This window comes from Paraburkholderia sp. UCT2, from assembly GCF_014397665.1.
GTDB lineage: Bacteria > Pseudomonadota > Gammaproteobacteria > Burkholderiales > Burkholderiaceae > Paraburkholderia > Paraburkholderia tuberum.
The window spans coordinates 1-57,671 of sequence record NZ_VZQO01000015.1 but is presented as its reverse complement, the minus strand read 5'-3'; the positions used below and the strand labels follow the sequence as shown (position 1 = coordinate 57,671).

The window sequence follows — 57,671 nt, the reverse complement described above, 5'->3', positions numbered from 1 at the left end:
CCGGCCGCGTATCAAACCGCCTGCGTCGGGTGGCGCGCACCCGCGTTCGCCTCGACGGCCTGCAACACCTGCGCGGCCGCCGAGATCGCGATGACCTCGGGCGACTTGTCGACGATGCCGTCGACGCCGAGCGGACATTTCATCCGCGTGATCCGCGCCGGATCGATGCCGCGAGCCGCGAGCCGATGCTCGAACTGCTTGCGCTTGGTATGCGAGCCGATCATGCCGAAGAACGCGAAGTCGCCGCGCCGCAGGATGCGTTCGGCCAGTTCGAGATCGCGCGCGTGGTTGTGCGTCATCACAACGAAGTACGTGTTCGGCGCGGCCTGATCGATCGCCTCGTCGGGTGCGTCGTTCGCGTCGATCGTCACGTTCGGCGCGTGCAGCGCATCGAGCGACGGAAACTGCGCGTCGCGCTCGTCGACCCAGCGCACCGTGCAAGGCAGTGTCGCCAGCACGCGCACGAGCGCCGCGCCGACGTGACCGGCGCCGAACAGCACGACGGCGAATTCGCCCGGCGCGATGGTTTCGGTCAGGAGCGCGCTGCTGTCGTCGAAGCCGGCGCCGTCCCACAGCAGACAGTCGGCGCCGTCGATGCCGGGCTCGGGCTCGGACAGCATCACCGCATCCGGCGCGGGGCCGAATGATACGCTACGCACCGTCGATTGCCCCGCCGCGAGGCGCTTGGCGAGCGACGTGAGCCAGCCGAGATCGCCGACGTCGAGCCGCTCGAACGCGAGGATCACGGCGCCGCCGCAGCACTGGCCGAGGCTCGGCCCCAGCGCGAAGCGTTCGAGCCGCCGCATGTGCGGCGCGCGCATGCCGTCGCGCAGCACCTGGCGCGCGGTCTCGATCGCCTTCCATTCGAGGTGGCCGCCGCCAATCGTGTGCCTGGCCGCCTCGCGCGTGACGATCATCTTCGTGCCGGCTTCGCGCGGCGCCGAACCTTCGACGCGCGCGACCGTCACCAGCACGGCGGCGTCGCCATGCGCGACAAGATGTTGCAGGTCAGTGAGCCAGGCTTGCATCCGGCGATTCTCCGTGGGGGGCCGCGTGGGGCGTTTCCGCGGCGGGTTGCGTGTTTGTGTCGGTGCTATCGGGGTGCGCGGCGGCTTCGGTCGGATCTGCGGTCTGCGACGCGTTCATCGCACTCAACGTGTCCAGCGCATCGAGTATCGCCTCGGGCGTCGCCGGCGCGCGCAACCGCGGAGCATGTCGCGCGCCCGGCACTGCGGCCGCGATCGCGTCGCGAATCGCGAGAAACACCGAAAACGGCAGCAGCAACGGCGGCTCGCCGACCGCCTTCGAGCGGAACACGGTCGGCTCGGCGTTGCTGTTGTCGTAGAGCCGAACGTGGAACGCGGCGGGCGTGTCGCTGACCGCGGGAATCTTGTACGTCGACGGCGCGTGCGTCATCAGGCGGCCGTCGCGGCTCCACCATAGCTCTTCAGTGGTGAGCCAGCCCATGCCCTGAATGAAGGCGCCTTCGATCTGGCCGAGATCGATCGCCGGATTGATCGACTGGCCCGCGTCGTGCAGCAGGTCCGCGCGCAGGAGCTTCCACTCGCCGGTCAGCGTATCGACGACGACCTCCGACACCGCCGCACCATACGCGAAGTAATAGAACGGATGACCGGTCAGCGACTTCGCATCCCAATGCACTGTCGGCGTCGCGTAGAAGCCGTCCGACCACAACTGCACGCGCGCGAGATACGCGGCGTTGACGAGCTGTTCGAACGGCAGCGCGCCGCCGTTCACCGACACGCTGCCGCGCGCGAATTGCACGTCGTTGGCGTCGCCACCGAGCTGGCGCGCCGCGAGTTCGGCGAGCCGCGAGCGGATCGTCCGCGCGGCGGCTTCGGCGGCCATGCCGTTCAGGTCGCTGCCGGTCGAGGCCGCGGTTGCGGAGGTGTTGGCGATCTTCGAGGTATCGGTCGCGGTCACCCGGACGCGCGATAACGGCAAGCCGAACTGATTCGCGACCACCTGCGCGACTTTCGTGTTGAGCCCCTGGCCCATCTCGGTGCCGCCGTGATTGACGAGCACGGAGCCGTCCTTGTACACGTGCACGAGCGCGCCGGCCTGATTCAGGAACGGCACGTTGAACGAGATGCCGAACTTGACCGGCGAAAACGCGAGGCCGCGTTTGAGCACGGGACTCTTCGCATTGAATTCGGCGAGTGCCGCGCGACGCGCGCGGTAGTCACTCGAATCTAGCAGCGCGTCGGTCAGCGGCGCGATGATGTTGTCTTCGACGCGTTGTCCGTACGGCGTCGTATCGCGTTCGCCGACGCCGTAGTAATTCGCGAGCCGCACGTCGAGCGGATCGAGCCGCAGCTCGCGCGCGATGCCGTCGAGCAGCACCTCCATCACGAGCGCACCCTGCGGTCCGCCGAAGCCGCGAAACGCGGTGTTCGACTGCGTATTGGTCTTGCAGCACAGCGCGACGATATCGACGTCGGACACGTAGTACGCGTTGTCGAAGTGGCACACCGCGCGCGTCGCGACCGCGCCGGACAGATCCGCGGAATAGCCGGCGCGCAATGCGATTTCGACGCGCACGCCGCTCAGACGCCCGCTGTCGTCGAAGCCCGCTTCGTACTCGTAGACCGCATCGTGGCGCTTGCCGGTGATCAGAAAGTCGTCGTCGCGATCGGCGCGCAGCTTGACCGGGCGACGCAGGCGTTGCGCCGCAAGCGCGGCCACGCACGCGAACAGCGCCGATTGCGATTCCTTGCCGCCGAAGCCGCCGCCCATGCGTCGGCATTCGCAGACGACGTTATGCGCGGGCCAGTCGAGCATGTGCGCGACGACCTGCTGCATTTCGCTCGGATGCTGCGTCGAGCTGTAGACGAGCATGCCGTCCATTTCCTTCGGCACCGCATAGGCGATCTGGCCTTCGAGATAGAACTGCTCCTGGCCGCCGACCTCGAACCTGCCGGCCAGTCGATGCGGCGCGGCGGCGATCTTCGCGTCGGGGTCGCCGCGCCGCAGATGCAGTGGCGGCAGCACGAACTGCTTCGCGGCTTTCGCATCGGCGGCGGTGAGGATCGCGTCGAGCGGCTCGTAGCGAATCACGTCGTCGCTTTTCGCGAGCGCGGCGGCGCGACGTGCGAGTTCGTGGCTCTCGGCGATCACCGCGAAGACCGGCTGGCCGAGATAGAGCACTTCGCCGTCGGCGAGGATCGGATCGTCATGCAGCACCGGGCCGCAATTGTTTTCGCCGGGGATATCGTCGGCGCTCAGCACCGCGATCACGCCGGGCGCGTTTCTCACCGCGTCGAGATCCATCGACACGATGCGCGCATGCGCATGGCGCGACAGGCCGAGCGCCGCGTGCAGCGTGCCGTGCAGCTCGGCGATGTCGTCCGTGTAGGTCGCTTCGCCGCTCACGTGCAGCGCGGCGGATTCGTGCGGCAGCGGTACGCCGATCGACGCGTCCTCGCGTTGATCGGCACGCGCGCCCGCGGGTTCGATAAAGGCATCGGTCCGGTTCATCACGGCGACTCCTTCACGACGATTGCGTTGGCCTCGAACGCGAACGCGTTCACATCGCAGAGCGCGAGCGGCGCGTCGTCGCGCGTTTCGAGGTAGAAGCGCCACAGCAGATTGCGCGCGACCCTCAGCCGATACGCGCTCGACGCGCGCATGTCGGTGAGCGGCTGGTAGTCGGCGGCGAGCGCGTCCATCGCGCGACGGGCCGTCGGTTCGTTCCACGCCGCGCCGTTGAGCGCGGCTTCGGCATGCGCGGCCCGCTTCGGCGTCGCCGCCATGCCGCCGAACGCGACCCGCGCCGCGCGGATCGTGCCATCTTCCGCGACGTGCAGCGCAAACGCCGCGCACACCGCCGAGATGTCCTGGTCGTAACGCTTCGCCACCTTGTAGGTGCGAAACCGCAGCGCGCCGGCCGGGCGAGGCACGCGCAGCGCGCTGACGAATTCGCCTTCCGCGAGCGCGGTCTTCTGATAGCCGAGGTAGAACGCGTCGAGCGGCACGGTGCGGGTCGTGCGATCGCGGCGCAACTCGACGTCGGCGCCGAGCGCGAGCAGTGCCGGCATCGAATCGCCGATCGGCGAGCCGTTCGCGACGTTGCCGCCGAGCGTGCCCGCATTGCGGATCGGCAGCGATGCGAAGCGCGTCCATAGTTCGGCGAGTTCGGGGTAGTCGGCGGTGAGCACCGCGTACGCGTCCTCGAGCGTGACCGCCGCACCGATGGTCAGCGTTTGCGCGTCGCGCGCGATCGTCTTCAGTTCCGCGACGTTGCCGGTGTACAGCAGATCGCCGAGATCGCGGAACTGCTTGGTGACCCACAAGCCGACGTCGGTGCTGCCCGCGACGATGCGCGCGTCCGGATGCTGCGCGCGCAGCGTCGCGAACGCGTCGAGCGTGAGCGGGGCGTGGAAGGTGGGCGAGCCGAAGGCGGCGCCGCGGGTGCCTGGCGCGCTGTATTCGAACGTGTCTTCGCGTTGCAGCGTGCGCAGCGTGGCCGCGATCGCGTCGCGATCGAGCGCAACGCGCGGATGCTGCGCATAGTCGAACATCTTCTGCGCGGCGTCGATGATCGGCCGGTAGCCCGTGCAGCGGCACAGATTGCCGGACAGCGCGGCGTCGATTTCATCGCGGGTCGGCAGGCCGGCGCTGACGGGCTGGTTCTCGTAGAGCGCCCACATCGACATGACGAAGCCGGGTGTGCAGAAGCCGCATTGCGAACCGTGGCAGTCGACCAACGCCTGCTGCACCGGATGCAGCGCGCCGTTCGCGGCGCGCAGGTCTTCGACGGTGAACAGGGCGCGGCCGTCGAGTGTCGGCAGGAACTGGATGCAGGCGTTGACCGCCTTCAACGTGAGGTCGCCGCGCGCATCGAGTTCGCCGATCACGACCGTGCATGCGCCGCAGTCGCCTTCCGCGCAGCCTTCCTTGGTGCCGGTGCAGCGCAAGTCCTCGCGCAGGTGCTGCAGCACGGTGCGCGTCGCCGGCACGCCCGCGACCTCGCGGACGGACCCCTGATGGTAGAAGCGGATGGTTTGCGTTGTCATGGCGAATCGGAAGACAGTGCGGACCGGGCGCGCGTTACGCATAGGGTCGCAAAAAGCCGGCCTCGCGCACGTAGATCGCCATCCATACCCGAAGATAGCACTACCCCGGCCCGAAAATATTTCCCGTGTCGCATGAAGCTCATGCGGCGGCGGTCATGATCCGGGTACGATTCGCGCCGAGGCGAGAAGTTGCGTGCGCGGAGCGGGGACCGACAGGAACGGCGCGCGATCGCGGAACGTCGCGCAGAAAAAACGCCGGGCTTCGGTGCCCGGCATGGGCAACACGAAGTCCGGCGTCATTGCGATGCGAATCGGTAAGCGCCCTGGCGGCGAGTTCGGCGCTTCAGGCGGCGTTCGAAGCTCGCTCGGCCAAGTTGCCCGCCGTCAGGACACCCGATGGCGATTGCGCACCAGGCTCAGCACTAGTGCGACGAACGCGACGATAAACGCGACGCCCGACCACATCGGCAGCGTCAGCCCGAGAATCGGCGGATAGGCGGTTTCGCACAGGCCCGCAACCTTGAACACGCTCGGCAGCCAGTGCGCGGGGGGCAGGCTGTCGACCACCGGTTGCAGTGCGTCGAAGCCGCAGCTGAAGCCAGGATTCGCCTGGATGTACACATGGCGCGCCGCGGTCGCGATGCCGGCGAGCGCCGACAGCGCCGCCATCACTTCGAGCAGGCGCACGCCGCGCCAGTGCCTGAAGCGCGCGCCGAGGAACGCGAAGATCGCGATCAGCAGGAAGAAATAGCGCTGGATGATGCACAGCGGGCACGGGTCTTCGCGCAGGCCGAACTGCAGATACAACGCACCGCCCACGAGGGCGAGGCAGATCAGGCCGAGCAGAACCAGGAGGGTGCGCTCGCGGCGCAGCATTGCGGAGTCGTTAGTCATGGATCTTCGATTGCTCTGGAGACGAAAGGGCGGGTGCCCGCGATTCTAGCGCGAACCCCGGCCGCGCCACTTATTGCCTGAACATTGGCGCGGCGGCGACCGCGCCGGGCGGCCAACCCCGGCGCGCTTTACCGGATCGCCTTCAGCACTGCCTCGGCCGCGCGGCCGATCGCGAGCAGCGCGTCGTCGGCGTGCGGTGCGCCCGCCAGCATCAGGCCGACCGGCGCGTCGCCGCGCAGATGGCACGGCAGCGACAGCGCGCAGCTATCGAGGAAGTTGAACGCGCTCGGATTGCGCAGGATCAGCGCATTGGTGCGGCCGAACGCGTCGTCGTCGTTGAGCAGATCGGCGAGGCGCGGCGGCACGACCGGCACGGTCGGCGCGACGACCGCGTCGAAACGCTGCCACAGCGTGCGCGCGGCTTCGTCGAGCATCGCGTCGCGCTCGGCGACGAGGTCCAGATAATCGACCGCGCTGGCCGGCTGCCCCTTCATGATGCGCACGAGCACGCGCGGATCGTACTGCTCGCGATGCTTGTCGAGCAGCGGACGATGCCACGCATACGCCTCGATCGACGAAAAGCCGAAGCGGTTGATCTCCGGCAGCCGGTCGAGCGGCGCGAAGCGCACCTCGCTGACGATCGCGCCGGCCGCCTCCAGATGCTTGAGCGCGGTATCGATCGCGCGCGCGACTTCGGGCTCGACGCCGTCGGTCACGAAATTGGTCAGCACGCCGAGGCGCACGCCTTCGAGCGGCCGCGCGGCCGGGATGCGCGGCTCGAGCCCGGCGAGCATCCGGTCGACCAGCGCGCAGCATGCGACCGACACGCCGATCGGCCCGAACGAATCGAGCGTCGACGACAGCGGCACGCCGCCCTGCTTCGGGATGCGCGCGGCGGTCGGCTTGAAGCCGGTCAGCCCGCACAAGGCGGCCGGGATGCGGATCGAGCCGCCGGTGTCGGTGCCGAGCGCGACCGCGGCCATGCCGTCGGCGACCGACGCGCCCGCGCCCGACGACGAGCCGCCCGAAATCCGCTCGTCGCCCTTCACGCCGCGCCGGTACGGCGACAGCGGATGGCCGTAGTGCGGATTCAGGCCGAGTCCGGAAAACGCGAACTCGCTCATGTTGGTCCGCCCGACGATCACGGCGCCGGCCCGCTTCAGACGCGCGACCGCGACCGCGTCGGCCTTCGCGGCGGGCGCGTCGGCGAGCACGACGGAGCCCGCGCGGGTCGGCTGGCCTGCGATGTCGAACAGGTCCTTGACCGACACGGGAATCCCGGCGAGCGGCGACAGCACGGTGCCGGCCGCGCGCAGGCGGTCGTGCGCGTCGGCGGCGGCGCGCGCGGCGTCGGTGTCGACGTGCATGAAGACGGCGGCGCCTTGGCCGGCCGGATCGGCGATCCGGTCCAGTGCGGTTTCGACGAGCGCGCGGCTCGTCGTGCGGCCGGCGGCGAGATCGGCGGCAAGCTGGGCAAGCGGCGGGAAGGGGGCGAATTCAGTGGCCATGATGTCGGTAGAAATCCGGTTGAGCGCAGCGCGGGCGCATGAGCGAAGCAGTGCGGAGCCAAAGGGAAAGGTCCGTCCGCATTGTAGAGCAAGGTTTTGCAGCCGAGCGGCCTGCTACTGGCGGAGCGGCGTGGCACGCGAATTCGCCAAAAAGCTGGTCGGTTCGTTTGCTACACTGCGCTTTCCGGGATTACTGTTTGTAAGGAAAGCGCTCATGCACCATGGCATCGGCTTCATCCAGGATCTGGCCGTCGTGATGGCGCTGGCCGGCGTCGTCACCGTGCTGTTCCATCGCCTGAAGCAGCCGGTGGTGCTCGGCTATATCGCGGCTGGCGTGATCATCGGACCGTACACGCCGCCGTTCCAATTGATCCACGACGAACAGACGATCCAGACGCTCGGCGAGCTGGGCGTCGTGTTCCTGATGTTTTCGCTGGGACTCGAATTCAGCCTGCGCAAGCTGTTCGAGGTCGGCGCGACGGCGATCGTCGCCGCGCTGTCCGAAATCGTGCTGATGCTGTGGATCGGCTACGAGATCGGCAGCGCGTTCGGCTGGACTCCGATGGACTCGCTGTTCCTCGGCGCGATCCTCGCGATCTCGTCGACGACGATCATCGTGAAGGCGCTGTCCGATCTCGGACTCAAACGCGAAAGCTTCGCGCAGCTCGTGTTCGGCATTCTGATCGTCGAGGACATTCTCGGTATCGCGATGCTCGTGCTGCTGACCGGCATCGCGCAGACCGGGCAGCTGTCGGCCGGGCTCGCGGCCGTCACGCTCGGCAAGCTGCTGCTGTTCATGACGGTGTCGCTGCTGGTCGGCGTGCTGCTCGTGCCGCGCGCGCTGAACTACGTCGCGCGCACGGGCAGCGACGAGATGATGCTCGTGTCCGTGCTCGGCTTCTGCTTCGGCTTCTGTCTGCTGGTCGTCAAGCTCAATTACAGCATCGCGCTCGGCGCGTTCCTGATCGGCGCGATCATGGCCGAGTCGCGTCATCTGCATCGGATCGAGCATCTGATCGCGCCGTTGCGCGACGCGTTTTCCGCGATCTTCTTCGTGACGATCGGACTGATGCTGAACCCGGCCTTGATGCTCGACTACGGATGGCCGATCGCCGTGATCACGCTCGCGGTGATCGTCGGCAAGATCGTGTCGTGCGGGCTCGGCACGTTTCTGTCGGGGCAGGACGCGCGCACCTCGATGCGCGTCGGCATGACCGTGTCGCAGATCGGCGAGTTCTCGTTCATCATCGCGACGCTCGGTCTGACGTTGAAGGTGACGAGCGGGTTTCTGTATCCGATCGCGGTCGCCGTGTCGGCATTGACGACGCTGACGACGCCATATCTGATCCGCGTCGCCGATCCGCTCACGCGCCGCATCGGACAGGCGATGCCCGCCACGTTGTCCAACGTGTTCGGCATGTACGGGCAATGGCTGCGCAGTTTGATCACGGCGCGCGGCGAGCCGACGCTCATCAGCATGACGCGGCGGATCGTATTGCAGATCGCGGTGAATCTCGCGCTCGTCGCGGCCATTTTCCTGGCCGTGTCGTATAGCGCGCCGCATAGCGGCCGGCTGCTCGCGCACTGGCTCGACGACGAGCCGCTGCAACGCGTCGTGCAGTGGAGCGTCGCGCTCGTCGTTTCGCTGCCGTTTCTCGTGGCCGTGTATCGCAAGACCAAGTCGCTCGCGCTGCTGCTCGCCGAAGTCGGCGTGCAGCCGACCACCGCGGGACGCTTCACGAGCGCGCTGCGTCTCGCGATCGCCGATCTCATGCCGATCGTGTCGATGATCGGGGTGTTTCTGCTGGTGGCCGCGCTGTCGGGCAGCATCCTGCCGCCGACTGGCCTGCTCGTCGCGGTGCTCGTGTGCGCCGCGCTGCTGCTCGCGCTCGTGTGGCGCTGGTGCGTGAAGATTCATGCGTCGATGCAGATCGCGTTGCGGGAAACCTTCGAAGAGCGGCCGGATCCTTGACTCATCGGGGTCGGTGTAACGCTTCGCAACAATGTGAGCAATTGTGTGCGGGTTTGCGGGGCCTGCAGCACTGACGGATAATCAGGGCATATTCATTCGTTCGCGTGTAAGGCGCCCGTCCGACAGTCATGAGCGAAAACAAACCCGAAAACGCCGGCACGACCGGCAGTCCGCAGCCGGCCTCCCCCGCGCCGAGCAGTGCACCGGCCGAACCGGCCGCCTCGCTTCCTCCGTCGCATGAAGATGCCACCCGGTCGGCCGCCAAAGACACGAGCCCGGCGGCCGAGGAGGCGACCGCGAGGTCGTCGACCGACGATCCGCTCAGCGCATCGGCACTTACGCCCAAAGATCCGCGCACGGCGCGGCTGCGCGACGCGGCCGAGGCGCGCAGCGCCGCCGCCGAATCGACCGCGCGGCAGGAAGCCAAGGTGCACGAGCGCGAAGCGCGGCGCGCTGGTACGTACGCCGGCGGCGCGACCATGGTGAAACCCGAGCCAGTCGTCAAACCGACGGCGGCCGCCGGCGAGCCGCACGCGGGCGGCATTAGCGCCGCGGACCTCGCCACCGAAGACGAAATCGCCACCGAGGCAGCCGCCGCACCCGCGGCGCGTGCGCCCGGCTCGCCGCCGCCCGGTTTCGGCGCGGCACCCGATTTCAGCGCCACGAACCCGCCGCCACCCAACGCGCTTCCGCCGTCGCCACCGCGTTATCTGAAGCAGAGCGACTCCGCGTGGAGCGTGTTCGGCCGCATCATCGCGGCGCGCGCGCGGCAGCTGTTCGATCGCGCGGGGCAGCGGATCACGCAGCGCACGCTGCGCATCGGCGTGTCGGCGCGCATCTTCCACCCGGAACCGGGCGCGAAGGGCTTGCGCGGCAAGACGCTGCAGTATCTGGAGGAGTCGGTCGCGCACTGGGTGATGTCGCGCGACGTGCTGGTGTTCATGATCCCGACCGTTGGTCATCAGGGCATGCTGCACCCGAGCAACATCCGTCTGCGCGACTATGCGAAGCATCTCGATGGCCTGCTGCTGCAAGGCGGCGCCGACGTGTCGCCGCAGACGTATGCGGAATCGGCGGCCAGCCACGAATGGCCCGGTGACCGCGTGCGCGACATGTACGAGCTCGAGCTGCTGCACGAGTTCGTCGAATCGGGCAAGCCGGTGCTCGGCGTGTGCCGCGGCTGTCAGCTGATCAATGTCGCGTTCGGCGGCACGCTATATCAGGACATCGCGACCGAAGTGCCCACCGCGAACGCCCACGTCAACGAAAACTACGATCAGCACCGGCACGGCGTGCATTTTCCGGATGGCTCGACGCTGCTGAACATGTTCCCCGGACGGCGCGACGCGATCGTCAACTCGATCCACCATCAGGCGGTAAAGACGCTGGGCCGCGATCTGAATATCGAGGCGGTGTCGGCGTCGGACGGCATCATCGAGGCCGTGCGCTACCGGCGCGCACCGTTCGTGATGGGCGTGCAGTGGCACCCGGAGTTTCATCGCGCGGGCGGACCGGAGCTGCTCGATTGCACACCGTTGCTCGATACGTTCCTGCGGGTCGCGCGGGAGACGCGGTTTTAAGCATGGCGGGTTTGCGTTGGCGCGGCGTGCGCGGTCGAGGTTGAGTCCGCGGCGTGGTTGCGCATCGGTCCCGCGCTTTCGCTGTTTTCCGCAGCCCGACGGAGCCATTCCATTCTGACGCACTGTCACGTTATGTGGCAGTGCGTTTTCTTCTCTCGAAATAATCAGGAGTGCGAGCTGGGTGGCGTCTTTATTTTGCGACTGTGATTTTGGATGGAGTGATTCGCTGCACCAACCGTCTATCTCGATTTCGAGCGTGTCCATACAGTGCCCACGAGCTTCGCGTCGCGATAAATCCGCGCGATAATCCAACGTCATTCTCGATCGGCGTGGAGCAGGCATATGAAGTACTCCTTGGTTATCCGGCGCGCTATGTTGCTCGCCGGTGTCTATGCGTTGTGGCATACGGGTGTTGCGGTGGCACAGCAGGACAGCGTGAGCGCGCCGCTGGCGGGCACGCGGCCGGCTCCAGGGGAGTTGGCGCCGCGAGAGGCTGGCCCCCAGTCCGTCGCTGAGCCCGAGGTGTCCGCGAATACGCCCGCCGCCGCGCGCGGCGACGTCGCCGATTTGATCCAGTTGATCCACGACGCGAACCTCAGGGAACTGCGCACGACCTACAACGGCAGCTACGGTGCGAGCCTGTTCTTCCATCCGCCGCGGATGACGTACTACGTCGCGTTGTTTCAGAACAAGCATTTCTGGCGCGTGATCAGGAGCGATTCGGCAGAGCGCGCGGAAGCGATCTACGCCGGTTTCGCGCAGCAGACGCAGCAACTCGCGGACGTCGAGATTCATCGCACGCGGTTGCAGGCGCAGAATGCGTATCTGCAGGGCAGCATCGCGATATCGCAGCAGCAGGCGCAACGGCTGCAGACCGATCTCGACGTCGCCCGCACGCAGCAGGCGAAGGTCGACGACCGGCAGCGGCAGACGCGCGACGAGGCGCTCGCGCTGCGCGCGGAGCGCGACAACGCGCAGGCGCAATTGCGTCAGCTTCAGAGCGCGGTCACGCGCTTGCAGCAGCAGACGGAAGCGGGTTTGCCTGCGTCGAAGTAACGGCGGCGCTCATGGCGCGAATTGTTCCGGGATTTCGGTGACGCGACGCTGCGATATGTGGTTCATCCACTCGGTGCTATTTACCGGCAGATTGTTCGACACGGTGGAGCGCGGCAGCGGCGCGACGTCGCGCAAAGACATCATGGCGAACGTCGTTACATCAGCGTATCCGTCTTCGCCGAACCGGGTACGAACGCGCGCTTCATGCGATGGGTCATTCGCGGCAGGGCGATTTACCGGAAGCGGATGCGTTTGCACGCGAAGCGCACGACGCGGAGGCGACGAGCGAATCGCGTCACGCGGGGTGGGCGCATGTCGCGTGGCGGTGCCCTGAGGCAAAGCCACGATGCGCGCGGGTGCGGCGGCGGCCACGTCGACAGGTAATGGCGGAAGGACAGGAGCCGGTGTGACGGCCTCCGCAATCACCGGTGCCTCGGGACTCGCAACCAGATGCTGCGCACGACGCTTTTCTACCGGCGCCGGCGCATCACGACGGGGCATCAGAGCTTGCGCCGATTTCAGCATGTCGGAGGCCATATGCCGCGGCGCCGGAGGCTGATCGACGATCCACCACGCCAGCACCGCGACGCAGCCGATTACGCCGGCACTCGCCGCGACCGTTCGCCGATGCCGCACAGTGCGCCGCTGCGCGATTCGCGGCGAGCGGGCCTTGAGCGGGATTCGCATTGGACCCTGAGGCACCTTCCGTTGCATAGCGGGATGCGCCGCCGTCGCGGTATTCGACGGTTCCCCGGCAGGCTGCGTGGCGTTCGCGACGGGCGTCTCTGCCGGCCGCTTCATGTCGGTCAGCACGCCGGTCAGCACGCCGTCGATCGACACCCACTGCCCATACGACAGCAACTGCTGATCTCTGATGCACACGGTGCGCAGCAGCGCGGCATACAGCGAATCGAGCCCGGTTCGCCAGCGCTGAACGCCGGACAGCAACGCCCAGTCGCGGCCGAACGGTTCGGGCAGCTGGTCGAGCGCACGGAGAGGGGGAAGCGCGAATGCGCCTTCGATCAGGATGAGCGGCGTGCTGGTCATCGGTTTCTTCCGGTGTCTCGGACAGGCTCACCGGTGTGGCAGTGACGGAATCTGTAGGGGGCCGATGAAGCCATCGGCAACAGAAAATCATGCCTCGAAACTACGTCGTCCACCGTTCAGACGACTCCGAAAACAGGAACACCGCCGGCGCGCGCCGTCCCCGCGACGCCACGCGCTTCACGCACGCTCAACCACGGCGTTCAAGCCTTCAACCGGTACACGTAGCGCAACGCGGTGATATCCACGCCGCCCATCTGATCGGGCTCCGCGCCGACCAACTGCCAGCCGTGTCGCTCGTAAAAGCCGATCGCCGCCGTATTGCCCTCGAGCACGTACAGATACAGCTGTGCCTCGCCTTGCGCGCGCGTCCAGTCTACGGCTGCGTGCATCAGTGTTTTGCCGACGCCGATGCCCTGATAACCGGGCAGCGCATGCAGGTTGTCGAGCAGCACGCCCCACGCGGACTCGGGCTGGCGCTCGACACATACGAAGCCGGCCGGCTCGCCGGCCAGCTCGGCGATCAGCACGATGCGGCGCTCGCCGCCCGGCGCGCCGAGACGTGCTTCCCAATAGGCGGCGCGTTCGCGCGTGACTTCGCCGTCGAGGAACGCGTCGGGCAACAGACCGCGATAGGTCGCCTGCCAACTGGCGCTGTGGATCGACGCAATCAGCGCGGCGTCCTCGAGCGTGGCGGGGCGCAGGGAAAGAGCAGGGGTGGTTCGCATCGGCGTAATCGACTGAATGGCCTCGCGCGGACAGTCTACGGCCGCCCGCGGGTGTCGCGCGTAAGCAAACTGTATGCGTTTCGCGTCGACCCTATCAGCAGTAACATTACGTGGCATCGGCCCGACATCGAGCTCAGCGTTTACCCTCATATCGGATGAGCGCCGTGAGCAGCAGAATGCGGCGCCCGCGGGCGCACTTTGCTTATACCTGTGCGTCCGCCTGCGGCATCCGCTCGCCAAACGCGGTGGATCGTTTCAACTGCCCGCTCGTCACCTCCGCGTCGATCCGTCCGACAGGGCGGCGGGCCTATCCGAGAGTGTCATGTCTACAGCGACCCACGCCGCTTCCACCACCGAAGAATCCAAGGTCAAGACAGTGTTCCGCGTTGTCAGCGGCAACTTTCTTGAAATGTACGACTTCATGGTCTATGGCTACTACGCTTCCGCGATCGCCAAGACCTACTTTCCTGGCGGCAGCGATTTCGCGTCGCTGATGCTGTCGCTGTCCGTGTTCGGCGCGGGCTTCCTGATGCGTCCGCTCGGCGCGATCGTGCTCGGCGCCTACATCGACCATCACGGCCGTCGCAAAGGCCTGATCCTCACACTGAGCCTGATGGCGCTCGGCACGCTGACGGTCGCGACGATACCGGGCTACGCGACCATCGGGCTCGTGGCGCCCGTGCTGGTGCTGCTCGGCCGGTTGCTGCAAGGCTTCTCCGCCGGCGCCGAGCTCGGCGGCGTGTCGGTGTATCTGTCGGAGATCGCGACGAAGGGCAACAAGGGCTTCTATTGCTCGTGGCAGTCGGGCAGCCAGCAGGTCGCGGTGGTATTCGCCGCGCTGATCGGGGTGGGGCTCAACAAGATTCTGCCCGCCGAGCAGATGTTCGCGTGGGGCTGGCGCGTGCCGTTCCTGATCGGCTGTCTGATCGTGCCGTTCCTGTTCATCATCCGCCGCTCGCTGCAGGAAACCGAGGAGTTCACGGCGCGCAAGCATCGTCCGAGCGTGGGCGAGATCCTGAAGTCGATGCTCGCGAACTACCCGATCGTGCTGGGCGGCATGGGCATGGTCGTCATGACGACCGTGTCGTTCTACATGATCACCGCTTACACGCCGACCTTCGGCAGGGAAGTGCTGAAGCTGTCGGCGATCGACGCGCTCGTCGTCACCGTCTGCGTCGGTATCTCGAATCTGATCTGGCTGCCGTTGTCCGGCGCGTTGTCGGACCGCATCGGCCGCCGTCCGGTGCTGCTCGCGTTCACGATCCTGACGATCCTCACCGCGTATCCGGCGCTGCAATGGCTCGTCGCCGAACCGTCGTTCGCGCGTCTGCTCGCCGTGCAGCTGTGGTTGTCGTTCCTGTACGGCTGCTACAACGGCGCGATGGTCGTCGCGCTGACCGAAGTGATGCCGGTCGAAGTGCGAACCGCAGGCTTCTCGCTCGCGTACAGTCTCGCGACGACGATCGGCGGCTTCACGCCGGCCATCGCCACGCTGCTGATCCACGTGACCAGCAACAAGGCGGCGCCGGGCCTGGTCCTCGGCGTGGCGGCAATCTGCGGTCTGCTCGCGACGCTGTTCCTGTATCGCACGCCGGAGTCACGTAATCAGTATCGGGCGGCCTGACGGCTCACTTCGTGTTCTGAAAACAAAAGACCCCGCGCTAGCGGGGTCTTTTGTTTGCGGCGCGTGGTCTGTGGCTACCCGTGCCGCAATTCGTTAGCGACCACCTCGACGACTTCATCCCACACGCCCGGCCGCGGCTGACGCACGAGCGTCGCGCCGGGATACCACGGGCTGCGCGTGTCGCCGTCGAACCAGCGCCAGTCGGCGGCGAACGGCAGCATCAGCCACAGCGGCTTGCGCAGCGCGCCCGCGAGGTGCGCGATCGACGTGTCGATCGACACCACCGCGTCGAGCCGCTCGACGATCGCCGCGGTATCCGCGAAGTCGCCGATGCGGTGGTCGAAGCGATGGATCGCGGCCGCGCGCGGATGCGCGTCGAGCGCCGCGCGGTCGTCCTCGGACAGATCGGGTTGCAACACGATCCAGTCGATGCCATCCAGTGCGAACAGCGGCTCCAGCGCGGCGAGCGGCATCGTGCGGTTTTCGTTGCGCTGGATGCGCCCCGACCATGCGAGCCCGATCTTGCGCTTCGCCTGACCGCCGAGCGAGCCGCGCCATTTGCGGCCATAGGCCGGCGGCACGCTCAGATAGGGCGTGCGCGCGTCAATCGTGTCGTAGCGCGTGCCGAGCGCTAGCGGCAGGCTCAAGAGCGGAATCTGCAGATCGGCGGCGGGGCGCGGCTGGCCCTGCGCGATCAGCGAGACGCGCCATGCCTGCGCGACGGGCGCGAAGAGCGGCACCAACTGCGGCTGCACTTCCAGCACGACGCGCGCGGCGCGAAGCGCTGCGAGCGGTACGAAGCGCACGAACTGCAGCGTGTCGCCGAAACCCTGTTCGGCATGGATCAGCAGCGTGTATTTTTCGATCGACTCGCCGTGCCAGCGCGGCAACGTCTGGATCACCGGTTGCGCGACGGTTTGCAAGCGCCATTCGTATTCGGGCAGCCCGCGCTCGAAGTCGCGCATCGCGAGCCACGCGAGCGCACGGTTCATATGCGCGGACGCGAGATCCGGGCGCAGCCGCAACGCCTGATCGAGCGCGCGCACCGCGGCCGCGTGCGCGCCGAGCGCCTGGTGCGCGGTGCCGAGCGCAAGCCACGCGAGTGCGAATTGCGGATCGAGCCCGACCGCGCGCTCCAGATACGGCAGCGCCTGTTCGGCACGGCCGAGCGCCGCGAGCGCGTTGCCCATGCCATAGATCGCGGGCGGCAGGTTCGGCTGCAGACGCAGCGCCGCTTCAAATGACGCGACTGCCCGCGCATGGCGGCCGGTCGCATCGAACGTATTCGCGAGATTGAAATGCGCGGCGACGAAGCGCGGCTCGGCGGCGAGCGCGGCCTCGAAGCAGGGCACCGCCTCGTTCGGTCGATCGAGCGCGTTCAGCGACATGCCCATGTTGTTCAGCGCGCCCGCGTGACCGGGGCGCAGCTCGAGCGCGCGCCGGAACGACGCGATCGCGTCCGCGTGACGGCCGAGCGCGTGCAGCGCGTTGCCGAGATTGTTGTGCGACGACGCGTCGTTCGGCTGCAGGCGCAGCGAACGTTCGAACGCATCGGCGGCGTCTTCGTGACGGCCTTGCGACGCGTACGCGTTGCCGAGGTTGTAGTGCGCCATCGGGAAGGTCGGCGCGAGCGTCAGCGCGTTGCGGAACTGCTCGATCGCGGCGTCGATCTGGCCGAGCGCCTTCAGCGCATTGCCGAGGTTCAGCTGCAGCGCCGCGTCTTCGGGGCGCAGATCGACCGCGCGCCGCACCAGCGCCGCGGCTTCGGCGTGCTGGCCCTGCTGGTGGCGCAGCACGCCGAGCAGATGCAGCGCGTCGACGTGGCTGGGGTCGTGGTCGAGCGTGGCGCGGTAGCCGCGTTCGGCGTCGTCGAGGCGGCCGTCACGATGCGCCGCGAACGCGCGGTCAAATACAGGTTGCATGACGGGGAGGGCATTTGGATCAATCAGACTGAGGGCGCATTTTCCCATACTTGCGCAAGCGGCCCGGATTTGCGCGGAGCGTGAGTTCATGGGCAACGACGGATGGAACCCCCGCGCGACCCGTCTTGCCGACGCGCGATTGATGCAGCGCACCCGTGTGCGCAAGAGCGGCGGCGTACACTAGAACGCATTGTTGCCTCCGGAGTTCCGCATGGACGCTGCCGCCTACGACGCGTCGCCGGTGCTGATCGTCGGGGCCGGTCCCACCGGACTTGCCGCAGCGATGAGTCTCGCGCGCGCCCACATCCCCGTGCGCCTGATCGACAAGGCGCCCCAGCCGAACCCTTACTCGCGCGCGATCGGCATTCAGGCACGCACGCTCGAACTGCTCGAGCAGCATCGACTGATCGAACCGTTTCTCGAGCTCGGCCATCGCGCGCGCGTGGCGAATCTGTTTTCGAACGGCATGCGGCTTGCGCAGCTCGATTTCGACCCGTTGCACACGCGCTATCCCTATCTGCTGTTTCTCGACCAGTCGGTGACCGAGCGGCTCCTGACCGAGCATCTGGCGACGCTCGGCGTGAAGGTCGAACGCGGCGTCGAGCTCGTGGCGTTCATGCAAGGCTCCGCGAGCGTTCAGGCGACCTTGCGCCGCGCGGACGGCCGCACGGAAGCCATGCGCCCGTCGTATCTGATCGCGGCCGATGGCGCGCACAGTTCGATTCGCCATCGCCTCGACCTGAACTTCGAGGGCAAGACCTTCGACCAGACCTTTCTGCTCGCCGACCTGCATGCCGAAACCGACTGGCCCGACGACGAGTTCCATATCTTCGCGTCGGGCGATGGTCTCGTCGCGCTGTTTCCGATGGGCCACGGCCGCCATCGTCTGATCGCCGATCATGCGGTCGAGCCGTCCGGCAGCGCCGCGCCGCCGGACCCCGCGGTGCTCGGCGAGCCGCCGCTGGAGCGGGCGCCGGCGCCGTCGCTCGAACAATGCAAGGCGCTGATCGCGCGACGCGTGGGCGAGCGCGTCGACGTGTCGGAGCTGGCGTGGTCGGCGTACTTCCACGTGAACAGCCGGATGGTCGATCGGCTGCGCGTGGGCCGCATCTTCCTCGCCGGCGATGCCGCGCACGTACACAGCCCCGCGGCCGCACAAGGCATGAACACCGGCATCCAGGAAGCGCTCAATCTCGGCTGGAAGCTCGCGCGCGTGATCGGCGGCGCGGCGCCGGATCGCCTGCTCGACACGTATCACGCCGAGCGACATCCGATCGAGCGCGAGTTGCTGCGGCAGACCGGTTTCATCACGCAGATGGCCGAGGCCGATCACGGACCGATGAAGCTGCTGCGCGAGCGTGTGATGCCGGTGCTGGCCGCGTTCGGTCCGCTGCGCGATGCCGCACGCGCGACGATCAGCGAGCTGTCGATCCAATACCGGCGCAGTCCGCTGACGCTCGAACGCGTGCTCGACGGCGGCCCGCGCGCGGGCGAGCGCGCACCCGATGCGCTCGTGCACGTCGTCGACGGTCCGCTGGGGCGCGCGCCGGGCGTCGGCTGCATTTTCGATCTGCACGATCCGGCGTTCTTCTCGCTGTTTCTGCTGTTGCCGCCGCTGCCCGTCGATGGCACGCCGCTCGATCCCGCCGCGAAACATGCACCGCCGCCGGACCCCGAAGTAGAAAAGCTCGCCGCCGAGGTCGAGCGGTTGCTGCCGAACGCGGTGCGAATCTGGCGCGTCACCGATACGAGCGGCGACGGCGGCCCGGCGTTGTCCGAATCGTATGGGCGCACGCGGCCGTCGTTTTATCTGGTGCGGCCCGACGGCTACATCAGCGCGCGCGGACGCACCGGCTCGGACCTGCACGGTCTCGTACGGCACTGCGAAGCGTGGTTTACGGTTGGGGGAGAGATATCGGAACAGGCGACGTTGTGATTGGCGCCGCCTGTCGCGTGGCATGGGCACGAACGCGGCAGCGGATCGCGCCGCCGCGCCTGGTTGATTGGGGAAACCGACCGAGCCTAAGCCGCCGGCGCCTGGGCCGGCGCCGGCGTCAACTTCTCGCGATACCTGACGATCGCCTCGCGCGTGAAGTCCGATAGCGCGATGTCATATGTGTTCGGCGCTTCGTCGAGCGTCGCGAGCAGCGCGCGCCGCATGCGCGGCTCCCAGAAGCGGCGGATGTGTTCGGCGACGCCGGTCAGCGCTTCCTCGTGGTCGGGCATCGACTCGAAGAAGTCGCCGATCCGGTTCGCCATGTCGATCAGATTCCGATTGTCCATGGCTCGTCTCACTTGCCCGCGGTGACGGCCGCGGCCGCATTGGCCAGCTCGCGCTGCTTCAGCAGTTCGAGCTGTTCGCTATTGAAGCGCGAATAGTCCTTCTGCCATTGCGACGGCTGCTCGACCGGCATCACCTGCACCGCGGTCACCTTGTATTCGGGGCAGTTGGTCGCCCAGTCGGAGCTGTCGGTCGTGATCACGTTCGCGCCCGATTCGGGGAAGTGGAACGTCGTATAGACGACGCCCGGCTGCATCCGCTCCGTCACCTTCGCGCGCAACACGGTCTGCCCCGCGCGCGATTCGATGCCGACCCAGTCGCCGGTTTTGATGCCGCGTTCCTCGGCATCGTGCGGATGCAGTTCGAGCCGGTCTTCGTCATGCCAGCGCGAATTCTCGGTGCGGCGCGTCTGCGCGCCGACGTTGTACTGCGACAGAATGCGCCCGGTCGTCAGCAGCAACGGATACTTGCGCGTGACCTTCTCCGGCGATGCGATGAACTTCGTGATCACGAACCTGCCCTTGCCGCGCACGAAGGTGTCGACGTGCATCGTCGGCGTGCCGTCGGGCGCGTCCTCGTTGCATGGCCACTGGATGCTGCCCATTTCGTCGATCTTCTGGTACGACACGCCGTGGAAGGTCGGTGTGAGCCGCGCGATTTCGTCCATGATCTCGGACGGATGCGTGTAGTCCATCTCGTAGCCGAGCGCGCGCGACAGCAGCTGCGTGACTTCCCAGTCCGCGTAGCCGGCGAGCGGCGGCATCACCTTGCGCACGCGCGAGATGCGGCGCTCGGCATTGGTGAACGTGCCGTCCTTTTCGAGGAACGACGAGCCGGGCAGCAGCACGTGTGCATACTTGGCGGTCTCGTTCAGGAAGATGTCCTGCACGACGATGCATTCCATCGACGACAGCGCCGCCGCCACATGATGCGTGTTCGGGTCCGACTGCACGATGTCCTCGCCCTGGCAGTACAGACCTTTGAAACTGCCGTGCAGCGCGGCGTCGAACATGTTCGGAATGCGCAGGCCAGGTTCCGGTTGCAGTGTGACGGCCCAGGCGTTTTCGAACTGCGTGCGCACGAGCGGATCGCCGATGTGACGATAGCCGGGCAGCTCGTGCGGGAACGAGCCCATGTCGCACGAACCCTGCACGTTGTTCTGGCCGCGCAGCGGATTCACGCCGACACCTTCGCGGCCGATGTTGCCGGTCGCCATCGCCAGGTTCGCGATGCCGATCACCATCGTCGAGCCTTGCGCGTGTTCGGTGACGCCGAGGCCGTAGTAGATCGCGGCGTTGCCGGCGCTCGCGTAGCTGCGCGCGGCTTCGCGTACCTGTTGCGCGGGCACGCCGGTCGCCGCTTCGGTCGCTTCCGGCGAGTTCTCCGGCAGCGCGACGAAATCGCGCCACTGTTCGAACGCGCGGGTTTCGCAGCGCTCGGCGACGAACGCTTCGTCGACCAGGCCTTCGGTGACGATCACGTGCGCGAGCGCGTTGACGATCGCGACGTTGGTGCCGGGCCGCAATTGCAGATGGTGCGACGCTTTCACGTGCGGCGTATCGACGATGTCGATCCGCCGCGGATCGACGACGATCAGCTTCGCACCCTCGCGCACGCGCCGCTTCAGGCGCGAGGCGAACACCGGGTGGCCATCGGTCGGATTCGCGCCGATCACCATGATCACGTCGGCTTTGTCGACGGAGGCGAACGTCTGCGTGCCGGCCGATTCGCCGAGCGTCGTCTTCAGACCATAGCCGGTCGGCGAGTGGCAGACGCGCGCGCAGGTGTCGACGTTGTTGTTACCGAACGCGGCGCGCACGAGCTTCTGCACGAGGTAAGTCTCTTCGTTCGTGCAGCGCGACGACGTGATGCCGCCGATCGAATCGCGCCCATGCTTCGCCTGGATGCGACGGAATTCCGATGCCGCGTACGAGATCGCTTCGTCCCAGCTGACTTCGCGCCACGGGTCGGTGATCGTCGCGCGGATCATCGGCTTTTTGATGCGGTCCTTGTGCGTCGCGTAGCCCCACGCGAAGCGGCCCTTCACGCATGCATGGCCTTCGTTGGCCTGGCCGTTCTTGTACGGCACCATCCGCACGACCTGGTTGCCCTTCATCTCTGCCTTGAACGAGCAGCCGACGCCGCAATAGGCACAGGTGGTGACGACCGAGTGCTCGGGCTGGCCGAGCATCACGACGGTCTTTTCCTGCAAGGTCGCGGTCGGGCACGCGGCCACGCAGGCGCCGCACGACACGCACTCCGATTCCATGAACGGCTGGTTCTCGCTGGCCGCGACGCGAGATTCGAAGCCGCGTCCGGTGATCGTCAGCGCGAACGTGCCCTGGGTTTCCTCGCACGCGCGCACGCAGCGATTGCAGACGATGCACTTCGCCGGGTCGTACGTGAAGTACGGATTCGATTCGTCCTTCTGGTCCTTCAGATGATTCGCGCCGTCGAAGCCGTAGCGCACTTCGCGCAGGCCGGTCACGCCCGCCATGTCCTGCAGTTCGCAGTCGCCGTTGGCGGGGCAGGTCAGGCAATCGAGCGGATGGTCGGAGATGTACAGCTCCATCACGTTGCGACGCAGCGACTGCAGACGGTCGGTCTGCGTGCGCACCTTCATGCCGGCTTCGACCGGCGTCGTGCACGAGGCCGGATAGCCGCGCCGTCCTTCGATTTCGACCAGACACAGGCGGCATGAGCCAAACGGTTCGAGCGAATCGGTCGCGCACAGCTTCGGCACGTTGACGCCAGCTTCAGCCGCCGCGCGCATCACCGACGTGCCCGCCGGTACGGTCACCGCCTGGCCGTCGATTTCGAGCGTCACGTCGACGTCCGAGTGACGGGCGGGGGTGCCGTAGTCGGTGTCGTCGGCGAACGCGTTGGCGGCGCGTGCCTGGGCTTGCGACTTGCACGCGCAGTTGCCTGAGCCGCAGCCGCCCCCCAGGGGGACTTCCTTCGGGGCGCCGGCAGGGGAGTTGAACTGGTCGGACATGGTGAACTCCTGGAGTCAGGCCGCGGCCGCTTTGGTGGCGTGCTCGGCAGTGGGATCGGCGGCGAGACCGAAGTCTTCAGGGAAATGATCGAGCGCGGACAGCACCGGATACGGCGTCATGCCACCCATCGCGCACAGCGAGCCGGCTACCATCGTGTCGCACAGATCGCGCAGCAATTGCACTTGACGCGTCGACGTGTCGCCGTTGCGAATCCGCGCGATCACCTCGACGCCGCGCGTCGAGCCGATCCGGCACGGTGTGCATTTGCCGCACGATTCGAGCGCGCAGAAGTGCATCGCGTATTGCGCGAGTTCGGCAAGGTTCGAGGTGTCGTCATGCACGACGAGACCGCCGTGGCCGATCACCGCGCCGATCGCCGCATACGCCTCGTAGTCCATCGGAATGTCCCACTGGCTTGGCGGCAGATAGGTGCCGAGCGGACCGCCGACCTGCACCGCGCGCGCCGGCCGGCCGCTCGCGGTGCCGCCGCCGAAGTCGTCGAGCAGTTGGCGCAATGTCACGCCGAACGCGAGTTCGACGAGGCCGCCTCGCTTGATGTTGCCGGCCAGTTGGAACGGCAGCGTGCCACGCGAGCGGCCCATGCCGAAGTCTTTATAGAACGCGGCGCCGCGCGCGAAGATGATCGGCACGGTGGCGAGCGTGATCGCGTTGTTGATCACGGTGGGCTGGCCATAGAGACCCACGAGTGCGGGCACCGGCGGCTTGGCGCGGACGATGCCGCGCTTGCCTTCGAGCGATTCCAGCATCGCGGTTTCCTCGCCGCACACATACGAGCCCGCGCCTTTCGCGACGAACAGCTCGAAACGCTGCCCGCTCGAGAGCACGCTGTCGCCGAGCCAGCCGGCTGTGCGCGCACGGGCGATGGCAGCTTCGAGCGTCGCGATCGAGTGCGGGTATTCGCTGCGCACATAGATGTAGCCGACGGTCGCGCCGGTCACGACGCCGGCGATGATCATGCCTTCGATGAGCACGTACGGATCGCTTTCCATCACGAGACGATCGGAGAAGGTGCCGGAATCGCCTTCGTCGGCATTGCAGACGACGTACTTCTGCGCGGCTTTCGCGCCGCGCACCGTGCGCCACTTGATGCCGGCCGGAAAGGCCGCGCCGCCGCGGCCGCGCAGACCGGATTCGATCAGCGCTTCGCAGGCGGCATCGGCGTCGGTTTGCAGGGCGTTGCGTAGGCCTTCGAGGCCGCCGTGCGCGACGTAATCGTCGATGGACAGCGGGTCGGTGATGCCGATCCGCGCGAAGGTCAGGCGCTGCTGCTTCTTCAGATACGGAATCTCGTCGACCACGCCGACGCGCCGCGCATGCTCGCCGCCGCCGACGAAGCCCGCGTCGAACAACGCGGCGACGTCTTCCACGTCGACATTCGCATAGCCGATGCGGCCTTCGGGCGTCGCAACTTCGACGAGCGGTTCGAGCCACAGCAACCCGCGCGAACCGTTGCGGATCAGTTCGATCGCAATGTCGCGGCGCGCGGCTTCGCTGGCGATGGCTTCGGCCAGCGCATCGGCGCCGAGCGCGAGCGCCGAGGAATCTCGCGGAACATAGATGCGCGTCATGCCGGCACCTCCACGCATTTGCGGGCAGCGGCGAACAGTGCGTCGAATTTTTGCGGCGACACGCGCGCGTGCAGCGTGCCGTTGAGCATCATCGCCGGCGACAGCGCGCATTGGCCGAGGCAGTACACCGATTCGAGTTCCACCGTTGCGCCGTCATGGTGACCGGCGTCGAAGCGGCATCCGGTGTGCGCCTCGATGTGCTGGGCAAGCGCCTCGGTGCCCATGCTGCGGCACGCTTCGGCGCGGCACAGCTGCACCGTGACGGGCGCGGCGGGTGAGGTGCGAAAGTGATGGTAGTAAGTGATGACGCCGTGCACTTCCGCTCGCGACAGGTTCAGCGCGCGGGCGAGCGGTCCGACCGCCGCGGGTGGCACAAAGCCGAGTTCGTCCTGGATCGCGTGCAGGATCGTGATGAGTGTGCGGCCCGGCTGCGCGTGACGTTGCACGAGCTGATCCGGCGCCGTGGCGAGAGAATCGTCCAAAGGGGGCTCCTCCGAAGCAATATATGCACTTGTTATTCATAATGCATGCACGTATGCTTCGCTTATTCGATACGGTATAGCCGAAAGATAGGCGGGCCGACCGGCGCGCGCAATAGGAAACAGTCAAACATATATGGTCAGGATCGAATGTCAGGTCGAGCTGGTGGTGAAGGGCGCGGACGGTCGCGAGGCCAGCCTGTCTGACGTGGTGCCGCTGCTCGCGCTCGTCGATGAATCTGGCAGCATTGCGCAGGCCGCGGCGCTTAAGGGTTTGTCCTATCGGCATGCATGGGGCTTGCTGCGCAGCATCGAGGAGCGGTTTGGTGGTCCTTTGATTGCGAAAGAGCGTGGGCGCGGCTCGGTGTTGTCCGAGCTCGGTCACGCGGTGCTGCGCGGGCAGCGGCTCTGCGGCGAGCGGCTCGACGGCAATTTGCAGGCGCTCGCGAGCGAAGTGGCGAGCGATCTGAACCGCTGGCTTGCGCCCCCCGCCGATGACGTGCGCATCCACGCGTCGCACGGTTACGCGGTGGCCGCGCTTGTGACGGTGCTGGTCGCCAACGATCTGCCGGTCGAGATCAAGTACCGCGACAGCGCCGAGGCGGTCAGTGCGCTCGCGCGCGGCGAGTGCGATCTGGCGGGCTTTCATCTGCCGCTCGGCGAGTTCCGCGCGGTGTGCGCCGATACCTACCGGCGCTGGCTCGATCCGCAACGTCATGTGCTCGTGCATCTGACCCGACGCAAGCAGGGTCTGTTCGTCGGCAAGGGCAATCCGAAGCGGATCGGCGGGCTCGGCGATCTGGCGCGCGACGACATCCGTTTCGTCAACCGCCAGCCGGGCTCGGGTACGCGGATGCTGCTCGATCTCGCGCTGCGACAGGTCGGTGTGGACCCGGACCGCGTCAACGGCTATGCGTCGACCGAGCTGACGCACTCGGCGATCGCGGCGTTCGTCGCGAGCGGCATGGTGGACATAGGCTTCGGCGTCGAACCGGCCGCGCATCATTTCGGGCTCGACTTCATTCCGATCGTCGACGAGGACTATTACTTCGCGTGCGATCGCGCGCACCTCTCTCGCGCGCCGCTCGCGACGGTGATCAACCTGTTGCGCGGCAGCGCGTTTCACCAACGCGTCGAGCAGCTCGCTGGCTACGATCCGTGCGACTGCGGCAGGCTCGTCGATCTGGACGAGGGGCTCGGCGGCGCGCTCGCGTAACGGCGGAGTAAGAGCCTGTAACCAGAAAAGCGGTGGCGCTCGGCGTGCGCGGCTGCGCAGCGCGCCGGTTTCGGCTACTCTCTTGGCTTCGTATCCGCCTTTACCGCGCGCCAAGCTGCGCTGAACCGACATGAAAGCTCTTCTCCATGCATGTGCCGCCGCTGCCGCGGCTGGTGTGCTCTGTGCCACCGTCTCCGTTGCTTACGCGCAAAATTCGCCTGGCGTGCCGGGTGGCATCCTGACCGACGAATTCCGCATTAACGAGCATCCGCAGATGCCATTCGCCGCGTCAGCCCCGTCGGACAAGTATCAGCACGGCCAACGTTCGCAGGCGCGCAAGCGCGGCGACATGGGCGATCCGAATGGCTGCAATCTGCAGTGCCCGAAAGACGAATAAGAATTGGCTCGGGCTTCGAGGTTTGACGCAACGCCGGCCCTTGGGTCGGCGTTGTGCTTTGTGGTGGGGGCGATGGCGGCCCAGTTGCCGGCTGGAGTGACTTCTTATGGCCTGGCGATGTGCCAGATTGCCTTGAAACCGTCCCCCTTTGCATCGCCCGACGGCTTGTCGGTCGGCGCCGCCGTGGCCGCCGGCCAGTTGCTCATGCAGCCGCCGGTGCAGGCGCTGACGCCGGGCCTGGTGTCCTTGTCGAACGTGTAGAGCGTCATGCCGTCAGCGGTGACGAAGCGGCCGTCGGACAGTTTGGGCGGATCGGCAAAGGCACCGGGCGTGTAGCACGGCGAGTGCGAGCGGGGCCAGCAGAGCGATGGTCTTGCGCATGACGCAGGCTCCTGTTTTGGCGACGTGGTTGACGAGTGACGACTCGCTTCGAGCTACGAGTATAGGCAGCGGCCGCGGATTTACCGGGGCGTGTTGTGCGTCCCCGCTGAGTGAAGGGGAGATGTGTGGCCGGCCCGCAAAGCGTCGCGGACGGTGCCGAAAATAAAAAACCCCGGCAGCGTTACGCTACCGGGGTTTTTTGGGGCCGTTCATCGCGAACGTTCCAGGTATTTGGTGGAGGCGGCGGGAATCGAACCCGCGTCCAGAAGTCCTCTACGACCAGTTCTACATGTTTAGTTCTGTCTTTTGATTTAACCGCAGCGACGCGGACGAACACGCTGCGCTACGGCGATTCACTAAATTTTCGACCCGGACGTCGTGACGCCGCCAAGGCTTAACTGACGTATATGACCTCTGTCGGTATTGCTACCGGTCTTGCGACACTAGCCCGTCAGTGAACTAGGCAGAGGACGGCGGCCCTTAGGCTGCCAGTGCGAACGTATCGTCGTTTGCAGTTACGTTTTTCCCATTGATTAACGAGGTGACGGGTCCTCGACATGCCCTAGCCGCTTCGCAACCCCTGTCGAAACCAGGTCGCCCCCGCGGTTCGTTGCTCACATATGTGAGCCAAAGGAGATTTTACAATAGATCGAGGGCCGCGTCGTGCGTCTTTGGTGGCCGCTGAATGGTGCAACATGGTTAACAACAGTGCGGGACGGGACCTTCAGCCGATCTGTCTGACTTTGTCAGCCGATGTCGCGCAGCAGGGTTTGCAACTCGGCCGTCGATTCTACGACGTGTTGCGCGTGCCACCGTGTCGGCGGAATGTCGTTGCCGCAATAGCCGTACGCCGCGGCGACGGTCTTCATGCCGGCGGCAAAACCGGCCTGCACGTCGCGCAGATCGTCGCCGATATAGACGACGCGCTCCGGCGCGATGTCCAGTTCACGCGCCGCGTGCAGCAACGGCGCGGGGTGCGGCTTCGAATGCGGGGTCGTGTCGCCGCTCACCACGCAGCCGGCGCGCTCCTCGAGCCCGAGTTGCGCGACGAGCGGCTCGGTAAGCCGCGCGACCTTGTTCGTGACGATGCCCCAGCGCACGCCGCGCGCGTCGAGTTCGTCGAGCACTTCCGCGATACCCGGAAAGAGCGTCGTCTCGATGCACAGATCTGCTTCGTAGTTCGCGAGAAACTCCTCGCGCATCGATGCGAATTCGTGATGATCGGGCCCGATGCCGAACGCCCCGCAGATCAGTCCGCGCGCTCCGGCTGAAGCCAGCGGTCGCAGCTTCTCGAGCGGCACCATCTCGAGCCCCCGGTCGTGGCGCATCTTGTTGACGGCGGCCGCGAGGTCGGGCGCCGTGTCGGCAAGCGTGCCGTCGAGGTCGAAAAGCACGGCGAGGCAAAAGCCAAGCGCGTCGTCGTTGTCTTCGCGTTGCGGCAGGGGAGTCGGGTCGCTCATTGTTCGTTTCGGATACGGCGGATCGGGGCGGTTCGGGCAATTCAGGCGTCGCGGCGACAGGCGAGCATATAGTTGACGCTCGTGTCGGACGACAGCGCGAAAAGCTTGCTGAGCGGGTTGTACACGATGCCCTTGATGTCCGCCGTGCGCAGCTCGGCGGCGCGCACGAAGCCGGCGAGCTCCGACGGGCGGATGAAGCGCGCGTAGTCGTGCGTGCCCATCGGCAGCATTCGCGCGATGTATTCGGCGCCGATCACCGCGAACAGATACGACTTGACATTGCGGTTCAGCGTGGAGAAAAACACCCAGCCGCCCGGCTTCACGAGATTCTTGCAGGCCTCGACGATCGCGGCCGGCCTGGGCACGTGCTCGAGCATTTCCATGCAGGTGACCACGTCATAGGTGCCCGGTTCGCGTGCGGCCAGCGCCTCAGCCGCGATTTCTTCGTAATCGACGGTTACGCCGCTTTCAAGACTGTGAAGATCGGCGACACCGAGTGCCTGCGTCGACAGATCGATGCCCTTCACATGAGCGCCCAAACCTGCCATCGATTCCGACAGGATGCCGCCGCCGCAGCCGATATCGAGCACCTTTTTGCCGGCGAGATGGGCGTGGGCGTCGATCCAGCTTAGACGAATCGGATTCAGTTCGTGCAGCGGCTTGAATTCGGCGTTCGGGTCCCACCAACGATGCGCGAGGTCGCTGAATTTCTGTAGTTCGTGAGGATCGGCGTTGGTCATGGTGAAGGCTGCCTCGATGAAAGCGGTGAGCGGACGCTCGAGGATAAACCCTGAGTATATAGGGCGAGAGAAAGAGCGGCAAAAGCGCGTCGGGTAGCGGGCGCTGATGCAAGCTGCGAGCCGCTGGTAGCTGAGCGGGGCCCTCCTGCGTCGCGCATCACGCCAGGCCGCGGTACCCGCGCATAAAAAAAGCCCCGCCGAAGCGGGGCTTTCGATACTGCGGTAATTTTCCAGCTTACTGCTTCGGCGTACCGACAACTTCGACTTCCACGCGGCGGTCCGGTGCGAGGCAGGCGATGAGTTGCTTGCGGTTCTTCTGGTTGCAACCGGTGGTAACCGGGTTGCGCGGACCCTTGCCTTCCGTGTAGATACGGTTGGCTTCGACGCCCTTGCTGACCAGGAAGGCCTTCACAGCTTGAGCACGACGCAGCGACAGACGGTCGTTGTAGGCGACGGAACCGATACGGTCGGTGTGGCCCGTAGCGACGACGACTTCGAGGTTGATGCCTTGGATCTTCGATGCCAGTTCGCTCAGACGTTCCTTGCCGGCCGGCTTCAGGATTGCCTTGTCGAAGTCGAACAGCGCATCAGCTTGATACGTAATCTTTTCGCTGGAGATAGCCGGAGGCGGAGGGACCGGTGCCGGCGGGGTCGGAGCCTGAGCAACCAGAGCGCCGTCGCACTTGGCGTTAGCCGTTGCGGGCGTCCAGAATGCATCGCGCCAGCAAAGCTCGTTCGTGCCGTTCATCCACACGTATTCGCCAGTACCATTCACCCAGTTGTCGTTGGTAGCTTGTCGCGACGCCGGCACCGACTGCGCCATGGCGGATGCAGCCATAACTGCGGTAGCTGCAATGAACGCGAGCTTTGAAAGTTTATTCATATTTCTCCTCTCGAAATTGAGATTACCGCAGGTTTACTGCGAGCCTGTTGACGAAGACCAGTCATACATTGCTCGAAGTATAACATTGGTGCGGAACAAAAACCGTCTGTGTAGACTTCGAGCAGTGTCTGACTCTTTGTGCGTTGGCATTTTGCCATATCGTTCCCTTCCGACGAAAAAAAAATCCGCCCCCGATCAAATCCCCCTCCAATTGTGGTGCATGCGCAACAAATGTTTTCGTCTGAGCGGTCCGCCGGCTCTGGCTGAGCGGCGAATTGGTCCCACGCAGGAATCGAGCCTGACGAGACTGAAATTGTGTGATCGGCGAGGTGTTGGCGGGTGCCCCTCTAATATGTATACGTACCTTCGTCGGGCGTGGATTCGTGGCATGTTAGAATCGCGTGATGCGTTGCGCCTGCAATGCTTACGCGAAGAAGCGGCGAAACCCCGCCTTCGCACGTAAAAGATACGGATAATGGATCAATTCGCCAAAGAGACTCTGCCAATCTCCCTTGAGGAGGAAATGCGCCGTTCGTATCTCGATTACGCGATGAGCGTGATCGTAGGGCGAGCGCTTCCCGATGTCCGCGATGGCCTGAAGCCGGTGCACCGGCGCGTGCTGTACGCGATGCACGAACTGAACAACGACTGGAACCGCGCCTACAAGAAGTCGGCGCGTATCGTCGGCGACGTCATCGGTAAATACCATCCGCACGGCGACACCGCTGTATACGACACGATCGTACGGATGGCGCAGGACTTCTCGCTGCGCTACATGCTCGTCGACGGCCAGGGGAACTTCGGTTCCGTCGACGGCGACAACGCCGCGGCGATGCGTTACACCGAAATCCGCATGGCGAAGATCGGCCACGAACTGCTGGCCGACATCGACAAGGAAACGGTCGACTTCGTGCCGAACTACGACGGCAGCGAGAACGAGCCGGCCATCCTGCCCGCGCGCATCCCTAATCTGCTTATCAATGGCTCGTCCGGCATCGCGGTCGGCATGGCGACCAATATCCCGCCGCACAACCTCAATGAAGTCGTCGACGCGTGTCAGCATCTGCTGAAAAACCCGGAAGCGACGATCGACGAGCTGATCGAGATCATCCCCGCGCCCGACTTCCCGACCGCCGGCATCATCTACGGCGTGGCCGGCGTGCGCGACGGCTATCGCACCGGCCGCGGCCGCGTCGTGATGCGCGCGCTGACGCACTTCGAGGAAATCGACCGTGGCCAGCGCATGGCGATCATTGTCGACGAGCTGCCCTATCAGGTGAACAAGCGCTCGCTGCTCGAGCGCATCGCCGAGCTCGTCAACGAGAAGAAGCTCGAAGGCATTTCCGACATCCGCGACGAATCCGACAAGAGCGGGATGCGCGTCGTGATCGAGCTGAAGCGCGGCGAAGTGCCCGAGGTCGTGCTGAACAATCTGTACAAGGCGACCCAGCTTCAGGACACGTTCGGTATGAACATGGTCGCGCTCGTCGACGGCCAGCCGAAGCTCCTGAATCTGAAGGAAATGCTGACGTGCTTCCTGTCGCATCGCCGGGAAGTGCTGACGCGGCGCACCGTCTACGAACTGCGCAAGGCGCGCGAACGTGGTCACGTGCTCGAAGGTCTCGCGGTTGCGCTCGCGAACATCGACGAATTCATCGCGCTCATCAAGGCCGCGCCGACACCGCCGATCGCCAAGCAGGAACTGATGTCGCGCGCGTGGGATTCGTCGCTCGTGCGCGATATGCTGTCACGCGCAGAGTCGGAAAACGGGTCGGCGGGCGGTCGCGAAGCTTATCGTCCGGAGGGACTGAACCCGTCGTTCGGCATGCAGACCGACGGCCTTTACCGTCTGTCCGATACGCAGGCGCAGGAAATCCTGCAGATGCGCCTGCAGCGACTGACCGGTCTCGAGCAAGACAAGATCATCGGCGAATACCGCGACGTGATGGCGCAGATCGCTGACCTGCTGGACATTCTCGCTCGCCCGGAACGCATTTCGGCAATCATCGTCGACGAACTCACGTCCATCAAGGCCGAATTCGGCGATGCGCGTCGCTCGAAGATCGAATTGAACGCGACCGAGCTGAACACCGAAGACCTGATCACGCCGCAGGAAATGGTCGTGACGATGTCGCACGCGGGCTACGTGAAATCGCAACCGTTGTCCGAATATCGAGCCCAGAAGCGCGGTGGTCGTGGCAAGCAGGCCACTTCCATGAAGGAAGACGACTGGATCGACACGCTGTTCATTGCCAATACGCACGACCACATCCTGTGCTTCTCGAACCGCGGCCGTGTGTACTGGGTCAAGGTCTACGAAGTGCCGCAGGGTTCGCGCAATTCGCGCGGCCGGCCGATCGTCAATATGTTCCCGCTGCAAGAAGGCGAAAAGATCACGGTCGTGCTGCCGGTCAAGGAGTTCTCGGCCGACAAGTTCGTGTTCATGGCGACCGCGTTGGGAACGGTAAAAAAGACGCCGCTGGAAGCATTTAGCCGGCCGTTGCGCAAGGGTATTATTGCGGTCGGTCTCGATGAGGGCGATTACCTGATCGGCGCCGCGATCACCGACGGCCAGCACGACGTGATGCTGTTCTCGGATTCGGGCAAGGCAGTGCGCTTCGACGAAAACGACGTGCGTCCGATGGGCCGCGAGGCGCGCGGCGTGCGCGGCATGCAACTCGAGGACGGCCAGAACGTGATCGCGTTGCTGGTGGCCGGCGACGAGCAGCAGTCGGTGCTCACCGCAACCGAGAACGGCTACGGCAAGCGCACCCCAATCAGCGAGTACACGCGTCACGGCCGCGGCACGAAGGGCATGATCGCAATCCAGACGTCGGAGCGTAACGGCAAGGTCGTTGCCGCGACGCTCGTGGACCCGGAAGCGCAGATCATGCTGATTACCACGACGGGCGTGCTGATTCGCACGCGCGTGTCGGAAATTCGCGAAATGGGACGCGCAACGCAAGGTGTTACACTCATCAGCCTTGACGAAGGGACCAAGCTGTCCGGTCTGCAACAGGTAGCGGAGGCCGAGGGCGAGTCGGAAAGCGATTCCGACGGCTCCGCTGAAGGTGATAACGGCGGTGAGGGCGGCGGCGCGGCTTGATCCGTGCCAGCGGCTTTCAGTCTCAGTTAATACGTTGAAGCTACGCTGCGGGTCACCGCGTATCGGGCCGGTACGCTTTCCCGTGTGGCGTGCAGTTCAAGTTAATTTCTCTTAGGGAGTAGTGATGCAAAAACGATTCAAACAACTGATGTTGCTGGCTGCCATCGTGCCGACCTTCGCCATGGCTCAAGCGCTGCAGAACCAGGCGCCTGCGGCTCCGGCTGCCGCAGCAGCACCGGTTGATCCGGCCAAGCAAGCTGCCATCAAGGAGCTGCTCGACGCCATCGATGCGCAGAAGCTGGTTGGCGCAATCGGCAACAGCGCGCAGATGCAGGCCAAGCAGCTCGTTCCGGCAATCCTGTCGGACGCGCTGACCGAGAACAAGACGATGACGGACAAGCAGAAGCAAGCCGCCGTGCCGACGCTGCAAAAGAACGCGGTGCCGAAGCTGGTGGACAGCGCGGGCCAGGTGTTCGCGACCGACTCTTTCCGTCAGGACGCGATGCAATCTCAGTACGACGCGTACGCGAAGTACTACAGCACGTCGGAAATCAAGGATCTGACCACGTTCTACAAGAGCCCGACCGGTCGCAAGTTCATCCAGGTGCAAGACCAGGTTGGCCGCGACGTCGTGAACGGTCTGATGCAGAAGTACATGCCGGAATCGATCAAGGCAACGCGTGAGCAGGCCGACAAGGAAGTCGCATCGGTCAAGCCGGCTGCCAAGTAAATTCCGCTCGCAGGCTGCGCTGATCAGCCGGCCTGTCGTCGCGCCCGCTGGGCCACCCGGCGTGGCGGGTTGGCGGCGACAATGCGATAATGGCCGTTTGCGCACTGGCGCAGACGGCCATTTTCTTTTTCGGCGAGCCATTTCGCTGTTCTTTTCGCCGATTCCCGCGCGACTTCGTTATTTCGCACCCGCTTCCAGGACCTCACATGCGCGTCTTTAATTTCTCTGCCGGCCCGGCGGCCATGCCCGAAGAAGTGCTGCGCCAGGCAGCCGACGAGATGCTGAATTGGCAAGGCAGTGGTATGAGCGTGATGGAAATGAGCCATCGCGGCAAGGAATTCATGTTGATCCACGAGGAAGCGCTGACCGATCTGCGCGAGTTGCTGCAGGTGCCGGCAAGCCACCGCATCCTGTTTCTGCAGGGCGGCGGACTCGGCGAAAACGCGATCGTGCCGATGAACCTGCTCGGCTCGAAACCGCGCGCGGATTTCGTCATCACCGGCTCGTGGTCGGAGAAATCGTTCAAGGAAGCGCAGAAATACGGCAGCGTGCATCTCGCCGCGACCGGCAAGACAGCCGAGGGCTTCACCCGCGCGCCGGCGCGCTCTGAATGGCAGCTGTCGGACGATCCGGCTTACGTGCACTTGTGCACCAACGAGACCATTCACGGCGTCGAAACGTTCGAGATTCCCGACCTCGGCGATACTCCGCTCGTCGCGGACGCGTCGTCGCATATCCTGTCGCGCCCGATGGACATCGCCAAATACGGCGTGCTGTTCGGCGGTGCGCAGAAGAACATCGGCATGGCCGGCGTGACGGTCGTGATCGTGCGTGAGGACATGCTCGATCGCGCGATGCCGATCTGCCCGTCGGCGTTCGAATGGAAGACCGTCGCCGAGAACAATTCGATGTACAACACTCCGCCCACCTACGCGATCTATATCGCCGGGCTCGTGTTCAAGTGGTTGAAGAAGCAGGGCGGCCTCCTGGCGATGGAGGCACGCAACCTCGAAAAATCGAAGCTGCTGTACGACACGATCGACTCGAGCAGCTTCTATCTGAACAAGGTCGAGCGTGGCTCGCGCTCCCGGATGAACGTACCGTTCTTTCTCGTCGACGAGTCGCGCAACGAAGATTTCCTGTCCGGCGCGAAAGCGCGGGGATTGGTGCAGCTAAAGGGCCACAAGTCCGTCGGCGGCATGCGGGCGTCGATTTATAACGCCGTCCCGCTCGAAGGCGTCAAAGCGCTTGTCGAATACATGAAGGAATTCGAACAGCGCAGTGCCTGAGTCACACTGACCGGCAGGCGTGCGCATCTTTTCCAGCAGTTACCCGGCAAAGCCGTTTTACGCATGGACGACGAACTCAATACACGACTCAAACCTCTGCGCGATCGCATCGACGCGCTCGACGCGCAGCTGATCGCGCTCCTGAACCAGCGCGCGTCGGTCGCGCTCGAAGTCGGGGAGGTCAAGAAGCATTTCAACGCACCGGTGTTCCGACCCGAGCGCGAGATGCAGGTGATCGCGCGCCTGCAGGAGATGAGCGCGGGGCCGCTTGCGGACGAACACATCAGCGCGATCTGGCGCGAGATCATGGCCGCAAGCCGCGCGCTCGAAAAGACCATCAAGGCCGCGTACCTCGGGCCCGTCGGCACCTATAGCGAACAGGCGATGCATGAGTACTTCGGTCAGTCGATCGAAGGGCTGCCGTGCCCGTCGATCGATGAAGTGTTCCGCTCCGTCGAGGCGGGCGCCGCCGACTACGGCGTCGTGCCGGTCGAGAATTCGACCGAAGGCGCGGTGTCGCGCACGCTGGATCTGCTGCTGCAAACGCAGCTGACCATCGGCGGCGAACTCGCATTGCCGATTCATCACAACCTGCTCACGCAAAACGGGCTCGCCGGCGTCACGCGCGTGTGCGCGCACGCCCAGGCGCTCGCGCAGTGCCAGCGCTGGCTGTCGACCAACGCGCCGCATCTCGAGCGCCAGGCGGTGTCGAGCAACGCGGAAGCTGCACGGATGGCAGCCGAAGATCCGACCGTCGCGGCCATCGCCGGCGACCGCGCCGCGATCCACTACGGCCTGCAGGTCACCAACGCGCTGATCCAGGACGATCCGCACAACCGCACACGCTTCGTGATGATCGGCAAGCAGCCGACCGGTCCGAGCGGCTACGACCAGACCTCGCTGATTGTGTCGGTCGTGAACGAACCGGGTGCGATGGTCAAGCTGCTCGAGCCGCTGGCGCGCCACGGCGTGTCGATGACGCGTTTCGAATCGCGCCCGGCGCGCGTCGGCACGTGGGAGTACTACTTCTATATCGACGTCGAAGGCCATCGCGACGACCCGGCCGTGGCCGCCGCGCTCGCCGGGCTCGGCGAGAAGGCCGCGTTCCTGAAAATACTCGGCTCGTATCCGCGCGCCCGGTAAGGGCTGGCAGCGCAGTCCGGGCGGCGCCAAGTGCACTGCCCGAACGCATATTTCACTATCCATCGTCGTTCGGAGATTTTCATGACAGCGTCTTTCGGCCCTTCCTATGTGCGTGCGATCGCGCCGTACATCGCCGGCAAGCCGATTTCGGAAGTGGCCCGCGAGTTTGGTCTCGACGAGGCGAGCATCGTGAAGCTGGCATCGAACGAGAATCCGCTCGGCATGCCGGAATCCGCGCAGCGCGCGATGGCGCAGGCGATCGCCGACCTCGGCCGCTATCCGGACTCGAACGGTTTCGAACTGAAGGCGGCACTCGCCGCGCGCTACGGCGTGCCGGCCGAGTGGATCACGCTCGGCAACGGCAGCAATGACATCCTCGAACTCGCCGCGCACGCGTTCGTCGAGAAGGGCCAGGCGGTAGTGTTCTCGGAGTATTCGTTCGCGGTCTATGCGCTCGCAACGCAAGGCGTCGGCGCGCGCGCGATCGTCGTGCCGGCCGTGCACTATGGTCACGACCTCGACGCGATGCTTGCCGCGATCGACGACGACACGCGTCTCGTGTTCGTCGCCAATCCGAACAATCCGACCGGTACGTTCGTCGACGGTCCGACGCTCGAGGCGTTTCTCGGCAAAGTGCCGCGCCATGTGGTCGTCGTGCTCGACGAGGCGTACACCGAGTATCTGTCGGCGGACAAGCGCTATAACTCGATCGACTGGGTGCGCCGCTATCCGAACCTGCTGGTGTCGCGCACTTTCTCGAAGGCGTTCGGCCTGGCGGGCCTGCGTATTGGCTTCGCGATCGCGCAGCCCAGCTTGACCGATCTGCTGAATCGACTGCGTCAGCCGTTTAACGTCAATACGCTCGCGCAGGCCGCGGCGATTGCGGCACTGAGCGACAGCGCATTTCTGGAAAAGAGCGCAGCGCTGAACGCGCAGGGCTATAAGCTTCTGACCGAGGCGTTCGACAAGCTCGGTCTCGAATACGTGCCATCCGAAGGTAACTTCGTGCTCGTGCGCGTCGGCGGTGACGACGAAGCCGGCGCCCGGGTGAATCTCGCGCTGCTGAAACAGGCTGTGATCGTGCGACCGGTCGGCAACTACGGTTTGCCGCAGTGGCTACGCATCACGATCGGCCTGCCGGAGGAAAACGGAGCGTTCCTCGCGGCGCTCGAAAAGACGCTTGCCGAGCCTGCCGCTGCGTAAGCATTGCTCCTTGATCCCGCGCGCCGGCCGGCAGGAGCGGCGCGCTTATTGTCCGTATTGTGTGAGCGACGTGGCCGCGTTTTCTTTTAACAAGCTGGTGATTTTCGGTGTCGGCCTGATCGGCGGATCGCTCGCGCGCGCGTTGCGTGAACGCGGCGAGGCCGGCGGGGCACGCACGGTGGTTGGGGTGGGACGGACGTCCGCGTCGAGCGAGCGCGCGTTGGCGCTCGGGGTGATCGACGGCGCCGCGGCGCTCACCGACGACGCCGCGCTGCGCGACGCGCTAGCGGGCGCGGACTTCGTGCTGCTCGCGGCGCCGGTCGCGCAGACACAGCCGCTGCTCGAACGCATCGCGCTGCATCTCGACGCCAACACGATCGTCACCGATGCGGGCAGCACCAAGTCCGACGTGGTCGCCGCCGCGCGCGCGGCGCTCGGTGCACGGATCGGCCAGTTCGTGCCGGGCCATCCGATCGCCGGCCGCGAGTCGAGCGGCGTCGACGCCGCGTTGCCCGATCTGTACGTGAACCGCAACGTCGTGCTGTGCCCGCTGCCGGAGAACGCGCCGGAAGCGGTCGAGCGCGTCGCGGCGATGTGGCGCGCCACCGGCGCCTTGGTGCGGGACATGACGCCGCAGCAGCACGACCGCGTGTTCGCGTCGGTCAGTCATCTACCGCACGTGCTGTCGTTCGCGCTCGTCGAACAGATCCTCAGTTCGCCCGACGCCGCTTTGAAGTTCTCGTTCGCGGCGGGCGGATTCCGCGACTTCACGCGCATCGCCGCGTCGAGTCCGGAGATGTGGCGCGACGTCTGCGTCGCCAATCGCGCGGCGCTGCTCGACGAACTCGACGCGTATACCGCGGTGCTCGCGCGCCTGCGCACGGCGATCGAGGCCGGCGACGGCGCCGCGCTCGAGGCGGTGTTCGCGCGCTCGCGCGTCGCGCGCAGTCAGTGGCAGGAGCAGCGCGCGGCTGGCGTGGCCGCCAGCGACGCGTCCAAATAACCGGAAACTGGACACATCATGGAATTCCTCGATCTCGGACCTTTTTCCCGTGCGTCCGGCACGATCCGTCTGCCCGGCTCGAAGAGCATCTCGAACCGCGTGCTGCTGCTCGCCGCGCTCGCCGAAGGCGAGACGACGATCACGAACCTGCTCGATTCCGATGACACCCGAGTGATGCTCGCCGCGCTCGAAAAGCTTGGCGTACGTCTGAAGCGTGACGGTGACACCTGCGTGGTGACCGGCACGCGCGGCGCGTTCACCGCGCGAACGGCCGACCTGTTCCTCGGCAACGCGGGTACGGCGGTGCGTCCGCTGACCGCGGCCCTCTCCGTGAACGGCGGCGATTACCGGATCCACGGCGTGCCGCGCATGCACGAGCGGCCGATCGGCGATCTCGTCGACGGCCTGCGCCAGATCGGCGCGAAGATCGACTACGAACAGAACGAAGGCTATCCGCCGCTACGCATCCGTCCCGCCCAGATCACGGCCGACGCGCCGATCCGCGTGCGCGGCGACGTGTCGAGCCAGTTTCTGACCTCGCTGCTGATGACGCTGCCGCTCTTGCGCACCGCGAGCGGCGTCACCACCGTGCAGGTCGACGGCGAGCTGATCTCGAAGCCGTACATCGAGATCACGATCAAGCTGATGGCGCGCTTCGGCATCGACGTCGAGCGTCACGGCTGGCACCAGTTCGTGGTGCCGGCCGGGCAGCGTTATCAGTCGCCAGGCGCGATCATGGTGGAAGGGGATGCGTCGTCGGCGTCGTATTTCCTCGCCGCGGGAGCGCTCGGCGGCGGCCCGCTGAGAGTGGAAGGGGTGGGCCGCGCGAGCATCCAGGGCGACGTCGGCTTTGCCGATGCGCTGATCAAGATGGGCGCGAACCTGCAGATGGGCGAGGACTGGATCGAAGTGCGCGGCGTCGGCAACGACCATGGCAAGCTCGATCCGATCGACATGGACTTCAACCTGATCCCCGACGCCGCGATGACGATCGCGGTCGCCGCGCTGTTCGCGGACGGCACGACCACGCTGCGCAACATCGCAAGCTGGCGCGTCAAGGAAACCGACCGCATCGCCGCGATGGCGACCGAGCTGCGCAAGGTCGGCGCGAAGGTGCAGGAGGGCGAGGATTTCCTCGTCGTCACGCCGCCCGAAAAGCTCATCCCGAATGCCGCGATCGACACCTACGACGACCACCGTATGGCGATGTGCTTCTCGCTCGTGAGCTTGGGCGGTGTGCCGATCCGCATCAATGACCCGAAGTGCGTCGGCAAGACGTTCCCCGATTATTTCGAGCGCTTCACGGCGCTCGCGCAACCCTGATGCAATCCAGATTCGCGTGCGAATCGCCCGATGTGCGACATTTTTAGATGAAACCGATCCGTCCCTTTCACCAGACGCCCGTCATTACGATCGACGGCCCCAGCGCCTCCGGCAAAGGCACTGTGGCCGCGATGGTGGCCGCCAACCTCGGCTTTCACCTGCTCGACAGCGGCGCGCTCTACCGGCTCGCGGCACTCGCGAGCCTGCGCTACGGCATCGCGGCGGACGACGTCGACGCACTTGTCAAACTGATCGACGACCTCCATATCACGTTTCGCGAGGGGCTCGCGCAGCTCGACGGCGTCGATGTATCGACCGAAATTCGTGCCGAGGAAGTGGGCAGCCGCGCCTCGGCGATCGCCGTTCACGCGCAGGTGCGAACCGCGCTGGTGGCGCGTCAGCGGGCGTTTCGCAAGGAGCCGGGGCTCGTCGCCGACGGGCGCGACATGGGCACCGTGATCTTTCAGGATGCCGTGCTGAAGGTGTTCATGACGGCGAGCGTCGAGGCCCGCGCGACGCGCCGGCATAAGCAATTGATCCAAAAAGGATTTTCTGCTAATATAGATGACTTGCTCCGGGATTTGCGTGAGCGCGACGAGCGTGACAGTCAGCGCGCGGCCGCGCCGCTCAAGCCCGCGGCGGATGCAAAACTGCTTGATACCTCCGCATTGTCGGTCGACCAGGCGGTCGAGCAGGTGGTGCAATGGTATGAAGCGCTGGTCCCGCATGCGTAACTGAGACGGTCATGCGGTAGTGGCCAGACAGCGGCAGTCCTGTTGTTGGTAGGTGCTTCGCGATGGTCGCGAAGCGTTGTTTTTTTAACCCTTTAACCCCGCGTGGCGTTCGCGTATTTGCCGCAGTTGCTGACCAGTCCGGTGAGCCAGGCGTTGCGAAGACCATGCAAACTCTGATTTTTATGTCCGACCTGCAAACCTCTACCCCGAATACCGAATCTTTTGCGGCTCTGTTCGAAGAGTCGCTGACCAAGCAGGACATGCGCGCTGGCGAAGTGATCTCCGCGGAAGTCGTGCGTGTCGACCACAACTTCGTGGTCGTGAACGCTGGTCTGAAGTCCGAAGCCTACATCCCGCTCGAAGAGTTCCTGAACGACGCGGGCGAGGTAGAAGTGCAGGCGGGCGACTTCGTTTCCGTCGCGATCGACGCGCTGGAAAACGGCTATGGCGACACCATCCTGTCGCGTGACAAGGCGAAGCGTCTGGCTTCGTGGCTGTCGCTGGAAAAGGCGCTGGACAACAACGAACTCGTAACCGGCACGATCACGGGCAAGGTCAAGGGCGGTATGACCGTGATGGTCAACGGGATCCGCGCGTTCCTGCCGGGTTCGCTGGTTGATACGCGTCCGGTCAAGGACACCACCCCGTACGAAGGCAAGACGCTCGAATTCCGCGTCATCAAGCTCGACCGCAAGCGTAACAACGTCGTGCTGTCGCGCCGCGCTGTCATCGAGGCAACGCAAGGCGAAGAGCGCGCGAAGCTGCTCGAAACGCTGAAGGAAGGCGCGATCGTCGAAGGCGTGGTCAAGAACATCACCGACTACGGCGCGTTCGTGGACCTCGGCGGTATCGACGGCCTGCTGCACATCACGGACATCGCATGGCGTCGTGTGCGTCACCCGAGCGAAGTTCTGTCGGTTGGCCAGGAAGTCACCGCGAAGATCCTCAAGTTCGACCAGGAAAAGAACCGCGTTTCGCTCGGTATCAAGCAACTGGGCGACGATCCGTGGGAAGGCATCTCGCGCCGTTACCCGTCGGGCACGCGTCTGTTCGGTAAGGTCACCAACATCACCGACTACGGCGCATTCGTCGAAGTGGAATCGGGCATCGAAGGCCTCGTCCACGTGTCGGAAATGGACTGGACCAACAAGAACGTTGCTCCGTCGAAGGTTGTCCAATTGGGCGACGAAGTCGAAGTCATGGTTCTCGAAATCGACGAAGACCGCCGTCGTATCAGCCTCGGCATGAAGCAGTGCAAGCCGAACCCGTGGGACGACTTCAGCCGCAACTTCAAGAAGGGCGACAAGATCAGCGGCGCCATCAAGTCGATCACCGACTTCGGCGTGTTCATTGGTCTGCCGGGCGGCATCGACGGTCTGGTTCACCTGTCGGATCTGTCGTGGAGCGAAACCGGCGAGGAAGCCGTTCGCAAGTACAAGAAGGGCGACGAAGTGGAAGCGATCGTTCTCGGCATCGACGTCGAGAAGGAACGTATTTCGCTGGGTATCAAGCAGCTCGAAGGCGACCCGTTCAGCAACTACGTTGCAATGAACGACAAGGGTTCGGTCGTCGACGGTACTGTCAAGTCGGTGGACGCGAAGGGTGCTGTGGTCCAGCTGTCGGGTGAAGTCGAAGGCTACCTGCGTGCTTCGGAAATCGCCCAGGACCGCGTGGAAGACGCTCGCAACGTGCTGAAGGAAGGCGACAAGGTCAACGCGATGATCATCAACATCGATCGCAAGTCGCGTGGCATCAACCTGTCGATCAAGGCGAAGGATTCGGCTGAGCAGCAGGAAGCCATCCGCGGTCTCGCTGCTTCGGATTCGAGCGCAGCCGCTACCGGCACGACGAACCTCGGCGCGCTGCTGAAGGCCAAGCTCGACGGCCAGAACCAGTAAGCCTGAGAGGTCTGCTGCAGTATGACCAAATCGGAATTGGTCGCCCAGCTGGCTACGCGGTTTCCGCAACTTGTTCTCAAGGATGCGGATTTCGCGGTGAAGACGATGCTCGATGCGATGTCGGAGGCACTTGCCAAAGGTCATCGCATCGAAATTCGAGGCTTCGGCAGCTTCGGGCTCAACCGCCGTCCCTCCCGCGTTGGACGCAATCCGAAGTCGGGCGAAAAGGTGCTGGTACCTGAGAAGTACGTACCGCACTTCAAGCCAGGCAAGGAATTGCGCGAGCGGGTGGATCGTCGCGCGGGCGAGCCGCTGAAGGCCGAAGAGCCGGATGACGACCTTTAATGACTCCGCTGTGCGTCTTGCAGCGTGGCATAGCTAGCGTCAGCGGCCAAAGCCAGTCGGCAAAAGACCAGGAAAAGCGCCTTCGGGCGCTTTTTTTTCGACCATCGTTTGAGAAGAGGGCGCCTTCCGGTGCGGCCTTTGCATTTCGCGAATCGCCCGTCAGTGCGCCATCCCGCCACTTGCTGCCCAGCCCCGAGGTCATCCATTACAATACGGGTCACTTCGGCGCGGGCAACACCGTGGCGCGACGCGTCATCGAGCCGGCGTCACCCCGCAACTGCCGTCAAGAGATCTATTCATGAAATTTATCGTCTGGCTGATCCGTGTGCTGGTGTTCGTGCTGCTGCTGGTGCTGGCGCTCTCCAACACGCAACCCGCTACGCTGAATTTCCTCGCCGGCTACGTCTGGTCGGCGCCTCTGATTCTGATCGGTCTCGCGTTTTTCGTGATCGGCTTGCTTGCGGGGCTCGTGTCGGCGGTGCCGGCCGTCGTACGTCTGCGCATGGAGAATGGCCGGCTCAGGCGCGAATTGCGCGTGGCGCGCGAAACTCCAGCCGTCGTCGAGCAGCCGCCGATGCCGCCGCTGATCTGAACTCCGTTGCGCCGCGCGCTCTGAGCGCGGCTTTTCGTTTTCCCTTTCCCGCACATTTGCATTAGTCGCATGGATCTAGACTTCTGGTGGCTGCTGGTCATACCCGTCGCATTCGCGTTCGGCTGGATGGCGGCGCGCTACGACCTCAAGACGCTGCTGTCCGAAAGCGCGAACCTGCCGCGGTCCTATTTTCGCGGCCTGAACTTCCTGCTCAACGAGCAGCCCGACCAGGCGATCGACGCATTCATCGAGGTCGTCAAGCTCGACCCTGAAACGGTCGAATTGCATTTCGCGCTCGGCAATCTGTTCCGCCGGCGCGGCGAAACGGATCGAGCGATCCGCGTGCATCAAAATCTGCTGAGCCGCGCGGACCTGCCTGTCAGTGAGCGCGATCACGCGCTGTACGAACTCGGCCAGGACTTCCTGAAAGCGGGTCTGCTCGACCGTGCCGAGGAAACCTTCCGCTCGCTGCAGGCGGGCGATTACGCACTCGGCGCTCAACGCGCGCTGTTGACGATCTACGAGATCGAGAAGGACTGGGTCAAGTCGATCGATACCGCGCGACATCTCGAAACGATGGGCGCACCGTCGCTCGAGAAGGAAATCGCGCAGTTCCATTGCGAACTTGCTCAGGAAGCGCTGCAGCAGAAGAAACCGGACGAAGCGCGTCATCAGCTCGGTCTCGCGCTGAAGGCGAACCCGACCAACGTGCGCGCGACGATCCTGTTCGGCGACGTCGACGCGGCCGGCGGCGCGTCCGAAGCGGCGATCGGTCAATGGCGCGGCGTCGAGGAGCAGAACCCCGCGTATCTGCCGCTCGTCGCCGAGAAAATCATGAAGGCGTATGAAGCGCTCGGCCGCGCGCAGGAGGGCGCCGATCTGCTGACCACGTGGGTCGACCGTCATCCGAGCAACGATCTGCTCGACGTCGCGTATCAGTACGTCGCGTCGCTGCGCGGCGCCGATGCCGCGCATGCGCTCGCGCGCACGCAGATGCAGAAGTCGCCGAATCTGGCCGGCATGACGCGTCTGCTCGAAGCGCAGCAGGCCGTCGCCGAAGAGCCGCGGCGCAGCGAGCTCGAACTGATGCACACACTGATCCGCCAGCGCACCAAGAATCTGCCACGCTATACGTGCCAGAATTGTGGTTTCCGGGCGCGGCTTTTCTACTGGCAGTGCCCCGGATGCAGCGGTTGGGAAACCTATGCACCGCGCCGCGTCGAGCCGATTACCGCGTCGAGTTGACGCCGCACGGGCGGCTTTGGCCGCGTCGGCGTTCATTGCGACGCAACCGCTCCGCGAATTTCGCAACGAGTTTATCGCCGGCCTCATGAGCGGCATTCATTACCGGAACCTTCCACCGGAAAGCGTATGAAAATCACCATTATCGGCACCGGCTATGTGGGCCTTGTCACCGGCGCCTGTCTCGCCGAAATCGGCAATGACGTCTTCTGTCTCGACGTCGATCAGCGCAAGATCGACATCCTCAACAAAGGCGGCGTGCCGATTCACGAACCGGGCTTGCAGGAGATGATCGCCCGCACGCGCGCGGCTGGCCGCATCACGTTCTCGACCGATGTCGCCGCGAGCGTCGCGCACGGCGACGTGCAGTTCATCGCGGTCGGCACGCCGCCCGACGAAGACGGCTCCGCCGATCTGCAATATGTGCTCGAGGCCGCGCGCAACATCGGCCGCACGATGAATGGTTTCAAGGTGATCGTCGACAAATCGACGGTGCCGGTCGGCACCGCGCAGCGCGTGAGCGCGGTGATCAATGAAGAGCTCGCGAAACGCGGGCTCGCCGGCAGCGCGCAGCATCGCTTCTCGGTCGTGTCGAATCCGGAGTTCCTGAAGGAAGGTGCGGCCGTCGACGACTTCATGCGCCCCGACCGTATCGTGATCGGTATCGACGAAGACGAACCGGGCGTGCGGGCGCGCGAAATGATGAAGCGTCTGTACGCGCCGTTCAACCGCAATCACGAACGCACGCTGTATATGGACGTTCGCTCGGCCGAGTTCACCAAGTACGCGGCCAACGCGATGCTCGCGACGCGCATCTCGTTCATGAACGAGATGTCGAATCTCGCGGACAAGGTCGGCGCCGACATCGAAGCGGTGCGCCGCGGCATCGGTTCCGATCCGCGCATCGGCTATCACTTCCTGTATGCGGGCTGCGGCTATGGCGGCTCGTGCTTCCCGAAGGACGTGCAGGCGTTGATTCGCACCGCGAGCGAGAGCGGCCACAACCTGCGGATTCTCGAGGCGGTCGAGGAAGTGAACTACCAGCAGAAGGACGTGCTCGTGAACAAGATCACCGCAAAGCTCGGCGAGGATTTGAGCGGCCGCGCGTTCGCGGTGTGGGGTCTCGCGTTCAAGCCGAATACCGACGACATGCGCGAGGCGCCGAGCCGTCGCGTGATCGGCGAGTTGCTTGCGCGCGGCGCGAACGTGCGTGCGTACGATCCGGTCGCCGTGACCGAGGCGCGTCGCGTATTCGCGATGGATCTGCACGCTGCGCCGGAGCAGCTGGCGCGTCTCACGTTCACGAGCACTCAGGACGAAACGCTGATCGGCGCCGACGCGCTCGTGATCGTGACCGAATGGAAGGAGTTCAAGAGTCCTGATTTCGTGCATCTGAAATCGGTGCTGAAGACACCGCTGATTTTCGACGGCCGCAATCTGTACGAACCGGACGCGATGACCGAGCTCGGTATCGACTACCACGCCATTGGACGCCCCTATGCCCAACCCTCTGAACTTCCGGTCGATGCCTGAGGCCATGCCCGCGGCGCCCGCGTCCACGACGGCGCACAAGCTCACGGTCGTGCCGCGCGCGCAGCTCAACGCGGCGCGCGTGCTGGTGGTCGGCGACGTGATGCTCGACCGATACTGGTTCGGCGACGTCAACCGCATTTCTCCGGAGGCGCCCGTGCCGGTCGTGCACGTGCAGCGCCAGGAAGATCGGCTGGGCGGCGCGGCGAACGTCGCGCGCAACGCGGTCGCGCTCAGCGCGCAGGCGGGCCTTTTGTGCGTGGTCGGTCATGACGAGCCCGGCGAGCGCATCGTGCAGCTGCTCGGCGAAAGCGGCGTCACGCCGCATCTGGAACGCGATCCGGCCTTGCTGACGACGATCAAGCTGCGCGTGCTGTCGCGTCAGCAACAGTTGCTGCGCGTCGATTTCGAAAACTCGCCGGCACACGAGGTGCTGCTCGCGGGCCTCGCGCGTTTCGACGAGCTGCTGCCATCGTACGACGTGATCCTGATGTCCGACTACGCGAAGGGCGGCCTCACGCACGTCACGCAAATGATCGCGAAGGCGCACGCGGCCGGCAAACCGGTGCTCGTCGATCCGAAGGGCGACGACTGGGAGCGCTATCGCGGCGCGACGCTGATCACGCCGAATCGCGCGGAATTGCGTGAGGTCGTCGGACAGTGGAAGTCCGAGGAAGATCTGATCGCGCGCGTCACGAAGCTGCGCGCCGAGCTCCAGTTCGAGGCGCTGCTGCTGACGCGCTCGGAGGAGGGCATGACGCTGTTCTCCGACGATGGCATCCTGCACGCGTCGGCCGTTGCGCGCGAAGTGTATGATGTGTCGGGCGCGGGCGACACCGTGATCGCGACACTCGCCGCGATGCTCGGCGCGGGTCTTTCGCTCGTTGACGCGGTCGGACTCGCGAATCGCGCGGCCGGCATCGTGGTCGGCAAACTGGGCACCGCCACCGTCGACTACGACGAACTCTTTTCCTGATGCAGCCCGCGGGGCGCCGTCGTCCGACGGACCAGCGGACCCCGCGCGGCGTTGACTGAACGAAGCTCACTACCGCAGGATCACCATGACCGTCATCGTCACCGGCGCGGCCGGTTTTATCGGCAGCAATCTCGTGAAGGCGCTCAACGAGCGCGGCGAACAGCGCATCATCGCCGTCGATAACCTCACGCGTGCGGACAAGTTCAGGAATCTGGTCGACTGCGAAATCGACGACTATCTCGACAAAACCGAATTCGTCGAGCGCTTCAGGCGTGGCGACTTCGGCAAGGTGCGCGCGATATTCCACGAAGGCGCCTGCTCGGACACGATGGAAACCGACGGCCGCTACATGATGGACAACAACTACCGCTATAGCCGCGACGTGCTGGACATCTGCCTCGCGCAGAACGTTCAGTTCCTGTACGCGTCGTCGGCGGCGACGTATGGCGGCTCGAGCCGCTTCGTCGAGGAGCGCGAGGTCGAGCAGCCGCTGAACGTGTACGGCTATTCGAAGTTTCTGTTCGATCAGGTGATTCGCCGCGTGCTGCCCACCGCGAAGAGCCAGATCGTGGGCTTCCGTTATTTCAACGTCTACGGTCCGCGCGAAACGCACAAGGCGCGCATGGCGTCGGTCGCGTTTCACAACTTCAACCAGTTCCGCGCCGAGGGCAAGGTCAAGCTGTTCGGCGAGTACAACGGCTATGCGGCCGGCGAGCAGACGCGCGATTTCATCTCGGTCGAAGACGTCGTCAAGGTCAACCTGTTCTTCTTCGATCATCCGGAGAAGTCAGGCATTTTCAATCTCGGCACCGGCCGCGCGCAGCCGTTCAACGATATCGCGAGCACCGTGGTCAACACGCTGCGCGCGCTGAACAACGAGCCGGCGCTGTCGCTCGCGGATCAGGTGCAACGCGGGCTGATCGAATACATTCCGTTCCCCGACGCGCTGCGCGGCAAGTACCAGTGCTTCACGCAGGCCGATCAGTCGAAACTGCGCACGGCCGGCTACGATGCGCCGTTTCTGAGCGTGCAGGAAGGCGTCGATCGTTACGTGCGTTGGCTGTTCGGCCAGGTGTGATTCGTACGTCATCCTCTTTAAACTGGAATCTCCTGGCCGGTGATGGTCGCCGGCCAGTGGCAACAGGGAGATTCCAATATGTTTCGAAAAGTACTGGTTACCGCGGCGATGCTCGCCGCTTTCGGCCACGCGTATGCGGCGGTCGACGTCAACACGGCTAACGAAGACGCGCTGCGCGGCATCAAGGGCATCGGTCCGGCAAAAGCCAAAGCGATTGTCGAGGAACGTAATGCGCACGGCCCGTTCAAGGACGCGGCGGATTTCGGCAAGCGCGTCAAGGGCATGGGCGGGCACACCATCGAGCGCCTGCAGGCGGAGGGTCTCGCTGTCGGACCGGCTGGCGCGGCTGCTAGCACGCAGGTTGCGGCAACTGCGGCGGGCAAGGAGCCGGCCGCTACGGCCGCGTCCGCCGCCACGCAGAAGGGCGCCGCCGCAGTGGCGGTGAAGAAGTAAGCGGCCGCGAGCCTTGCGCGTGCCATGCTGACGAGCGGCTTGCGGCGCGCACGGTTCGCGAACGTTCCATTGCATCGATTGGTACACACGTTTTCCCGCGGCTCGCAGCCGCGGGCTTTTCGCGTAGCAACACCATGCATCCATGCGGACAGAAGGGCTGCAGGGCAGCGCCGGAGATCGTGGTTTAGAATCGATGGATTGAAGACACTCTTTCGCGCATCGATCGCTAGACCCCATATGGCATACCAAACGATTGAAGACACGGTCGGCAATACGCCGCTCGTACAACTCGTCCGGCTTCCCGACGACGAGATCCGTAGCCGCAACAATGTGATCCTCGCGAAGCTCGAGGGCAACAATCCTGCGGGGTCGGTGAAAGACCGGCCGGCGTTGTCGATGATCAAGAAGGCCGAAGCGCGCGGACGCATCAAGCCGGGCGACACGCTGATCGAATCGACGAGCGGCAACACCGGCATCGCGCTCGCGATGGCCGCCGCAGTCCGCGGCTACAAGATGGTGCTGATCATGCCGGAAGATCTGTCGGTCGAGCGCCGCCAGAGCATGGCCGCTTACGGCGCGGAAATCATCCTGACGCCGGTCAAAGGCGGCATGGAGTACGCGCGCGATCTCGCCGAGCAGATGCAGCGCGAGGGGAAGGGCATCATCCTCGATCAGTTCGCGAACCCGGACAATCCGGCCTCGCACATCGAAGGCACGGGCCCGGAAATCTGGCGCGACACGGAAGGGCGCATCACGCACTTCGTGTCGTCGATGGGCACGACCGGCACGATCATGGGCGTGTCGACGTATCTGAAAACGCAGAACCAGCAGATCGAAATCATCGGCGCGCAGCCGGAAGAGGGCTCGCGTATTCCGGGTATTCGCAAATGGCCGGAAGCGTATCTGCCGAAAATCTTCGACCGCAGCCGCGTCGACCGCGTGGAGAACGTCAGTCAATCCGCGGCCGAGGCGATGGCGCGCCGCCTGGCGTCGGTCGAAGGCATCTTCGCGGGCATTTCGTCGGGTGGCGCGTGCGAAGTCGCGCTGCGCATCGCGCGTCAGGTCGAGAACGCGACGATCGTGTTCATCGTCTGCGATCGCGGCGACCGTTACCTGTCCACGGGGGTATTTCCCGCGTAAGCGGGTCGCCGGGCGCCTTCGCGGGCACACGAGCTAATAAAAAGCGCCGGTCGAGCCGGCGCTTTTTTTGCGTCTTTCAACGCGAGGCGCCCGCGGCGACTCGCGGCGCGACTCACTGCGAATCAGAGTTCGACTGATCCGCCTGGCCTTGCGACGCGCTGCCGTTGTTGGCCGCTTTTGCGGCATTCGCCGCGTCGATCGCTTGCATCTGCGCCTTGACCTTCTGACCCAGCTGATACACCGCGAGCGCATAGAAGAAGCTGCGGTTGTAGCGCGTGAGCACGTAGAAATTCTTCAGGCCGAGCACGAACTCGGTGCCGCGTCCCGGTGTCGGCAGATCGACCACCGTGACCGGGGTGCCCGCTTCGGAAGCAATGTCGACGTTCGGCTCGTTCAGCACGAGGCCGGCACGCAGCAACTGGTCGAGCGGCCAGTGCGGCTCCGGCTGCCCATTGGCCGCGGCCTGCGCGACACCGAGGCTGCCCGCGTCCGAGCCGATTCGCCATACCACCGGCCGCCCGCTTTCCCAGCCGTTCTGGCGCAGATAATTCGCGACGCTGCCGATCGCATCCGCATCGCTCGTGCGCAGATCGATGCGCTTGTTGCCTTCGTAGTCGACCGCGTATTGGACGATGCTGCTCGGCAGGAACTGCGGAATGCCGATCGCGCCGGTGTACGAGCCGAGCACCGTGTTCGGGTCGATCTGCGCGTCGCGCGTCCACACCAGGTAGTCTTCGAGATTCTTGCGGAAGGTCGCTTGGCGGTCCGCGCGATTCGCGGTGTTTGGATAATCGAAGCTCAGCGTGGTCAGCGCATCGAGCACGCGGAAATTACCCATGTAGCGACCGTAGATCGTCTCGACGCCGATGATGCCGACGATCATCTCCGGCGGCACGCCGAACTCCTGATACGCGCGCTGCAGCGTGGCCCGGTTCTCGCGCCAGAACTGCACGCCGGCATTGACGCGCACCGGGTCGAGGAAGCGCGCCTGATACGAGCGCCAGTTCTTGACCGACGGCGTCGGTGACGGGGTGACCAGCTTCACCGCGGTCGCCGAGTAGCTGACGCCGGTGAACAGCGCGTGCAGCGACGCTTCGTCGAAATCGTAGCGCGCGACCATCTCGTTGATGAACGCATCGACGTTCGCGTTGTGCGCATAGCGCTGCGGAATGATCTCTTCCTCGAACGTCTGCCCTTGTGGTACCGGCTGCTGCGGCTGGCTCTGCGCGAGTTGCACCGGCGCTTTCCTCGTGGCGCTTTGCGCGCTCGCGGGACTTGCTGCGATGAACATGCACGATGCGACGATCAGTGAGGCGGCGTGGGTGCCGAAGCGAAGACGGTGGCGTGGGGATCCTGCGGACAGAGCAAGCTTGACGGTCATGGTGAGCAGTGAGCGCGATGCGTGAAAGGCTGGAAGCAGTCGGAAAGCGGCAGGAACGAAACGGCGAATAACGGGTCGGGGAAGTATATCCGACGACTCCTGCAAAACCGTGCTGAATCGGTGACAGCGGCGTCGTGTGGTAACTTGACGAATGGAGGCGCGCGGGGGCGCGCGCCGCTCGACGGAGACACGCCGCGCGCGCAGTTCATGCGTCGCGCCGTAGAAGAGACGCACAACACGAACTATGGCAACAGGCTTCTATTCCCACCCCGACTGTCTGCTGCACGACATGGGGCAGTGGCATCCCGAGTGTCCCGCGCGCCTGCAGGCGATCGAGGATCAACTGATCGCAAGCCGCATCGACGCGCTGATCGAGCGCGAATCGCCGCCGCTCGTCGACGAGGCCGCGCTGCTGCGAGTGCACACGCAGGCGCACGTCGACTACATCCGCGGTCGCTCGCCCGTCGAGGGCGTCGCCGAGATCGATCCCGACACGACGATGAATCCGCACACGTGGCAGGCCGCGCTGCGCGCGGCGGGCGCGGCGGTCGCCGCCACCGACGCGGTGATCGAAGGCCGCTACGACAACGCGTTCTGCAGCGTGCGGCCGCCGGGCCATCACGCGGAGCCGGCGCGTGCGATGGGCTTCTGCTTTTTCAACAACATCGCGATCGCCGCGCGCCACGCGCTCGACGTGCATGGTCTCGCGCGCGTCGCCATCATCGACTTCGACGTGCATCACGGCAACGGCACCGAGGCCGCGTTCTCGGGCGACCCGCGTGTGCTGATGTGCAGTATCTTCCAGCACCCGTTCTATCCGTTCACGGGCGCCGACAACCAGGCGTCCAACATGTGCAACGTGCCGATGCCGGCGCGTTCGAACGGCATGGCCGTGCGCGAAGCGGTCGATATGCTGTGGTTGCCGCGCCTGCACGAATTCAGGCCGGAGATGCTGTTCATCTCGGCCGGTTTCGACGCGCATCGCGAGGACGACCTCGGCAACATGGGCCTCGTCGAAGACGATTACGCGTGGATCACCGACCAGATGCGCGAGATCGCGCGGCGTTATGCGCGTGGGCGCATCGTCAGTTGTCTCGAGGGCGGCTACAACCTGTCGGCGCTCGGGCGCAGCGTGGTCGCGCACGTGCGGTCGCTGGCGGAGATCTGAGGTTGCCCGACTGCACGCGGCGACAGTGGCTCGAAAGCCAGCGAGCGAAAATCGACATTCACGCACCGAGGAGCGAGCCATGAACGCCAGTCCCGCCAGCACCGGCGACGCGTCGCTGGTCACGATCGAACACGACGCATATCGCGTAGCGGGCGTCGTGCGCGTGACGATGAACCGGCCCGATGCGTTCAACGCGCTATCCGAAGCGTTGCTCGACGGACTGCAGCAGACGCTGACCGGGATCGCGAAGACCGATGCCCGCGTGGTCGTGATCGCCGGCGCTGGCCGCGCGTTCTGCGCGGGGCACGACCTGAAGGAAATGCGCGCGGCGCCATCGCTAGCTTATTACCAGCAGCTGTTCGCGCGCTGCACGAAGCTGATGCTGACGATACAGCGCATGCCGCAGCCGGTGATCGCGCGCGTGCATGGCATCGCGACCGCCGCCGGCTGCCAACTGGTCGCAATGTGCGATCTCGCGGTCGCCGCCGATACCGCGCGCTTCGCCGTATCGGGCGTGAACCTCGGATTGTTCTGCGCGACACCGTCGGTGCCGCTGTCGCGCAACCTGTCGCGCAAGGCCGCGCTAGAAATGCTGCTGACCGGCGATTTCATCGACGCCGCCGAAGCGCGCAAGCAGGGGCTCGTGAACCGCGTCGCCCCAGCCGATGCGCTCGACGACGAAGTCGCGCGGCTCGCCGCGAGCATCTGCGCGAAGCCGGTCGAAGCTGTCAGCGCGGGCAAGGGCCTGTTCTACCGGCAGCTCGAAATGGGTATCGAAGCCGCGTACCAGCTCGCGGGGCAGACGATGGCCTGCAACATGATGGACGACTCGGCGCTCGAAGGCGTGCAGGCTTTCATCGACAAACGCGCGCCGGAGTGGAAGCGGTAGTCGACGGCCAGCAAGCGCCGCGTCTTGTCAACTCGGTCCCACCGCCCGCCTTTCGATCCACTCGACCAACGCCTCGATCACCCGATCGCGATCGAGGTCGTTCATCGTCTCGTGGTAGCTACCCTCGTGCAGCGTGAGCGTCTTGTCCGGCGAGCCGGCGTGCTCGCCGAATGCGCGGCTGCCGTCGGGCTCGGTCACTTTGTCGTCGGTGCCATGAAACACGAGCAGCGGCATGCGCAGCCTCGCGCGTCCGCGTTCGATGCGCGCCATCGCGAGCAGCAGCTCGGCGCCCGTGCGCGCCGGAATCGCGTCGTGATGCACGAGCGGATCGTTGAGGTTGGCTTTGACCACCGGCTGAAGGCGCGAGAGCAGCGCAGGGTCGATCTTCATCGCCGGGAAGGTTGGGTAGACGCGGCTGATCACCTGACTTAGCGCGAGCATCCACTTCGGCACGTCGCGGCCCGGCGCGAGCGCGGGGCTCGACAGGATCAGACCGGCGAGGCGCCGCCCGCTCGCGTCGAGGCGCTCTATCGCATACAGCGCCGCCACCGCGCCACCCATGCTGTGACCCATCAGGAATAACGGCGCACAGCTTTGCGCGGCGGCGTCGAGCAGCGCTTGCGCATCGAGCAGATAGTCGTCGAAGCGTTTCACATAGGCGCGCTTGCCGGGCGCGTGGCCGTGGCCGCGCAGATCGATCGCGACGAGTTCGATGCCCGCCGCGTTGAGCCGGCCCGCAACGGCGGCGTAACGGCCGGCGTGTTCGGCGAGGCCGTGCAGCAGCGCTACCGTCGCGCGTATGGGCCCGTTCGGCCGCCAGCGATACAGCGGCAATTCGATGCCATCGCCGGTCGTCACCGACCCGCGCTGCGGCACATCTTTATTGAGACTGCCGGCGCTCGCGCGCACGGTGTGGCTCGGAGAAGTCTGCATGGCGGCGGCCTGTGCTGAGGATGGGTGGCTCGATCATAGTCGTCGCGGCGCGAAGCGCGTGAGCTTCGTGCAAAAAGCGCGGCTCTAATGCCCTCAGGTTATGAAAAGATCGAAATTGATTATTAAAGGGCATGTCGTCGCTGCGGTAGAATGACGACCTCAAATCCCAATAAAAGAAACGGCGGCCGCTTGTCGGGAGCACGATGCTCGCCGGCAGCCTCCGCCGTTTTCGTTTGTCCATGATCGAAATACGCAATGTTTCCCAGCGGTTTGCCGGGCCCCGGGGGTGGGTCGAGGCGCTGCACAACGTCAATCTGACGATTCCGGCGGGCGAGGTGTTCGGCATCATCGGCCGCAGCGGCGCGGGCAAGAGCACGCTCGTGCGCACGATCAATCTGCTGACGCGCCCATCCGAGGGCAACATCCTCGTCAACGGCCGCGATCTGACGACGCTGCCTGCCGCGCAACTGCGCGACGCGCGTCGCGAGATCGGCATGATCTTCCAGCACTTCAATCTGTTGTCGTCGCGCACCGTGTACGAGAACGTCGCGCTGCCGCTCGAACTGGCCGGCATGAAGCGCGACGAGATCGAGGCGAACGTGCTGCCGCTGCTCGAGCTCGTCGGTCTGTCGGCGCAGAAGGACCGCTATCCGGCGCAGATCAGCGGCGGGCAGAAGCAGCGCGTGGGCATCGCGCGTGCGCTCGCGAGCAAGCCGAAGGTGCTGCTGTCGGACGAGGCGACCTCCGCGCTCGACCCCGAAACCACCCGCGCGATCCTCGATCTGCTCAAGCGCATCAACCGCGAACTGAACCTGACGATCGTGCTGATCACTCACCAGATGGACGTGATCAAGCAGGTCTGCGATCGCGTCGCAGTGCTCGACGCGGGCCGCGTCGTCGAAGAGGGCAAGGTGATCGACGTGTTCCTGCAGCCGCACCACGAAGTCACGCGCGCGCTGATCGGCGACGTGATCGCGCAGGAGCTGCCGCCCGCCATGAAGGCGCGCGTCGCGCAGCGGTTGAAGACCGGCAGCGGCCATCTGCTGCGCCTCGCGTTCACCGGTTCGGGCGTCGATCAGCCGATCCTGTCGGAGACGATTCGCCGCTACGAGCTCGACTTCAACATCCTGCACGGCCAGATCGACGAAATCCAGGGGCAGACGTTCGGCTCGCTCGCGGTACTCGCGGGCGGCGATCCGGCCAAGGTCGCGCAGGCGATCACGTTTCTGCGCGAGCAGGGTGTCGTAGTGGAGGAGCTCTCGCATGTTGAGTGAAATGTTCGATATGTTCGTCCAGTCGTTCTGGGAGACGCTCATCATGGTGGGCGTCTCCGGACTGATTGGCGCTGTGGTCGGCGTGCCGCTCGGCGTGCTGCTGTATTTGACCAACCGCCAGGGCGTGCTCGAAAACGTCGCGTTGAATCGCGTGATGGGCGTGATCGTCAACGCGGTGCGCTCGACGCCGTTCATCATCCTGCTGGTCGCGGTGATTCCGTTTACGCGACTTGTCGTCGGTTCGTCAATCGGCACCGCGGCCGCGATCGTGCCGCTGACGATCGCCGCAGCGCCGTTCATCGCGCGTCTGGTCGAAACGGCGCTGCGCGAGGTCGATCGCGGGCTCATCGAGGCGGCCCAGGCGATGGGCGCGACCACCAGCCAGATCGTCTTCAAGGTGCTGTTGCCGGAATCGCTGCCGGGGGTGGTCGCCGGGTTGACGATCACGTTCGTGTCGCTGGTCGGCTATTCGGCGATGGCCGGCGCGATCGGCGGCGGCGGTCTTGGCGACCTCGGCATCCGCTACGGCTATCAGCGCTTCCTGCCAGAAGTGATGCTCGCGGTCGTGCTGATACTGATCGTGTTCGTGCAACTGGTGCAGTCGTTTGGGGATTGGCTCGTGCGTCGTCTGAGCCACAAATAAACAAGGGTGTTCGGAAGCCCGCTAATAAAGATTCGGAAAAGGTCCATCATGCAACGTCGCTTCATTCTCAAGCTGGCCGCCGCATTCGGCGCGGCAACGCTCTTCGCCACCACCGCGGCGCATGCCGAAGACACGATCAAGGTTGGTGTCACCGGCGGCCCGCACGCGCAGATCATGGACGTCGTGAAGACGGTCGCCGCGAAGAACGGCCTGAACATCAGGATCGTCGAATTCTCCGACTACGTGCAGCCGAACGCGGCGCTCGCGGGCGGCGATCTGGACGCGAACAGCTACCAGCACGACCCGTACTTGCAGGCGCAGGTGAAGGATCGCGGCTACAAGCTGATCCGTATCGCCGATACGGTCACGTACCCGATGGGTATCTACTCGAAGAAGGTGAAGTCGCTCGCCGAACTGCAGCCGGGCGCGAAGATCGCCGTGCCGAACGACCCGACCAACGGCGGCCGCGCGCTGCTGTTGCTGCAGAAGCAGGGCTTGCTGAAGCTGCGCGCCGAGGCGGGCCTGAAGGCGACGCCGCTCGACATCGTCGACAATCCGAAGAAATTAAAGATCGTCGAGCTTGACGCGGCGCAGATTCCGCGTTCGCTGGGCGATGTCGATGCCGCCGCGATCAACACCAACTTCGCGATGGAAGCGGGCCTCAAGCCAACGCAGGACGCTATCGCGATCGAGGACCGGAAAGGTCCCTACGTGAACGTGATCGCGATTCGCGAAGCGGACAAGAACAAGCCGTGGGTCGCGAAGCTCGTCGCGGCGTACCACTCGCCGGAAGTGAAGCAGTTCGTCGACAGCAAATTCGGCGGCTCGGTGATCACCTCCTGGTGATGCAACGCCCGCGGACCTCGCAGAACACGACGGCAATGCGAAATTAGAGGTCTGAGTCGGAACCCGGGGTTGTCTCCCGGGTTTTTTGGAGATTAAAATAGAACGATCGTTCGATATTGCCGTTGCGCCGCTGAGGAGCGATATCCTCCCGCAAAGCGCCCGCGACACGGCTGTCATGAGGGCAGTCGCTATAATGTTCATCGGGTTGACGTATTCGTAACTTTGGAGCGTGTGCATGAAAATTCTGGTGCCAGTGAAAAGAGTGGTCGACTACAACGTGAAGGTCCGCGTGAAATCGGACGGTACGGGTGTCGATATCGCGAACGTGAAAATGTCGATGAACCCGTTCGACGAAATCGCGGTTGAAGAAGCGGTGCGTCTGAAGGAAGCGGGCGTCGCGACCGAAGTTGTCGCCGTGTCGGCCGGTGTTGCGCAGGCGCAGGAAACCCTGCGCACCGCGCTCGCCATTGGCGCGGATCGCGCGATCCTGATCGAATCGAACGAAGACCTGCAGCCGCTCGCCGTCGCGAAGCTGCTCAAGGCGCTCGTCGACAAGGAGCAGCCGCAACTGGTGATCCTCGGCAAGCAGGCCATCGACGACGACTCCAATCAGACCGGCCAGATGCTCGCCGCGCTGGCGAATCTGCCGCAGGCGACGTTCGCGTCGAAGCTTGTCGTGGCGGACGGCAAGGCGACGGTCTCGCGTGAAGTGGACGGCGGCGCGGAAACGCTGTCGCTGACGCTGCCGGCCGTGGTCACGACCGATCTGCGCCTGAACGAGCCGCGCTACGTGACGCTGCCGAACATCATGAAGGCGAAGAAAAAGCCGCTGGAAACGGTCAAGCCCGAAGACCTCGGCGTCGATGTCACGCCGCGTCTGAAGACGCTGAAAGTCGCCGAGCCGCCCAGGCGCTCCGCCGGTGTGAAGGTGCCGGACGTGAAGACGCTGGTCGAGAAGCTGAAGAC

At 65.1% G+C, this 57,671-nt stretch carries 48 protein-coding genes and 1 other RNA gene; 30 read left to right on the top strand and 19 right to left on the bottom strand.

Annotated elements, in window-relative coordinates; all coding sequences use genetic code 11:
* Positions 1-11 precede the first annotated feature (11 nt).
* The 5 genes from xdhC to F6X39_RS14710 form a co-directional block, all read right to left on the bottom strand.
* Positions 12-1,028 carry a xanthine dehydrogenase accessory protein XdhC gene (xdhC, locus tag F6X39_RS14730; protein ID WP_187617137.1) on the bottom strand — a complete coding sequence of 339 codons (1,017 nt, stop codon included), beginning with the start codon at positions 1,026-1,028 and terminating at the stop codon, positions 12-14.
* Complete coding sequence (gene xdhB / locus F6X39_RS14725; RefSeq protein WP_187617136.1) at positions 1,009-3,498, bottom strand: xanthine dehydrogenase molybdopterin binding subunit; 2,490 nt, start codon at positions 3,496-3,498, stop codon at positions 1,009-1,011. Before xdhB ends, xdhC begins: the two co-directional genes overlap by 20 nt.
* Positions 3,498-5,036, bottom strand: coding sequence for a xanthine dehydrogenase small subunit (gene xdhA, locus F6X39_RS14720; RefSeq protein WP_187617135.1), 1,539 nt, complete (start codon positions 5,034-5,036; stop codon positions 3,498-3,500). The genes xdhB and xdhA overlap by 1 nt, the downstream gene beginning before the upstream one ends.
* Before the next feature lie 384 nt (positions 5,037-5,420).
* Complete coding sequence (locus F6X39_RS14715) at positions 5,421-5,930, bottom strand: disulfide bond formation protein B (RefSeq protein ID WP_184070759.1); 510 nt, start codon at positions 5,928-5,930, stop codon at positions 5,421-5,423.
* Positions 5,931-6,058: 128 nt separating this feature from the next.
* Entirely contained in the window at positions 6,059-7,438 is a 1,380-nt protein-coding gene (locus F6X39_RS14710; protein ID WP_187617134.1) for an amidase, read from the bottom strand.
* Positions 7,439-7,652: 214 nt separating this feature from the next.
* Here F6X39_RS14710 and F6X39_RS14705 point away from each other — a divergent pair, with 214 nt between their 5' ends.
* From F6X39_RS14705 to F6X39_RS14695, 3 genes are all read left to right on the top strand, one after another.
* Positions 7,653-9,410, top strand: a complete 1,758-nt coding sequence (locus tag F6X39_RS14705) for a cation:proton antiporter (protein WP_187617133.1) — start codon at positions 7,653-7,655, stop codon at positions 9,408-9,410.
* 128 nt (positions 9,411-9,538) lie between these two features.
* Positions 9,539-10,990 carry a gamma-glutamyl-gamma-aminobutyrate hydrolase family protein gene (locus F6X39_RS14700; RefSeq protein ID WP_187617132.1) on the top strand — a complete coding sequence of 484 codons (1,452 nt, stop codon included), beginning with the start codon at positions 9,539-9,541 and terminating at the stop codon, positions 10,988-10,990.
* Between the two features lie 342 nt (positions 10,991-11,332).
* Positions 11,333-12,046 carry a DUF2968 domain-containing protein gene (locus tag F6X39_RS14695; RefSeq protein WP_187617131.1) on the top strand — a complete coding sequence of 238 codons (714 nt, stop codon included), beginning with the start codon at positions 11,333-11,335 and terminating at the stop codon, positions 12,044-12,046.
* A gap of 9 nt (positions 12,047-12,055) precedes the next feature.
* Here the strand turns inward: F6X39_RS14695 and F6X39_RS14690 are convergent, their stop codons facing one another.
* A complete protein-coding gene (locus tag F6X39_RS14690) occupies positions 12,056-13,093 on the bottom strand; it encodes a hypothetical protein (protein ID WP_187617130.1) in 1,038 nt (345 codons plus the stop codon).
* Between the two features lie 200 nt (positions 13,094-13,293).
* Positions 13,294-13,818, bottom strand: a complete 525-nt coding sequence (locus tag F6X39_RS14685; RefSeq protein ID WP_018421404.1) for a GNAT family N-acetyltransferase — start codon at positions 13,816-13,818, stop codon at positions 13,294-13,296.
* 322 nt (positions 13,819-14,140) lie between these two features.
* On the opposite strand from F6X39_RS14685, the gene F6X39_RS14680 reads away from it, so the two are divergent.
* Positions 14,141-15,442, top strand: coding sequence for an MFS transporter (locus tag F6X39_RS14680; RefSeq protein ID WP_187617129.1), 1,302 nt, complete (start codon positions 14,141-14,143; stop codon positions 15,440-15,442).
* Between the two features lie 74 nt (positions 15,443-15,516).
* Here F6X39_RS14680 and F6X39_RS14675 read toward each other — a convergent pair whose 3' ends face one another.
* The gene (locus F6X39_RS14675) at positions 15,517-17,364 is read right to left on the bottom strand and encodes a tetratricopeptide repeat protein (RefSeq protein WP_187617128.1); all 1,848 of its coding nucleotides are present in this window, start codon (positions 17,362-17,364) and stop codon (positions 15,517-15,519) included.
* Between the two features lie 211 nt (positions 17,365-17,575).
* On the opposite strand from F6X39_RS14675, the gene F6X39_RS14670 reads away from it, so the two are divergent.
* The gene (locus F6X39_RS14670; RefSeq protein ID WP_187617127.1) at positions 17,576-19,300 is read left to right on the top strand and encodes an FAD-dependent monooxygenase; all 1,725 of its coding nucleotides are present in this window, start codon (positions 17,576-17,578) and stop codon (positions 19,298-19,300) included.
* Positions 19,301-19,386: 86 nt separating this feature from the next.
* Here F6X39_RS14670 and F6X39_RS14665 read toward each other — a convergent pair whose 3' ends face one another.
* Genes F6X39_RS14665 through F6X39_RS14650 form a run of 4 tightly spaced genes read right to left on the bottom strand, consistent with a single transcriptional unit; the run spans position 19,387 to position 24,712 of the window.
* On the bottom strand, positions 19,387-19,647 hold the full coding sequence (locus F6X39_RS14665; protein ID WP_187617126.1) for a formate dehydrogenase subunit delta: 261 nt from the start codon (positions 19,645-19,647) through the stop codon (positions 19,387-19,389).
* Between the two features lie 8 nt (positions 19,648-19,655).
* Positions 19,656-22,640 (bottom strand): formate dehydrogenase subunit alpha, encoded by a 2,985-nt coding sequence (gene fdhF / locus F6X39_RS14660; RefSeq protein ID WP_187617125.1) that lies wholly within the window; start codon positions 22,638-22,640, stop codon positions 19,656-19,658.
* A gap of 15 nt (positions 22,641-22,655) precedes the next feature.
* Complete coding sequence (locus tag F6X39_RS14655) at positions 22,656-24,230, bottom strand: formate dehydrogenase beta subunit (RefSeq protein ID WP_187617124.1); 1,575 nt, start codon at positions 24,228-24,230, stop codon at positions 22,656-22,658.
* On the bottom strand, positions 24,227-24,712 hold the full coding sequence (locus tag F6X39_RS14650) for an NAD(P)H-dependent oxidoreductase subunit E (RefSeq protein WP_184011028.1): 486 nt from the start codon (positions 24,710-24,712) through the stop codon (positions 24,227-24,229). Before F6X39_RS14650 ends, F6X39_RS14655 begins: the two co-directional genes overlap by 4 nt.
* Before the next feature lie 133 nt (positions 24,713-24,845).
* On the opposite strand from F6X39_RS14650, the gene F6X39_RS14645 reads away from it, so the two are divergent.
* Both F6X39_RS14645 and F6X39_RS14640 read left to right on the top strand, forming a co-directional pair.
* On the top strand, positions 24,846-25,925 hold the full coding sequence (locus F6X39_RS14645; RefSeq protein ID WP_187617123.1) for a substrate-binding domain-containing protein: 1,080 nt from the start codon (positions 24,846-24,848) through the stop codon (positions 25,923-25,925).
* 130 nt (positions 25,926-26,055) lie between these two features.
* On the top strand, positions 26,056-26,322 hold the full coding sequence (locus F6X39_RS14640; protein ID WP_184011032.1) for a hypothetical protein: 267 nt from the start codon (positions 26,056-26,058) through the stop codon (positions 26,320-26,322).
* A 104-nt stretch (positions 26,323-26,426) separates the two neighbouring features.
* Here F6X39_RS14640 and F6X39_RS14635 read toward each other — a convergent pair whose 3' ends face one another.
* The 5 genes from F6X39_RS14635 to ompA all read right to left on the bottom strand — a co-directional run bounded on the left by F6X39_RS14635 (position 26,427) and on the right by ompA (position 29,786).
* Complete coding sequence (locus tag F6X39_RS14635; RefSeq protein ID WP_316251688.1) at positions 26,427-26,624, bottom strand: hypothetical protein; 198 nt, start codon at positions 26,622-26,624, stop codon at positions 26,427-26,429.
* A gap of 311 nt (positions 26,625-26,935) precedes the next feature.
* Positions 26,936-27,305: a transfer-messenger RNA gene (gene ssrA, locus F6X39_RS14630) on the bottom strand.
* A 144-nt stretch (positions 27,306-27,449) separates the two neighbouring features.
* On the bottom strand, positions 27,450-28,163 hold the full coding sequence (gene gph, locus F6X39_RS14625) for a phosphoglycolate phosphatase (RefSeq protein ID WP_187617122.1): 714 nt from the start codon (positions 28,161-28,163) through the stop codon (positions 27,450-27,452).
* 41 nt (positions 28,164-28,204) lie between these two features.
* A complete protein-coding gene (ubiG, locus tag F6X39_RS14620; RefSeq protein WP_184027677.1) occupies positions 28,205-28,903 on the bottom strand; it encodes a bifunctional 2-polyprenyl-6-hydroxyphenol methylase/3-demethylubiquinol 3-O-methyltransferase UbiG in 699 nt (232 codons plus the stop codon).
* Between the two features lie 235 nt (positions 28,904-29,138).
* Positions 29,139-29,786, bottom strand: coding sequence for an outer membrane protein OmpA (gene ompA, locus F6X39_RS14615; protein WP_090801331.1), 648 nt, complete (start codon positions 29,784-29,786; stop codon positions 29,139-29,141).
* 475 nt (positions 29,787-30,261) lie between these two features.
* On the opposite strand from ompA, the gene gyrA reads away from it, so the two are divergent.
* From gyrA to cysM, 17 genes are all read left to right on the top strand, one after another.
* Complete coding sequence (gyrA, locus tag F6X39_RS14610; RefSeq protein WP_187617121.1) at positions 30,262-32,892, top strand: DNA gyrase subunit A; 2,631 nt, start codon at positions 30,262-30,264, stop codon at positions 32,890-32,892.
* Between the two features lie 124 nt (positions 32,893-33,016).
* Positions 33,017-33,622 carry a DUF2059 domain-containing protein gene (locus tag F6X39_RS14605; RefSeq protein WP_090801328.1) on the top strand — a complete coding sequence of 202 codons (606 nt, stop codon included), beginning with the start codon at positions 33,017-33,019 and terminating at the stop codon, positions 33,620-33,622.
* Between the two features lie 206 nt (positions 33,623-33,828).
* Positions 33,829-34,911: a 3-phosphoserine/phosphohydroxythreonine transaminase gene (gene serC / locus F6X39_RS14600; protein ID WP_184027687.1), complete on the top strand. Its 1,083-nt coding sequence runs from the start codon at positions 33,829-33,831 to the stop codon at positions 34,909-34,911.
* A 63-nt stretch (positions 34,912-34,974) separates the two neighbouring features.
* A complete protein-coding gene (pheA, locus tag F6X39_RS14595) occupies positions 34,975-36,054 on the top strand; it encodes a prephenate dehydratase (RefSeq protein ID WP_018421374.1) in 1,080 nt (359 codons plus the stop codon).
* Positions 36,055-36,135: 81 nt separating this feature from the next.
* The gene (hisC, locus tag F6X39_RS14590) at positions 36,136-37,257 is read left to right on the top strand and encodes a histidinol-phosphate transaminase (RefSeq protein WP_187617120.1); all 1,122 of its coding nucleotides are present in this window, start codon (positions 36,136-36,138) and stop codon (positions 37,255-37,257) included.
* Between the two features lie 61 nt (positions 37,258-37,318).
* The gene (locus F6X39_RS36795) at positions 37,319-38,260 is read left to right on the top strand and encodes a prephenate dehydrogenase (protein ID WP_184028740.1); all 942 of its coding nucleotides are present in this window, start codon (positions 37,319-37,321) and stop codon (positions 38,258-38,260) included.
* Between the two features lie 18 nt (positions 38,261-38,278).
* Positions 38,279-39,583: a 3-phosphoshikimate 1-carboxyvinyltransferase gene (aroA, locus tag F6X39_RS36790; RefSeq protein ID WP_184027696.1), complete on the top strand. Its 1,305-nt coding sequence runs from the start codon at positions 38,279-38,281 to the stop codon at positions 39,581-39,583.
* Positions 39,584-39,630: 47 nt separating this feature from the next.
* Positions 39,631-40,317, top strand: coding sequence for a (d)CMP kinase (gene cmk / locus F6X39_RS14580; RefSeq protein ID WP_187617119.1), 687 nt, complete (start codon positions 39,631-39,633; stop codon positions 40,315-40,317).
* 164 nt (positions 40,318-40,481) lie between these two features.
* Positions 40,482-42,215: a 30S ribosomal protein S1 gene (rpsA, locus tag F6X39_RS14575; RefSeq protein ID WP_008921410.1), complete on the top strand. Its 1,734-nt coding sequence runs from the start codon at positions 40,482-40,484 to the stop codon at positions 42,213-42,215.
* Between the two features lie 21 nt (positions 42,216-42,236).
* Positions 42,237-42,560 carry an integration host factor subunit beta gene (locus tag F6X39_RS14570; RefSeq protein WP_006050255.1) on the top strand — a complete coding sequence of 108 codons (324 nt, stop codon included), beginning with the start codon at positions 42,237-42,239 and terminating at the stop codon, positions 42,558-42,560.
* A gap of 298 nt (positions 42,561-42,858) precedes the next feature.
* Complete coding sequence (locus tag F6X39_RS14565) at positions 42,859-43,152, top strand: lipopolysaccharide assembly LapA domain-containing protein (RefSeq protein ID WP_184027701.1); 294 nt, start codon at positions 42,859-42,861, stop codon at positions 43,150-43,152.
* 69 nt (positions 43,153-43,221) lie between these two features.
* Positions 43,222-44,397 carry a lipopolysaccharide assembly protein LapB gene (gene lapB, locus F6X39_RS14560; protein WP_187617118.1) on the top strand — a complete coding sequence of 392 codons (1,176 nt, stop codon included), beginning with the start codon at positions 43,222-43,224 and terminating at the stop codon, positions 44,395-44,397.
* A gap of 126 nt (positions 44,398-44,523) precedes the next feature.
* On the top strand, positions 44,524-45,927 hold the full coding sequence (locus F6X39_RS14555) for a UDP-glucose dehydrogenase family protein (RefSeq protein ID WP_187617117.1): 1,404 nt from the start codon (positions 44,524-44,526) through the stop codon (positions 45,925-45,927).
* Complete coding sequence (rfaE1, locus tag F6X39_RS14550) at positions 45,893-46,900, top strand: D-glycero-beta-D-manno-heptose-7-phosphate kinase (RefSeq protein WP_316251687.1); 1,008 nt, start codon at positions 45,893-45,895, stop codon at positions 46,898-46,900. Before F6X39_RS14555 ends, rfaE1 begins: the two co-directional genes overlap by 35 nt.
* 85 nt (positions 46,901-46,985) lie before the next feature.
* Positions 46,986-47,978, top strand: coding sequence for an ADP-glyceromanno-heptose 6-epimerase (gene rfaD, locus F6X39_RS14545; protein WP_184011054.1), 993 nt, complete (start codon positions 46,986-46,988; stop codon positions 47,976-47,978).
* 78 nt (positions 47,979-48,056) lie between these two features.
* A complete protein-coding gene (locus F6X39_RS14540; RefSeq protein WP_184070718.1) occupies positions 48,057-48,431 on the top strand; it encodes a ComEA family DNA-binding protein in 375 nt (124 codons plus the stop codon).
* Between the two features lie 237 nt (positions 48,432-48,668).
* Complete coding sequence (gene cysM, locus F6X39_RS14535; protein WP_090801307.1) at positions 48,669-49,571, top strand: cysteine synthase CysM; 903 nt, start codon at positions 48,669-48,671, stop codon at positions 49,569-49,571.
* Between the two features lie 112 nt (positions 49,572-49,683).
* On the opposite strand, the gene mltB is transcribed toward cysM, so the two are convergent.
* Complete coding sequence (gene mltB / locus F6X39_RS14530; RefSeq protein ID WP_184061350.1) at positions 49,684-50,862, bottom strand: lytic murein transglycosylase B; 1,179 nt, start codon at positions 50,860-50,862, stop codon at positions 49,684-49,686.
* A 334-nt stretch (positions 50,863-51,196) separates the two neighbouring features.
* On the opposite strand from mltB, the gene F6X39_RS14525 reads away from it, so the two are divergent.
* Positions 51,197-52,120: a histone deacetylase family protein gene (locus tag F6X39_RS14525; protein WP_090801305.1), complete on the top strand. Its 924-nt coding sequence runs from the start codon at positions 51,197-51,199 to the stop codon at positions 52,118-52,120.
* Positions 52,121-52,199: 79 nt separating this feature from the next.
* The gene (locus F6X39_RS14520; protein WP_184027710.1) at positions 52,200-53,009 is read left to right on the top strand and encodes an enoyl-CoA hydratase; all 810 of its coding nucleotides are present in this window, start codon (positions 52,200-52,202) and stop codon (positions 53,007-53,009) included.
* Between the two features lie 27 nt (positions 53,010-53,036).
* Here F6X39_RS14520 and F6X39_RS14515 read toward each other — a convergent pair whose 3' ends face one another.
* Positions 53,037-53,942 (bottom strand): alpha/beta hydrolase, encoded by a 906-nt coding sequence (locus F6X39_RS14515; protein WP_187617116.1) that lies wholly within the window; start codon positions 53,940-53,942, stop codon positions 53,037-53,039.
* Positions 53,943-54,181: 239 nt separating this feature from the next.
* Here F6X39_RS14515 and F6X39_RS14510 point away from each other — a divergent pair, with 239 nt between their 5' ends.
* The 4 genes from F6X39_RS14510 to F6X39_RS14495 all read left to right on the top strand — a co-directional run.
* Positions 54,182-55,216 carry a methionine ABC transporter ATP-binding protein gene (locus F6X39_RS14510; protein ID WP_187617115.1) on the top strand — a complete coding sequence of 345 codons (1,035 nt, stop codon included), beginning with the start codon at positions 54,182-54,184 and terminating at the stop codon, positions 55,214-55,216.
* Entirely contained in the window at positions 55,206-55,859 is a 654-nt protein-coding gene (locus F6X39_RS14505) for a methionine ABC transporter permease (protein WP_184070708.1), read from the top strand. The genes F6X39_RS14510 and F6X39_RS14505 overlap by 11 nt, the downstream gene beginning before the upstream one ends.
* 48 nt (positions 55,860-55,907) lie before the next feature.
* The gene (locus tag F6X39_RS14500) at positions 55,908-56,705 is read left to right on the top strand and encodes a MetQ/NlpA family ABC transporter substrate-binding protein (RefSeq protein ID WP_184027728.1); all 798 of its coding nucleotides are present in this window, start codon (positions 55,908-55,910) and stop codon (positions 56,703-56,705) included.
* A 235-nt stretch (positions 56,706-56,940) separates the two neighbouring features.
* Positions 56,941-57,671: electron transfer flavoprotein subunit beta/FixA family protein (locus F6X39_RS14495; RefSeq protein ID WP_187617114.1), on the top strand; the 731-nt coding region annotated here is incomplete at its 3' end.

Coding starts and splice junctions, on each gene's coding strand:
- F6X39_RS14670 (WP_187617127.1), top strand. CDS start 17,576: ATGGACGCTGCCGCCTACGACGCGTCGCCGGTGCTGATCGTCGGGGCC.
- rpsA (WP_008921410.1), top strand. CDS start 40,482: ATGCAAACTCTGATTTTTATGTCCGACCTGCAAACCTCTACCCCGAAT.
- F6X39_RS14500 (WP_184027728.1), top strand. CDS start 55,908: ATGCAACGTCGCTTCATTCTCAAGCTGGCCGCCGCATTCGGCGCGGCA.
- F6X39_RS14655 (WP_187617124.1), bottom strand. CDS start 24,230: ATGACGCGCATCTATGTTCCGCGAGATTCCTCGGCGCTCGCGCTCGGC.
- hisC (WP_187617120.1), top strand. CDS start 36,136: ATGACAGCGTCTTTCGGCCCTTCCTATGTGCGTGCGATCGCGCCGTAC.
- F6X39_RS14505 (WP_184070708.1), top strand. CDS start 55,206: ATGTTGAGTGAAATGTTCGATATGTTCGTCCAGTCGTTCTGGGAGACG.
- F6X39_RS14540 (WP_184070718.1), top strand. CDS start 48,057: ATGTTTCGAAAAGTACTGGTTACCGCGGCGATGCTCGCCGCTTTCGGC.
- gph (WP_187617122.1), bottom strand. CDS start 28,163: ATGAGCGACCCGACTCCCCTGCCGCAACGCGAAGACAACGACGACGCG.
- F6X39_RS14640 (WP_184011032.1), top strand. CDS start 26,056: ATGAAAGCTCTTCTCCATGCATGTGCCGCCGCTGCCGCGGCTGGTGTG.
- aroA (WP_184027696.1), top strand. CDS start 38,279: ATGGAATTCCTCGATCTCGGACCTTTTTCCCGTGCGTCCGGCACGATC.
- F6X39_RS14700 (WP_187617132.1), top strand. CDS start 9,539: ATGAGCGAAAACAAACCCGAAAACGCCGGCACGACCGGCAGTCCGCAG.
- gyrA (WP_187617121.1), top strand. CDS start 30,262: ATGGATCAATTCGCCAAAGAGACTCTGCCAATCTCCCTTGAGGAGGAA.
- F6X39_RS14605 (WP_090801328.1), top strand. CDS start 33,017: ATGCAAAAACGATTCAAACAACTGATGTTGCTGGCTGCCATCGTGCCG.
- serC (WP_184027687.1), top strand. CDS start 33,829: ATGCGCGTCTTTAATTTCTCTGCCGGCCCGGCGGCCATGCCCGAAGAA.
- xdhB (WP_187617136.1), bottom strand. CDS start 3,498: ATGAACCGGACCGATGCCTTTATCGAACCCGCGGGCGCGCGTGCCGAT.
- xdhA (WP_187617135.1), bottom strand. CDS start 5,036: ATGACAACGCAAACCATCCGCTTCTACCATCAGGGGTCCGTCCGCGAG.
- cmk (WP_187617119.1), top strand. CDS start 39,631: ATGAAACCGATCCGTCCCTTTCACCAGACGCCCGTCATTACGATCGAC.
- F6X39_RS14555 (WP_187617117.1), top strand. CDS start 44,524: ATGAAAATCACCATTATCGGCACCGGCTATGTGGGCCTTGTCACCGGC.
- F6X39_RS14520 (WP_184027710.1), top strand. CDS start 52,200: ATGAACGCCAGTCCCGCCAGCACCGGCGACGCGTCGCTGGTCACGATC.
- cysM (WP_090801307.1), top strand. CDS start 48,669: ATGGCATACCAAACGATTGAAGACACGGTCGGCAATACGCCGCTCGTA.
- F6X39_RS14665 (WP_187617126.1), bottom strand. CDS start 19,647: ATGGACAATCGGAATCTGATCGACATGGCGAACCGGATCGGCGACTTC.
- rfaE1 (WP_316251687.1), top strand. CDS start 45,893: ATGCCCAACCCTCTGAACTTCCGGTCGATGCCTGAGGCCATGCCCGCG.
- mltB (WP_184061350.1), bottom strand. CDS start 50,862: ATGTTCATCGCAGCAAGTCCCGCGAGCGCGCAAAGCGCCACGAGGAAA.
- F6X39_RS14690 (WP_187617130.1), bottom strand. CDS start 13,093: ATGACCAGCACGCCGCTCATCCTGATCGAAGGCGCATTCGCGCTTCCC.
- xdhC (WP_187617137.1), bottom strand. CDS start 1,028: ATGCAAGCCTGGCTCACTGACCTGCAACATCTTGTCGCGCATGGCGAC.
- rfaD (WP_184011054.1), top strand. CDS start 46,986: ATGACCGTCATCGTCACCGGCGCGGCCGGTTTTATCGGCAGCAATCTC.
- F6X39_RS14675 (WP_187617128.1), bottom strand. CDS start 17,364: ATGCAACCTGTATTTGACCGCGCGTTCGCGGCGCATCGTGACGGCCGC.
- F6X39_RS14695 (WP_187617131.1), top strand. CDS start 11,333: ATGAAGTACTCCTTGGTTATCCGGCGCGCTATGTTGCTCGCCGGTGTC.
- F6X39_RS14710 (WP_187617134.1), bottom strand. CDS start 7,438: ATGGCCACTGAATTCGCCCCCTTCCCGCCGCTTGCCCAGCTTGCCGCC.
- F6X39_RS14570 (WP_006050255.1), top strand. CDS start 42,237: ATGACCAAATCGGAATTGGTCGCCCAGCTGGCTACGCGGTTTCCGCAA.
- F6X39_RS14515 (WP_187617116.1), bottom strand. CDS start 53,942: ATGCAGACTTCTCCGAGCCACACCGTGCGCGCGAGCGCCGGCAGTCTC.
- lapB (WP_187617118.1), top strand. CDS start 43,222: ATGGATCTAGACTTCTGGTGGCTGCTGGTCATACCCGTCGCATTCGCG.
- pheA (WP_018421374.1), top strand. CDS start 34,975: ATGGACGACGAACTCAATACACGACTCAAACCTCTGCGCGATCGCATC.
- F6X39_RS14525 (WP_090801305.1), top strand. CDS start 51,197: ATGGCAACAGGCTTCTATTCCCACCCCGACTGTCTGCTGCACGACATG.
- fdhF (WP_187617125.1), bottom strand. CDS start 22,640: ATGTCCGACCAGTTCAACTCCCCTGCCGGCGCCCCGAAGGAAGTCCCC.
- ompA (WP_090801331.1), bottom strand. CDS start 29,786: ATGAATAAACTTTCAAAGCTCGCGTTCATTGCAGCTACCGCAGTTATG.
- F6X39_RS14715 (WP_184070759.1), bottom strand. CDS start 5,930: ATGACTAACGACTCCGCAATGCTGCGCCGCGAGCGCACCCTCCTGGTT.
- F6X39_RS14565 (WP_184027701.1), top strand. CDS start 42,859: ATGAAATTTATCGTCTGGCTGATCCGTGTGCTGGTGTTCGTGCTGCTG.
- F6X39_RS14680 (WP_187617129.1), top strand. CDS start 14,141: ATGTCTACAGCGACCCACGCCGCTTCCACCACCGAAGAATCCAAGGTC.
- F6X39_RS14645 (WP_187617123.1), top strand. CDS start 24,846: ATGGTCAGGATCGAATGTCAGGTCGAGCTGGTGGTGAAGGGCGCGGAC.
- F6X39_RS14685 (WP_018421404.1), bottom strand. CDS start 13,818: ATGCGAACCACCCCTGCTCTTTCCCTGCGCCCCGCCACGCTCGAGGAC.
- ubiG (WP_184027677.1), bottom strand. CDS start 28,903: ATGACCAACGCCGATCCTCACGAACTACAGAAATTCAGCGACCTCGCG.
- F6X39_RS14705 (WP_187617133.1), top strand. CDS start 7,653: ATGCACCATGGCATCGGCTTCATCCAGGATCTGGCCGTCGTGATGGCG.
- F6X39_RS14510 (WP_187617115.1), top strand. CDS start 54,182: ATGATCGAAATACGCAATGTTTCCCAGCGGTTTGCCGGGCCCCGGGGG.